The organism is Treponema sp. OMZ 840 (assembly GCF_050937815.1).
Taxonomy (GTDB): domain Bacteria; phylum Spirochaetota; class Spirochaetia; order Treponematales; family Treponemataceae; genus Treponema_C.
On record NZ_JACDIJ010000002.1, the window covers coordinates 286,707 to 344,377 of the forward strand.

The 57,671-nt window shown below is 44.2% G+C and carries 41 protein-coding genes and 1 pseudogene (2 of these 42 cut by a window edge); 22 read left to right on the forward strand and 20 right to left on the reverse strand.

Annotated elements, in window-relative coordinates:
* On the forward strand, positions 1-345 hold the 3' portion of the coding sequence (locus tag H0R92_RS04785; RefSeq protein WP_432961650.1) for a metal ABC transporter permease. 486 nt of this gene lie to the left of the window's left edge; only the last 345 of its 831 coding nucleotides appear in the window; its start codon lies beyond the left edge, outside the window; it ends in the stop codon at positions 343-345.
* Between the two features lie 2 nt (positions 346-347).
* On the opposite strand, the gene H0R92_RS04790 is transcribed toward H0R92_RS04785, so the two are convergent.
* Both H0R92_RS04790 and H0R92_RS04795 read right to left on the reverse strand, forming a co-directional pair.
* Positions 348-3,257: a tetratricopeptide repeat protein gene (locus H0R92_RS04790; RefSeq protein ID WP_432961652.1), complete on the reverse strand. Its 2,910-nt coding sequence runs from the start codon at positions 3,255-3,257 to the stop codon at positions 348-350.
* Entirely contained in the window at positions 3,254-4,735 is a 1,482-nt protein-coding gene (locus H0R92_RS04795) for a LamG-like jellyroll fold domain-containing protein (RefSeq protein WP_432961654.1), read from the reverse strand. The genes H0R92_RS04790 and H0R92_RS04795 overlap by 4 nt, the downstream gene beginning before the upstream one ends.
* A gap of 26 nt (positions 4,736-4,761) precedes the next feature.
* On the opposite strand from H0R92_RS04795, the gene uvrC reads away from it, so the two are divergent.
* Positions 4,762-6,717 carry an excinuclease ABC subunit UvrC gene (gene uvrC / locus H0R92_RS04800; RefSeq protein WP_432961656.1) on the forward strand — a complete coding sequence of 652 codons (1,956 nt, stop codon included), beginning with the start codon at positions 4,762-4,764 and terminating at the stop codon, positions 6,715-6,717.
* Here the strand turns inward: uvrC and H0R92_RS04805 are convergent.
* Genes H0R92_RS04805 through murJ form a run of 3 tightly spaced genes read right to left on the reverse strand, consistent with a single transcriptional unit; the run spans position 6,699 to position 9,959 of the window.
* Positions 6,699-7,367: an HAD family hydrolase gene (locus tag H0R92_RS04805; protein WP_432961658.1), complete on the reverse strand. Its 669-nt coding sequence runs from the start codon at positions 7,365-7,367 to the stop codon at positions 6,699-6,701. The genes uvrC and H0R92_RS04805 overlap by 19 nt on opposite strands.
* A 16-nt stretch (positions 7,368-7,383) precedes the next feature.
* A complete protein-coding gene (locus H0R92_RS04810) occupies positions 7,384-8,322 on the reverse strand; it encodes an NYN domain-containing protein (protein WP_432961660.1) in 939 nt (312 codons plus the stop codon).
* A 56-nt stretch (positions 8,323-8,378) separates the two neighbouring features.
* Positions 8,379-9,959: a murein biosynthesis integral membrane protein MurJ gene (gene murJ / locus H0R92_RS04815; RefSeq protein WP_432961662.1), complete on the reverse strand. Its 1,581-nt coding sequence runs from the start codon at positions 9,957-9,959 to the stop codon at positions 8,379-8,381.
* A 116-nt stretch (positions 9,960-10,075) separates the two neighbouring features.
* Here murJ and H0R92_RS04820 point away from each other — a divergent pair, with 116 nt between their 5' ends.
* The 4 genes from H0R92_RS04820 to H0R92_RS04835 all read left to right on the forward strand — a co-directional run bounded on the left by H0R92_RS04820 (position 10,076) and on the right by H0R92_RS04835 (position 21,045).
* Positions 10,076-14,503: an acyl-CoA dehydratase activase-related protein gene (locus tag H0R92_RS04820; protein WP_432961986.1), complete on the forward strand. Its 4,428-nt coding sequence runs from the start codon at positions 10,076-10,078 to the stop codon at positions 14,501-14,503.
* Positions 14,478-15,896: a hypothetical protein gene (locus H0R92_RS04825; protein WP_432961664.1), complete on the forward strand. Its 1,419-nt coding sequence runs from the start codon at positions 14,478-14,480 to the stop codon at positions 15,894-15,896. Before H0R92_RS04820 ends, H0R92_RS04825 begins: the two co-directional genes overlap by 26 nt.
* Before the next feature lie 69 nt (positions 15,897-15,965).
* Positions 15,966-16,643, forward strand: coding sequence for an HAD family hydrolase (locus H0R92_RS04830; RefSeq protein WP_432961666.1), 678 nt, complete (start codon positions 15,966-15,968; stop codon positions 16,641-16,643).
* A 22-nt stretch (positions 16,644-16,665) separates the two neighbouring features.
* Positions 16,666-21,045, forward strand: coding sequence for a SpiroCoCo family coiled-coil protein (locus tag H0R92_RS04835; RefSeq protein WP_432961668.1), 4,380 nt, complete (start codon positions 16,666-16,668; stop codon positions 21,043-21,045).
* Positions 21,046-21,084: 39 nt separating this feature from the next.
* Here the strand turns inward: H0R92_RS04835 and recG are convergent, their stop codons facing one another.
* The 7 genes from recG to H0R92_RS04870 form a co-directional block, all read right to left on the reverse strand.
* Positions 21,085-23,292 carry an ATP-dependent DNA helicase RecG gene (recG, locus tag H0R92_RS04840; RefSeq protein WP_432961670.1) on the reverse strand — a complete coding sequence of 736 codons (2,208 nt, stop codon included), beginning with the start codon at positions 23,290-23,292 and terminating at the stop codon, positions 21,085-21,087.
* A gap of 3 nt (positions 23,293-23,295) precedes the next feature.
* Positions 23,296-23,880 (reverse strand): YggT family protein, encoded by a 585-nt coding sequence (locus H0R92_RS04845; protein ID WP_432961672.1) that lies wholly within the window; start codon positions 23,878-23,880, stop codon positions 23,296-23,298.
* Positions 23,881-23,933: 53 nt separating this feature from the next.
* Entirely contained in the window at positions 23,934-27,521 is a 3,588-nt protein-coding gene (gene dnaE / locus H0R92_RS04850) for a DNA polymerase III subunit alpha (protein ID WP_432961674.1), read from the reverse strand.
* Positions 27,522-27,602: 81 nt separating this feature from the next.
* A complete protein-coding gene (locus H0R92_RS04855; protein ID WP_432961676.1) occupies positions 27,603-28,859 on the reverse strand; it encodes a hypothetical protein in 1,257 nt (418 codons plus the stop codon).
* The gene (locus H0R92_RS04860) at positions 28,859-30,091 is read right to left on the reverse strand and encodes an AGE family epimerase/isomerase (RefSeq protein WP_432961678.1); all 1,233 of its coding nucleotides are present in this window, start codon (positions 30,089-30,091) and stop codon (positions 28,859-28,861) included. Before H0R92_RS04860 ends, H0R92_RS04855 begins: the two co-directional genes overlap by 1 nt.
* 142 nt (positions 30,092-30,233) lie before the next feature.
* Positions 30,234-31,739 (reverse strand): sodium:solute symporter family protein, encoded by a 1,506-nt coding sequence (locus H0R92_RS04865; RefSeq protein ID WP_432961680.1) that lies wholly within the window; start codon positions 31,737-31,739, stop codon positions 30,234-30,236.
* Positions 31,740-31,804: 65 nt separating this feature from the next.
* On the reverse strand, positions 31,805-32,884 hold the full coding sequence (locus H0R92_RS04870) for a LacI family DNA-binding transcriptional regulator (RefSeq protein ID WP_432961682.1): 1,080 nt from the start codon (positions 32,882-32,884) through the stop codon (positions 31,805-31,807).
* A 233-nt stretch (positions 32,885-33,117) separates the two neighbouring features.
* Between H0R92_RS04870 and rfbB the strand changes: the two genes are divergently transcribed.
* From rfbB to H0R92_RS04890, 4 genes are all read left to right on the forward strand, one after another.
* Positions 33,118-34,278 carry a dTDP-glucose 4,6-dehydratase gene (gene rfbB / locus H0R92_RS04875; protein ID WP_432961684.1) on the forward strand — a complete coding sequence of 387 codons (1,161 nt, stop codon included), beginning with the start codon at positions 33,118-33,120 and terminating at the stop codon, positions 34,276-34,278.
* 184 nt (positions 34,279-34,462) lie between these two features.
* Entirely contained in the window at positions 34,463-35,755 is a 1,293-nt protein-coding gene (locus H0R92_RS04880; protein WP_432961686.1) for an ABC transporter substrate-binding protein, read from the forward strand.
* The gene (locus tag H0R92_RS04885; RefSeq protein WP_428770114.1) at positions 35,752-36,468 is read left to right on the forward strand and encodes a GTP-binding protein; all 717 of its coding nucleotides are present in this window, start codon (positions 35,752-35,754) and stop codon (positions 36,466-36,468) included. The genes H0R92_RS04880 and H0R92_RS04885 overlap by 4 nt, the downstream gene beginning before the upstream one ends.
* Entirely contained in the window at positions 36,452-37,504 is a 1,053-nt protein-coding gene (locus H0R92_RS04890; protein ID WP_432961689.1) for an ATP-binding cassette domain-containing protein, read from the forward strand. The genes H0R92_RS04885 and H0R92_RS04890 overlap by 17 nt, the downstream gene beginning before the upstream one ends.
* An 81-nt stretch (positions 37,505-37,585) precedes the next feature.
* On the opposite strand, the gene H0R92_RS04895 is transcribed toward H0R92_RS04890, so the two are convergent.
* Positions 37,586-38,371, reverse strand: coding sequence for a hypothetical protein (locus H0R92_RS04895; protein ID WP_432961691.1), 786 nt, complete (start codon positions 38,369-38,371; stop codon positions 37,586-37,588).
* Positions 38,372-38,469: 98 nt separating this feature from the next.
* Here H0R92_RS04895 and H0R92_RS04900 point away from each other — a divergent pair, with 98 nt between their 5' ends.
* Complete coding sequence (locus H0R92_RS04900) at positions 38,470-38,904, forward strand: MarR family winged helix-turn-helix transcriptional regulator (protein ID WP_432961693.1); 435 nt, start codon at positions 38,470-38,472, stop codon at positions 38,902-38,904.
* A 119-nt stretch (positions 38,905-39,023) separates the two neighbouring features.
* Here the strand turns inward: H0R92_RS04900 and vapC are convergent, their stop codons facing one another.
* The 5 genes and pseudogenes from vapC to H0R92_RS04925 all read right to left on the reverse strand — a co-directional run bounded on the left by vapC (position 39,024) and on the right by H0R92_RS04925 (position 41,485).
* Positions 39,024-39,425, reverse strand: a complete 402-nt coding sequence (gene vapC / locus H0R92_RS04905; RefSeq protein WP_432961695.1) for a type II toxin-antitoxin system tRNA(fMet)-specific endonuclease VapC — start codon at positions 39,423-39,425, stop codon at positions 39,024-39,026.
* Positions 39,422-39,652 (reverse strand): hypothetical protein, encoded by a 231-nt coding sequence (locus tag H0R92_RS04910; protein ID WP_432961697.1) that lies wholly within the window; start codon positions 39,650-39,652, stop codon positions 39,422-39,424. Before H0R92_RS04910 ends, vapC begins: the two co-directional genes overlap by 4 nt.
* An 81-nt stretch (positions 39,653-39,733) precedes the next feature.
* A pseudogene (locus H0R92_RS04915) lies at positions 39,734-39,853 on the reverse strand (type II toxin-antitoxin system mRNA interferase toxin, RelE/StbE family); the annotation flags it as partial.
* A 150-nt stretch (positions 39,854-40,003) separates the two neighbouring features.
* Positions 40,004-40,288 (reverse strand): type II toxin-antitoxin system RelB/DinJ family antitoxin, encoded by a 285-nt coding sequence (locus H0R92_RS04920; RefSeq protein ID WP_428769502.1) that lies wholly within the window; start codon positions 40,286-40,288, stop codon positions 40,004-40,006.
* 180 nt (positions 40,289-40,468) lie between these two features.
* Positions 40,469-41,485: a virulence RhuM family protein gene (locus H0R92_RS04925; RefSeq protein WP_432961699.1), complete on the reverse strand. Its 1,017-nt coding sequence runs from the start codon at positions 41,483-41,485 to the stop codon at positions 40,469-40,471.
* Between the two features lie 142 nt (positions 41,486-41,627).
* Here H0R92_RS04925 and H0R92_RS04930 point away from each other — a divergent pair, with 142 nt between their 5' ends.
* The 7 genes from H0R92_RS04930 to H0R92_RS04960 all read left to right on the forward strand — a co-directional run bounded on the left by H0R92_RS04930 (position 41,628) and on the right by H0R92_RS04960 (position 50,909).
* A complete protein-coding gene (locus H0R92_RS04930; protein ID WP_432961701.1) occupies positions 41,628-42,674 on the forward strand; it encodes a BMP family ABC transporter substrate-binding protein in 1,047 nt (348 codons plus the stop codon).
* A gap of 18 nt (positions 42,675-42,692) precedes the next feature.
* Positions 42,693-44,321 carry an ATP-binding cassette domain-containing protein gene (locus H0R92_RS04935; protein WP_432961703.1) on the forward strand — a complete coding sequence of 543 codons (1,629 nt, stop codon included), beginning with the start codon at positions 42,693-42,695 and terminating at the stop codon, positions 44,319-44,321.
* Positions 44,311-45,450, forward strand: coding sequence for an ABC transporter permease (locus H0R92_RS04940; RefSeq protein ID WP_432961705.1), 1,140 nt, complete (start codon positions 44,311-44,313; stop codon positions 45,448-45,450). Before H0R92_RS04935 ends, H0R92_RS04940 begins: the two co-directional genes overlap by 11 nt.
* Positions 45,447-46,292, forward strand: a complete 846-nt coding sequence (locus H0R92_RS04945; protein ID WP_432961707.1) for an ABC transporter permease subunit — start codon at positions 45,447-45,449, stop codon at positions 46,290-46,292. Before H0R92_RS04940 ends, H0R92_RS04945 begins: the two co-directional genes overlap by 4 nt.
* A 116-nt stretch (positions 46,293-46,408) precedes the next feature.
* Positions 46,409-47,239 (forward strand): Rpn family recombination-promoting nuclease/putative transposase, encoded by an 831-nt coding sequence (locus H0R92_RS04950; RefSeq protein ID WP_432961709.1) that lies wholly within the window; start codon positions 46,409-46,411, stop codon positions 47,237-47,239.
* A 784-nt stretch (positions 47,240-48,023) separates the two neighbouring features.
* The gene (locus H0R92_RS04955; protein ID WP_432961711.1) at positions 48,024-49,637 is read left to right on the forward strand and encodes a leucine-rich repeat protein; all 1,614 of its coding nucleotides are present in this window, start codon (positions 48,024-48,026) and stop codon (positions 49,635-49,637) included.
* A gap of 537 nt (positions 49,638-50,174) precedes the next feature.
* On the forward strand, positions 50,175-50,909 hold the full coding sequence (locus H0R92_RS04960) for a DUF4469 domain-containing protein (protein ID WP_432961713.1): 735 nt from the start codon (positions 50,175-50,177) through the stop codon (positions 50,907-50,909).
* Between the two features lie 301 nt (positions 50,910-51,210).
* Here the strand turns inward: H0R92_RS04960 and rbr are convergent, their stop codons facing one another.
* Both rbr and lysS read right to left on the reverse strand, forming a co-directional pair.
* Positions 51,211-51,753, reverse strand: coding sequence for a rubrerythrin (gene rbr / locus H0R92_RS04965; RefSeq protein WP_432961715.1), 543 nt, complete (start codon positions 51,751-51,753; stop codon positions 51,211-51,213).
* 116 nt (positions 51,754-51,869) lie between these two features.
* Positions 51,870-53,489, reverse strand: a complete 1,620-nt coding sequence (lysS, locus tag H0R92_RS04970; RefSeq protein ID WP_432961717.1) for a lysine--tRNA ligase — start codon at positions 53,487-53,489, stop codon at positions 51,870-51,872.
* Between the two features lie 235 nt (positions 53,490-53,724).
* Between lysS and H0R92_RS04975 the strand changes: the two genes are divergently transcribed.
* The 4 genes from H0R92_RS04975 to H0R92_RS04990 form a co-directional block, all read left to right on the forward strand.
* Positions 53,725-54,174, forward strand: a complete 450-nt coding sequence (locus H0R92_RS04975) for a VOC family protein (RefSeq protein WP_432961719.1) — start codon at positions 53,725-53,727, stop codon at positions 54,172-54,174.
* Between the two features lie 428 nt (positions 54,175-54,602).
* Positions 54,603-55,982, forward strand: coding sequence for a DNA methyltransferase (locus H0R92_RS04980; RefSeq protein WP_432961721.1), 1,380 nt, complete (start codon positions 54,603-54,605; stop codon positions 55,980-55,982).
* Positions 55,979-56,887 (forward strand): CfrBI family restriction endonuclease, encoded by a 909-nt coding sequence (locus H0R92_RS04985; protein WP_432961723.1) that lies wholly within the window; start codon positions 55,979-55,981, stop codon positions 56,885-56,887. Before H0R92_RS04980 ends, H0R92_RS04985 begins: the two co-directional genes overlap by 4 nt.
* 119 nt (positions 56,888-57,006) lie before the next feature.
* Positions 57,007-57,671 carry the beginning of an ATP-dependent DNA helicase gene (locus tag H0R92_RS04990; RefSeq protein WP_432961725.1) on the forward strand. 2,989 nt of this gene lie beyond the right edge of the window, so 665 of the gene's 3,654 nt are visible here — the first part of the coding sequence; its start codon is at positions 57,007-57,009; the stop codon falls past the right edge of the window.

Below are 57,671 nucleotides of genomic sequence, written 5' to 3' on the forward strand. Positions count from 1 at the left end.
GACGAATCTTTTTCCTTTGCGGCGGGACTTCATACAAGGCGATATAATTCCTTGCTTGCCGTTCTTACCGCTCTTACCGTTGTTGCAGGTATGCGTTTTGTAGGGGTTATGATGATTTCGAGTCTTATCATTTTTCCCGCCCTGAGTTCAATGCGGATTTTTAAAACCTACCGTCCCGTTGTTATCTTTTCCGCCGTTTTTTCCCTTGTATGTTTTTTTATAGGAATCATTGCAAGTTTTGTGTGGTCGGCTCCTGCCGGCGCAAGTATCGTAACTGCGAATCTTATCGGTTTCGGTATGTGCGCTTTGATCGGATTTATAAAAAATAAAAATTTCGGAACCTGATATTATTCTTTGTTATCGAGATTTTGTATAACCCTATGTATTTCTTTGTGCAATGCTTCGGCGTGCCCCTTGTCGGGCAATTTTTTTACAAGCGAATTCATATAAGACAGCGTTTTCTTTAAAAAATGCTTTTTTTTAGAATCTTTATGCGGTTTTACCAAACCGTTTGCATGTAAAGCTTGCGCCGCCGCCAAAAGACCGGGTTTACCTTCTAAGCGATCGATTACATAATCCAATTTAACTCTGTTTAAATCCGAGAAAAATTCGGTTTTTTTCTTTTCGGGCAAATATGTACATAGGTTGCGTAAAGAGTTAAACATTTCAAATGTACGCGAAAATTCTTCTATCGGAGATGTGTCGAAAACCTTATCCAGAACGGTTCGAACTTGTTCCATTAATTGTTCATCAAAATCGTCTTCGAGTTCTTCATTTTCTTCGATTTCATCGAGAGGAATCTCTTCTTCCGGTTCGGGCGGCATTTCCGGAGATTCAGGGCTTTTTTCCGGTGTTTCAGATTCTTCCGGTATATCGAAATCAAAATCTTCTTCAGGCTCGGATATTTCTTCGGGAATGTCAAAGGGAAAATCGGCATCGGATTCCGGCAATTCTTCGGGAATATCGAGAGAAAAATCTTCCTCCGGTTCGGACAGTTGTTCGGGCGGATCAAAGGCAAACTCGTCGTCCGCTTCGCCGATTTCTCCGGGCATATCGAAAAGAATATCGTCGTCGGTTTCGGGCTGTTCTTCCGGTATGTCTAAAGAAAACTCATCGTCGGGTTCTATGTTTTCCCAGTTTTCAGTAAGCGGTTTTTCCTTTGCAGACGGTACGGAGCTGTCCGGTTCGGGGGGAAGCGGCTGTGACGGGGAAGGCGCATTGTTTTGCTGCGGATTTTCCGGTTGCTGCGGCAATGTTTGCGCTGAAGATACAATGGGCTGCTCCGGAGTTTCGGAGGATTCTTCTATATCTTCAGGTTCAAAGCCGGTTCCGTCAACGGTTAAAAATTCTTCTTCTTCAACCGGATCATAGCGCTGGGAATTTTTAGTTTCAAAAAATTCGTCAAAGATGTCGTCTTTTACATTGGGGTCGAATTCCAAAGGACTGTCTGCCGGCAGCAGAGCCGAAAAATCAAACGGCTCATCCTTCGCTTTTTTAGGCTGCTTTTCAATTTCTTCTTCGGGCGCTTCGGCAAGGGTAAGCGGTTCGTATTCGTCTTTGAAATTTTCAATGTCCATCGGTATGTCTAATTTAATTATTTCGTCTTCGTCCTCATCTTCGCCGTACAGACTTTCATAGGTAGCAGTGGAATTTAAAAAGCTGAAATCGTCGTCTTCATCATCCGGTTGTTCCGCCGCCGCAGTCGGTTGTATAAGGTTTTCTTTTTTGTTTTTTCCGATGGCGTCAAAAGCGGTTTCTCGTGCTTTTATCGAACTGCGTAATGTATCCAAATCGGAATCGGAATCGCTGTTTTTATTGAGCAGTTCGGCAATAAGAGTCATAGCTTTTTCGTCTTGGCCCAAATATTGACTTAAACTTCCCAATTGTTCTATGGCATTAAAATTGCTGCTGTCGATATCCAAGCTGCGGCCGAGCGCTTTAAGCGCTTTTTTATATTCTCCGAGCGCTTTATAGCACTTTGCCAATTCCGCCCACATGTCGGCATCTTCGGGCTGCCGCCGTAAATATTCTTGCAGCAATTGTTCGGCATTTTCAAACCTGCCTGTATACATAAATTGCCGTGCATTATCTTTTAGGAAAACGTATTCGTCCGGTGCGACTCGGAAAATGCGTTTGTAGCAAATATATGCTTTTTTTATGTTTTGTTTGCGGGCAAAATACTGTCCCAAAACGTTTAATACTTTTGTATTATAGGGGTCCGTATCGTAAATCTTTTTCAGCAGGATGCTGGCATCCCTGAATCGGTTTAATTCAATTAAAATTTTTACATAATGCAGCGTCGTTTCCGGATCGTTTGCTTTCAGTTTGCCTAATCGCTCCAAAATGGCAGCCGCGTCGAAATACTTTTTTTGTTTATCGTAGATTTGTCCCAATCCGCTGAGCGCCGTCATGTTTTCGCTGTCTAAGGTTAAAACTTTTAGAAAAGCGTCTTCGGCTTCTTTGAATTTGTTTTGACTGCCGTACAACTGCCCGAGTTTATTATATGCGGTTATATTTGCCGGATTCAGTTGTATATTTTGCAGCAAAACTTCTTCGGCGCGGCTGCTTTGGTTTATATTTATCAATAAATCGGAATAACGATTTAAAGCTTCTTCCCATCCCGGTCTTACGCGCAAAGCATATTCGAAATGACGTATCGCTTTGTCCGTTTTGTTTTGTGCCGAAAAATGCAGAGCAAGATTATAGTGCAAAATAGGATGGTTGGGATCGATTTGAAGACCGCGGGAAAAGGCGGCAAGAGCTTTGTCGGGTTTTCCCCGTAAATCTTCTATCGTTCCAAGGTGATTATAGGCAAGAACATCGTTCGGATTTATTTCAATCGCGTTAAGAAAGCAGCTGACGGCTTCATCATATTTTCCCATCAATTTATACGTATAGCCCTCGTTGTAAGCGACTTCATCCGGATCTATGCCCAGTTGTCTTACTTTTTCGATAAATTTGATGGATTTATCGTAGGAACCCAACCGGCGGTATATACCTCCCAAATTATTTAATGCGGATATGTTTGAAGGATCGTTTTGAATAACTGTAGTATAGATTTTCAAAGCGTTTTCATCGTCGCCTGCCGAAACATATATCGAACCGAGTTTTGACAGCATATCGATATTATTGGGATCCGATTTTAAAAGACGGACATAAAGTCGAATAGCGGATATGTAATCCCGTGCAAGAATAGCTTTTTCGGCACGCTGCATAATTAAAAATTCTTTTGTAAATTTATTATCTTTGTTGCTCATGGGATTCCTTTTAAAGGCCGTGCATATATTTCATCCGATAAGGGCCCCTCCAGGCGAATGCCCGCATCTTCATATGCCGCTACCGCAAAATAATATATTTTTCCGTTTTTTAAACCTGAAATGCGAAAAGAACGTTTGTTTCCCGTGTCGATCGGAGATCGGCCTTCGACGGCGGTTTGTCCCAAATATTCGCCGGGGCTTTCTCCGTAATAAAGGATGTATCCTGAAATGTCCGTTCCCGTAGATGCATGCCAAAAAAGATCCACACATGAATCTCCCGGATTTGCAAAAACCTGCACGGGGGGCAGGGGAGGAGCTTTTTCTTCGTATGCGAAAGTAAGTTCGGTAAGGGTCGGTGTTTTTGTTCCGGAGCCGTCGGTATAGAGAGAAGCGGCTATTTGAAACCATCTTCCGCTGACGTTTGGTATCTTTTCGCCCGTTTTTACGGGAACCCACTCCGGAAAAGAGGATGTCCATGTATGATAATTATTCCCGGAGCGTATAAAAAACTGCACATCCGTTTCGCTCGGCGTATCGGTAATAGCTGAAATGCGGCGTACGACAGTTCCGGGAAGAAAAGGGCCTATGGGCTTTGTTTCAAAGTATCCGCCCTCTTTTTTAAATAAAGGCTGTGCGTAATCAAAGCGCACGGACGATTTTTGTATACAAAAATCGTCGATTTTACCGGTAAAAGCCGGACAGATTTCTATTTCCGCCGGAACACCTAAAATAGGCAAAAAGACGGTACCTGAAGCGCGGGATGTTGACGTTGCATGAATAATACTTTCGGTTTTGCCGTTCACACAATACTCTAAAAGACCCGTTTCTTCATCAAAACTGAGGCTGTGAAAAGCCCATGTATTCGGAATAATAATGTTTTGAGCCGAAAGCGTAATATTTTTTACCGTATGCGAAGAGGCAAATACATTATTAAATGACCATTCTATTTTATTGTTAAAAAAAGCGGCGGCAATCATTTGATAAACGGGAACGCCTTCTATATTGCGCGAAGAACGCCACGAAAAAACCGTTTCGCCGTTTTCGGCAAGAGAAGGATTAAGCCAAAAAGAAACGGTAAACGACCCCATCGAGCCGCTTCGTCCGAATATACTTTGAGGAGAACCTTTTAACTCAAGTCCCTTGTTTGCCCCCTTGCCAAGTGCGGCATATTTGCCCATAATACTGTCAGGCCAAGAAACAAGGGCGCAAGACAATAGTTTATAATTTCCCGCCCTGTCGGAAAAATCGGCGTTTTCAAAATTCAGTAAAAGGTCGGTATCCGGCTCCAAAGCGGCGGCGGCATTTGCGATGCTGACTGCCTCTTTGCCGAAACGGCCCTTTGTTTTTGTAATGTTTTGGGTTCGCAAAAACTCCGGCCACCCCTTATCGCCGCCGAAAATTATTTTTTTTTCGGCGCAATGTATGCTTAAGGACAGAAAAAAAAGGAAAAAAAGGGCAGCACTATGTTTTTGTATCATAAGCGGTTCTTAAATAACGGTACAGAATGAAGACAAAAAACGCACAATACGAAATATTACACCAAACCGCGCTTTCGGCACCGCATTCCAGCGGCGTTTATTTATGGAAAGACGCATCGGCCGATATTTTGTATGTGGGTAAGGCAAAAAATCTGAAAAACCGTCTGTCCTCCTATTTTTCCGGTCACAAGGATGTAAAAACCCGTATTTTAGTGTCCAAGGCATCTTCAATAGAATATATTACTACGGATAATGAGTATGAAGCCCTGATATTGGAAAACACACTCATAAAACAGCACCGCCCCCGTTACAATATAGACTTGAAAGACGACAAATCCTACCCTGTGGCACGTATTACCAATGAAGTATTTCCGCGGATTATAAAAACCCGCAGAATTATACAGGACGGCTCTCTGTATTACGGCCCTTTTCCCAACGCAGGGGCTGTCAGTACTTTTATAGATACCTTATCCGGCATATATCCTCTGCGTCGATGTAAAAAGATGCCCCACAGGCGCAATCCCTGTATGTACTATCATATAGGCCGCTGTGCTGCTCCATGCTGCGGAAAAATCAGCAGACAAACCTATATGTCTATTATCGATGAAATTAAAACTTTTCTTGAAGAAAATGTGGAAAAAGCGGCGGAAAAATTGGAAAACAAAATGGCCGCTGCGGCAAAGAATCTTGAATTTGAAAAAGCCGGACGTTGCCGCGATTGTCTTGCCGCTTTACGGACGCTGCGTATGCAAAATGCGGTTGTCGATTTTAATCCGGAAAGCAGGGATTATATCGGCTTTTATGCGGAAGGAACCCTCGTCAGCTTTGCGGTACTGAAAATGCGGGCCGGAAAACTTATTATGCGGGATTTATACCGCACGCGCAGTTTAAAAGAAAATGAAGAATTAACGGGTGAATTTATTGCCGCATACTATACCGAACCTGCGATGATACCGCCGAGAATCTTTGTACAAAGTAAAAAGAATTTGGAATTGACGGAAAAATGGCTTAAGGACAATCTCGGTGTACAAACACACATATGCGTCCCGGAGGATACGGATGAATTGGCGCGGCACACGGCTTCTTTAAACATGGCAATTCATAATGCAAAAGAAGATATTATCCGCCGAATGCGCGAAAGAGGAGATACGCCGGCTTTGGAGGAATTGCAAAAGCTTTTGAATTTGGATGCACTTCCGATGCGTATAGAAGGTTTCGATATAGCTCATTTGGAAGGAAAGTTTCCCGTTGCAAGTCTTGTAAGCTTTTATAACGGCAATCCCGACAAAAAAAATTATAGGATATTCCGTTTAAAAACATTGGACGGCCGTATTGACGATTTTGAATCGATGCGTGAAGCGACAAGCCGGCGCTATACCCGGCTTTTAAATGAACAGGCACAGATGCCGGATCTTATTATGATAGACGGCGGTATCGGACAAATAAATGCGGTAAAAGGCGTACTTGACGCATTGGGCTTGCATATTCCCCTTGTAGGCTTGGCGGAAAAAAATGAGGACATCTATGTGCCTAAAAACAACTCTCCCATACGGCTTCCGAAAAGAAGCGATGCATTGCGCCTTTTACAGCGCGTAAGAGATGAAGCGCATCGTTTTGCAACCAGCCGTAATTTGCATTTGCGGGTAAAAGAAAATACCGTAAATCCCTTTACCCTTCTTCCCCATATCGGAGAAAAACGTGCGCTCCTCATTACCGAAAAATGGGATGATTTTGCCCGGCTCGCCGCCGCATCGGTCGATGACATTGCCGCCGCCTTAACCCTCAGTTTTGACCGTGCAAGCGATGTTAAAAAAGCGGCGCTGATAATTGCCGAAAAGCAAAAAGAAAGCAAACGCAAGGATATATATACGGAACCCTTTGCAAACGGCGTTTCGGCAAGCGGGGCTTCGACAAACGGCGAAACCGCTTCCGTTGCGGCGCAAAAAGATTCCGGATATATGCCTTATGCACCCGATAAGTAAGCAAAAAAATCCCGCTCATACCAATCCGCCGTTTGTTCCGCTTGCTCGCGTGTATCGTCGGCCGACCGGTCGTATACGGCCGCTACGGGATACCCGGCTTTTTTTGCCGTACACACCGCCGCAAAAGCGTCTTCAAAAACAACCGTTTTATGCACTGCGGAACCGATAATATGCCGGGCGAGGTGGAAAATCTGCGCAGATTGAGCCTTTGAACTGCCGGCTTCGGTTGAAGTAACAATACCTTTAAAAAAGTCCGCAATGTTTAAATGACGTAAAACGGATTCGGCTAAATGACGATCGGTTGCGGTTGCAATTACGGCCGGAATGTTTTGCTTTTTTATAAGTGCCAAAAACTCGCGCACGCCGGGTTTTAAAACGGCATTGTCGGCATACAGCTTTTCCATAACGGCATTACATTCATTTATTACCGTTTGCCGATCCGCGGTCAATTTATAACGGGTGCAAAGATATTCGGCGGCTTCGATTAGGCTAAGCGGATACAAAATCTTATCCAGGTTTTTTTCCGGTCTAAGCCCCTTGCTGCGTATGTAAAGACTTCCCATTCGGTCCCAAAGCGGCATTGAATCCACAAGGGTTCCGTCAAGATCGAAGATTGCACCCTCAAATGCATTTAAATGAAAGCGGTGCATTGTTTTTCTCAATCGGTTACGCTTTGCTCAAATACCATGAAAGACCGCGGTTACCGAGTTTTACGATTCCCCGTTTTTCCGCATCTAAGGCAAGTTGTTTAAAACGGCCGTACCCGTAACTGCGGTAGTCGATTTTTTTAGCCGCTTCATTAAAAAAGGTTTCTTTGTTGTCTTCCAAGATCGATAAAAGCTTATTAAACACTTCGGGCAATCCTTTTTGTGCGCTTTCGGTTGTTTCGAGTATGTTTCCGTCTTCATCGGCATACCGCAAGCCCTTTACCGTAATGGCATCGTTTATAAAGGCTTTCCATGTGCGGTAGCCGAGTTTTTTTTCATCAAAACCGGATTTAAGCAGTTTCATTCGTATTTTTACCGCACCGAGGTGGGGAACCTTGTCTTCTTTTTGCATAATATCGACGGTATCTTCAAGCAGTTCGAATGCCTGTTCTTTAGTGATTTTTTTATTGCGATCGCTTCCGTTTTCTTCATCGGTACTGTTGTCGGCCGAATCGGCATCGTCGATAATATCTCGGTAGTCTTTAAAATCGTCCGCCATTTTTAACAAATCTTCCGAAGCGTTTTTTGTAACGTCGCAGATAATTTGCGTTTGTTTGCCGTATTTTCGTAAGCTGAGTAAAAGCGGCCGAAAATCCGCATCGCCGGTAATAAGGACGAACTTTTCGATGTGCGGGTATTGAAAAATCAATTCGACCCCGTGCGCTACCATAGACATGTCGGAACTGTCTTTGCGCGAAGCCGGCACATGAATCAATTCGAAACTGTTTGCCGCCAGCTCTGCGGCTATATTTTTAATATTGTTGCGGTTCCAATCTCCGAAAGCCATGGCATACGAGATTTTTCCTTCTTCCGAAATCGTGTCTACAATGAGTTGAATATAATTTGTTCCGCGCGGCGGTGTAACGTTTTCTATATCCCATAAAATTGCGGTATTCATAAAAACAGTATATACGCAAATCGAATAAAAAAAAAGCCGTAAAAGCGGAATTCCGGTTATCTGCGGCGTCTTTTGAGCGCGTATGTAATCGTTTTATCCTTTGTTACAATAAGTAAACATATGCCGCATAGGGCAAAAATAAGGGCGGCAATGCAAAGCGGTATGCCTTGCGCAAAAAAACGGTGTAAGTGTGCAAAAGGCATAAAAAGGCGTTCTTTAAAAAAATAGAGGGGCCAAATACATATAAGCGAAAACAAAACAAGTTTTGCCGCATATAAAACATATGATGGCAATAAGCTGCCCGTATGCAATGTTTTTGACTTGTTTAAAAAGATAAATAAAAACACCGTATTTGCAAAACTTGCGAGCGAAAGCGCAAGGGCGATGCCGCCGCCTTTCATCGGTTTTATAAGAATAAGCGCAAGCAGGATATTTACCCCAAAACCGCCGATACCTGCAAAGGTCGGCGATTTTGTATCGCTTTGTGCATAAAAAGCCGGCGCAATAATACGGTTTAAAGCTATAAAAAATAAGCCTGCTATATGAAAACGGAATGCGTGCAGAGTAAGCGTAACCGAACGGTCCGAAAAACGCTGTGTTTTATACACTAAAATAATCAAGTTTTCGCCGAATACAAATAAAAAAAAACTTATAGGAATCGTAATCAGCGCAATAATGTGCATGGCTTGCGAAAGCATACGCTCAAAGGCTTCGTATTCTTTGCGCTTTGCCAGAGATGAAAGATCGGGTAAAATAACGGTGCCGACGGAAACGGCGAAAATGCCTAAAATCAATTCCTGTAATCGCAGCGAATACTGTAAACTCGATACAATACCCGTTCCCGCATTTCCCGCCAGGGCGGTAGATACAACATCGTTTAACTGATATGCGGCCATTCCGACAATGGTCGGTCCGATAAGCTTTAGTACCCGCTTTGTTCCCGCGTTGCCGAATGCGCGTTTTAATCCGGTAAATGCGGGTTTAAAACCTTGTTTTATTACGAAGGGAAGCTGAAATAACGCTTGAATCGTTCCGCCTGCAATAACACCGTATGCCATTGCGCGGGCAGGATTTGCGGTATGCGGCGACAACAAATGGGCGGCCGAAATAACCGCAATGTTAAATAAAACCGGCGTAAAACCCGAAGGTGTAAATACGTTTACGCTGTTTAATATACCCTGAAAAAAAGCCGCAACGGATATGACAAACAGATAGGGAAACATTACCCGCGTTAAAAAAATCAATTCGGGTATAATCTCCGTATCGGAACTTTTTAAAAAACAGGGAGCTATAAAAGGCGCTGCGGCTATACCTAAAATTACGGTGATTGCCGTTGCAAAGCTTACAAGGGTACATACGGCATTTAAAAAATCTTTAAGCTCCGCCTGTGCCGCCGGTTTTGTGCGGCTGTCTTCGAGATAAGCTTTGAATACGGGAATAAAGGCGACGGATATACTGTTTTCGGCAAAGAGGCGGCGGAACAGATTCGGTATCATAAAGGCAATGCCGAAGGCGTCGGCAAGAGCGGAAGTTCCTAAAAAAGCGGCCTTTGTCGTTTCCCGTATTAAACCTAATATACGCGACAAAAAGGTTAAAAATGACAGTTTTATACCGGAAGAAAGTAAAGAACGCTTCATCGTCTAAGCATACCGCTATTGCTACTTTATGACAATCCCTGTAAAATGCTATACAAGGGTAAAGCAGGAATACTGTGGAAAAGATTTTATTCAAACCGGCTGCGCCGCCGGTACGCATGGGTATTGACGTCGGTTCTACAACGGTAAAAGTTGTTGTTTTGGATGCCGAATCGCAGCTTATATTCAGTAAATACGAGCGGCACAGAGCGGATATTCGTTCTACTATTATTTCCGTAGTCGGGAATGCGCTTGATTGTATTGAAAAGCGCTTTTCCGCAGGAAGCGATCAACGCATAAGCGTCAGAGTAACCGGCTCCGGCGGGCTTGCGGTATCTCATTGGCTTGATATTCCGTTTATACAGGAAGTCGTCGCTTCCACGACTGCGGTAAAAAAACGCATTCCCCATGCCGATGTCGTTATCGAATTGGGCGGGGAAGACGCAAAAATCACCTATATAACCGGCGGTATGGAGCAGCGCATGAACGGCACCTGTGCCGGCGGTACCGGCGCTTTTATAGACCAAATGGCGGCTTTGCTTGAAACCGACGCTCCCGGTTTAAATGAACTTGCCCGCAATTTTACGACAATTTATCCCATTGCCGCCCGCTGCGGTGTTTTTGCGAAAACCGATATTCAACCCCTTATTAACGAAGGTGCGCGCCGCGAAGATATCGCGGCAAGCATATTTCAAGCGGTTGTCAGTCAAACCATATCCGGCCTTGCTTGCGGAAAACCCATACGCGGCAATGTCGCTTTTTTGGGCGGCCCTCTGCACTTTTTGGATCAGCTTCGCCAGCGGTTTATCGTTACCTTAAAACTTGAACAAAAAGCCGCCGTCGTCCCCGAAAATTCTCAGCTTTTTGTCGCCGAAGGTGCGGCTTTATCGGCCGAACTTGCTTATAAATGCGTACAAAACGCCGATATGCCGAATTCCCCCTCGGTACGGGAATTACGCGAAGCGCTTAAAAGCCTTGTCGGTGCGGAAATGAAAGAAGTTCAGCGGTTGGAACCTCTGTTTAAAAACGAAAAAGAACTGGAAGAATTCCACAAACGCCATGCATCTGAAATGGCTTTAACGGCAAATTTGGCGCATACAAGCGGCCCTGTTTTTTTGGGCCTGGATTCCGGCTCTACGACGACAAAGGCGGTTTTAACCGACAAAGACGGAAAAATCTTATGGCGCTTTTATGACGTAAACGCGGGAAATCCCGTGGAACTTGCAGTGCGCGTTTTAAAAGATTTATACAAACGCTTGCCCGAATCGGTGTATATTGCACGTGCTGTGTCCACCGGCTATGGAGAAGCTTTATTCCAAGCGGCTTTGAACGTGGACTCCGGAGAAGTCGAAACCATCGCCCATTACCGCGCCGCCGATTTTTTTGTGCCGGGCGTCGAATTCCTTTTAGATATAGGCGGCCAGGACATGAAGTGCCTGCGCATGAAAAACGGTGCGATTACATCGATTCAATTGAACGAAGCATGTTCTTCCGGCTGCGGAAGCTTTTTGGATAATTTTGCCCGTTCTTTGGGAATGGATGTGCGGACATTCAGTCAAAAAGCTTTACTTGCCGAAAACCCGATCGATTTGGGCAGCCGCTGTACGGTATTTATGAACAGCCGCGTCAAACAGGCGCAAAAAGAAGGGGCAACCGTCGCCGATATTTCCGCAGGTCTTTCGTATTCGGTTATAAAAAACGCTTTATTTAAAGTCATTAAACTGCGTAAAGCAAGCGATATCGGCACAAAGGTTGTTGTGCAGGGCGGAACCTTTAATAACGATGCGGTTTTGCGCGCCTTTGAAAAAATAGCCGGCGTAAACGTATTCCGCCCCGATGTAGCAGGTCTTATGGGCGCTTACGGCGCAGCTTTAATTGCCCTTGACCAATGGAAAGATTTGACGGCGCTGCCCGTCGGCGCTTCGGCCGAAGATGCCGAAAAACACGCTCAAAAAATCGCGGCAGGTCAAGTGCGTTCCGGTATTGCCGGCCTTAAAGAACTTGAAGCTTTTAAAGTAGACTTGGATTTACGCCGCTGCGGAAAATGTTCGAATAACTGCCTTTTGACAATCAATACGTTCCGCTCGCTCGGCGCGCCCAGAACCTTTATAACGGGCAACCGCTGCGAGCGCGGCGCGGAAATAGAAGGCGTTCACAGTATTGTGGATGCTTCGAATGCACGCAATACCGATACGGGCACAAACGAAAACGACGGACCTCTTCCGAATCTGTTTGCATGGAAATATAAACGGCTTTTTTCGTATGTGCCCTTAAAACCGCAGGATGCGCCGCGCGGCGATGTGGGGCTTTTGCGCGTTTTAAATATGTACGAAAACTATCCTTTGTGGTTTACCGTTTTTACAAAGCTGGGGTTCCGCGTTCGCTTATCGCCGCGTTCCACCCGCTCCGTATATGAAATGGGACTTGAAACGATTCCCTCAGAATCGGTATGTTATCCCGGAAAAATAAGCCACGGTCATATCACCTCCCTTTTAAAAGCCGGAGTAAAATTCATTTTTTATCCGTGTGCGCCCTACGAACAGCAGGAAGATCCGCTTGCGGGAAATCATTACAACTGTCCGATTGTTACCAGTTATCCGGAAGTGCTTCGGAACAATGTCGATGAATTGCGGCACGACGATTCGGTCGTATTTATGAATCCCTTTTTGCCCATATATGACGAAAAACGTTTGGCCGAACGCTTGTTTGAAGAATTGAGCCCGAAAATCACCGATTTAAGCTTGGAAGAAGTACAAAAAGCCGTTCGCGCCGGTTGGGACGAACAGGAAAAATTCCGTAAAGAAGTTCATGAGCAGGGCGAACATGCCCTTGAACATCTTATACGGCGCGGTGCGGGCGCTATTGTGCTTGCCGGCCGGCCCTATCACTTAGACCCGGAAATCAATCACGGTATTCCCGAATTGATTACGGGTTTGGGCTTGGGGGTTTTAACCGAAGACAGTATCGCTCATTTAGGTTCGATAGAGCGCCCCTTGCGCGTTGTAGACCAATGGACGTATCACAACCGTTTATACCGTGCGGCATCTTTTGCGGCGGGAATGCCCAATCTGGAACTCGTACAGCTTACGAGCTTCGGCTGCGGCTTGGATGCGGTAACCGCCGATCAGGTTGAAGAAATTTTGGCGGCAAAAAACCGTATGTTTACCCTCATTAAAATAGACGAGGGTTCCAATTTGGGCGCAGTGCGCATACGCATACGCAGCCTTATTGCGGCGGTAAAAGAAAGAGAGCGCAGGCATGCCGAACCGGTTGTAAGGCAAGCATCGTATCGGCGGCGGATTTTTACAAAAAAAATGAAAATTACGCATACGATTCTTGCCCCGCAAATGTCGCCGATACACTTCCGTTTGGTACAAACCGCTTTCCGGTATTCCGGGTTTAATTTTGTTATTTTACCCGAAGTGGACGCTGCAGCGGTAGATACGGGCTTGCAGTATGTAAACAACGATGCGTGTTATCCTTCCATATTGGTTGCGGGGCAAATGATTACCGCGCTAAAATCGGGGTTATACGATTTGGACCGCGTAAGTTTGCTTATATCGCAAACGGGAGGAGGCTGCCGTGCGACAAACTATATCGGTTTTATCCGCCGTGCTCTTAACGATGCGGGCTGGTCCCATATTCCCGTTATATCCTTAAGCGCTCAAGGCTTTGAACAAAATCCCGGCTTTAAGATAACGCTTCCCCTGCTGATACGGGCGCTGCGTTCGGTTATGATTGGCGATTTGCTTATGCGCGTTTTGTACAGGACACGTCCCTATGAAGCGGTGCGCGGTTCCGCCGATGCTCTGTATGAAAAATGGAATACCGAAGCTCAAAAAATGCTGCAATCGCTTTCACCGTTTAAATACAAGCGGCTTATCAAAAACATTATACACGATTTTGACAATTTAGCCTTATTGCCGCAAAAAAAACCGCGTATCGGCGTAGTCGGCGAAATTCTGGTAAAATTTCATCCGACGGCAAACAACGATATATTTTCGACCATCGAGCGCGAAGGAGCCGAATGCGTAGTCCCCGATTTGGCGGATTTTTTGTTTTATTCGTTTTCCAACGGTATATTCCGTCACAGAGAGCTTGCTTTTCCGAAAAAAACGGAGCGGAATGCGCGCTTGGCCGTATGGCTTTTGGAATTGTTCCGCAAAACAATCAAAAAAGAATTGAAAAAAAGCCGGCGCTTCGAACCTCCCGCATTAATATACGATTTGATGCGCGGAGTTGACGATATCGTTCAGTTGGGAAACATTACCGGCGAAGGATGGTTTTTAACGGCGGAAATGGTCGAGTTGATTCACGAAGGAGTTCCGAACATAGCCTGTGTACAGCCCTTTGCCTGTTTGCCCAATCATGTGACCGGAAAGGGAATGATAAAAGAATTGCGAAGCCGTTATCCGAATGCGAACATTGCGGCTATAGATTATGATCCGGGATCAAGCGAAGTTAATCAGCTGAACCGTTTAAAGCTGCTTTTGGCTAATGCTCCCGAAGGAAGGCACCCCGATGAAAAAAAATCACCGCACCGATAAAAAATTTTGTTTGTTTTGTATTATTTTTTTTGTCGCCGGTATTGTTTTTCTAAACGCACAAGCATCCCGGAAAAAAAAAGTATCGGCCGAACCTGAAATACCCGAATCGGCTTTTTGCCGAAAAGAACTTATAGAAAAATGGTTTTTACAAAGCCCCGAAATCCTTAGACAAAGCGAACCGGAATCGGTACAAAATGCCGTCGGAGATTATTTTCTTGTTCGGCAGGAAGAAAAAGACGGACAAATGGAAATTATTGTCGCGCCCCTTGTGATGCAAAGTGTTATGTTGACGGAAAGTGAAGGGGGAGAAGCTGAGGGACAGGAAGGTTCCCGAAACCTTGCAAGCGGCGGCACAAAAACATCAGAAATACGGATAGAAACATGGCCAAAGGACAGTCCCGGAAGCTGGATTTTATATAAAGACAGTTTAAGCGGGAAAAACCTGCGTATTCGGTACTATTTTGTTCCGGACAGCGGGGTATATGTCGATTTTTTTCCGGGAAAAGAAAAGTGTTTTGCGGATTTTGTAATTTTCGGCGCAACTGCTGCCGGCCGCGTTTCCGTACCCGTTTCGTTTAATTGGTTTTATACCGCATCGTTTGAAGATGTATCCCGATTAACTCGTTATACGCTTCCGTGGAATTATGCAAAGGTTTTTTCTTATTCCTATGATGATGTAAAACAAATGACCGGTTTAATTCGTTCTCTTGTTCCTGCATTACATAAGGCACCGTGGTTTGCAACGGAAAACGCTTCGCTCGATTTTTTAAAATGGATTATAGACGGATTGGTAAAGCCGCTTACCGGGGGAATAACCTTATACGAACCGCTTGTCGGCAGTACAATTAAAAAAAATGACGGCGGCGACACAAAACTGAAGGGTTCGTTGCGGACTATTCCCGATACACATTACGGTCCGCTTAACTATATACGCAATTTGGCGGCGGCCGCAATTTCCGCCCGTACCGATATTGTGTATTATTACGATACTTCCGGTGCGGATGTAAAAACGGAGGCTTTTTCCTATTACACGGACGCTTCGGGAATACCGCGAAGTACCGGTTATGCTGCGGATTCCGGATATCCTGCGGAACTTTTAAAGCCCCTGTTTTATGTTTTGGCGGTTACCGAAGCCGACCGGTTTTTTTTGGGTGCGGTACGGCAAAGCATACCGGCTTCATCTGCAAACGGACAGCCGATCGAGCATCAAGTTTTTACTGCGGCCGCCGCATTTTTCCCGTGGTTTGATACTTCCGGTGTTTTTCATGTTTCGGTATTTGAAAGCGGCATAGAATATACGCTTGATGAATTTGCGGATAAATACAGGGGGTGCTTTGTATCTTTGGTGCGGGTAAAGGCTTCAAAAGAATTCTATCCGGACAAATTCGAATAGTGTTTACGGTAAAAATCGTTTTGATTTCGGTAATGGACACGGATTGTTTTTTTGTAGTATAAATAAGAGATGATATGTGACATAGAAGCGGTTGCTTTTGATATTGACGGAACCTTATATCCTGACTGGCGGCTTTTTATAAGAATTGCACCGTATTTTTTTAAGAATCTTTCGTTTTTTCTCACCTTTAAAAAGGTGCGCTATTTGTTACACAGAACCGCCCCCCTTCCCGATTTTTTTGAATACCAAGCGCGGCTTTTGGCCGCATATATGGAGATATCTCCGGAACAAGCGCATGAACTTATACGCGAAAAAATATATGACGGCTTAGTCCGATTTTTTCCTCATGTAAAGCCTTTTAAACATATGCGCAGCACACTCCAAAGCTTTAAAGAGGCGGGGCTTAAACTGGCCGTTTTATCCGATTTTCCGCCCGAACAAAAAGGCGATATGTGGGGGTGTAAACCTTTTTTTGACTGTATTTTAGGATCCGAAGAATGCGGGGCCTTAAAGCCCTCGGCTTATCCCTTCGGTATTTTACGCCAATCTTTAAATGTTTCGGCGGAACGGATTTTATATGTAGGCAACAGTATCAGAAGCGATATTCAAGGAGCTCATAATGCCGGCATGAAAACGGCTTATTTAATTCCCTTTTGGCGCAGAATATTGCATAAAAAGCCGCGTGAAGCCGATATTTGCTTTAAAAACTATCGCCAATTGTGTAAAATTGTGTTACAGTTAAAGTAATATTATTACCGGGTGGGAAGCGATGATACTAATAAATATTATTACGGCGGCAGTTTGTTTTGCCATGCTGCTGGTATTCAGGCAGCTCGATAAAAACAACCGGTCGATTGAAAAGGTTAAAAAATTTACGGACAAGGTCCTTGCGGATTTTGACGCTTATTTTAAAGACAAAGCGATTCAAATAAAAAATGCGGGGGTCGAACTTGACGTAAAACAAAGTCAAGCCGTTGCCGCCATAAAAAGATTTGAGCAAAACACGGCGCAGTTTGAAAGCCGTTCGGCGGAATTCGGCTCCCATATACAAGTAATCGAAGACGTAAAAAAACGTATTTTTTCTTATGAAACGTTAATAAAAGACTTGTTTGACATGACAGCCAAAGTAGAGGAAAATCTTGAAAAAATACATAAACACTCGAATTTTATCGATAAAACATTTAAAATATTGAACGATCAAAAAAACCGTTTGGACGAAATAGAAAAAAGAATACCGCATTTGCTTCTTGATTTTGAAAAACAAAATGCGGATCATATAGGCCGTTTGGAAGCCGAATATACGGCGGCGCTTGACCGCCGCTTTTCCGAACTTGAAACTCTTGCGGACGCCGCGATCGATAAAAATCGGGAATTGCTGGAAGAAATAAATACGGTATTCGATTCATCTCTTAACCGCGCGGTTCAAAAAGCCGACTCTTTGGAGGACGACGTTTTTGCACAGCTTCAGGAAGGCATCCGGCAGCGGGAGGAAGAATTCGAAACTCTTTTAAACCGCAATACACGGGATTTAACCGAATATGCCGACCGCGAAAAAACGGAAATTGAAAATACTTTTGCCGAAAAAATTAAAAACGCCCAAGATGAAATTGCCGACTTATACGAGCGGTTTAAAGCCGATTCAAATGCGGCATTGGATGAACTTAAAGCGGATTTGTCCAAAGCCGTTTCGGATCAAAAAGAGAATGTGTATTCCGAACTTAAAAATCAGCAAGCGGAAGTTGCCCGCCTTGCCGAAGAAACCGAACGGATTTTATCCGAAGCGGACAGCGGTCAGGGAGCAAAGATACGGACTGCATTGGACGAGCAGGAACGCCGTTTTGACGAGGCGGTTAATGAAATAAACGAAAAAGCAAAAACGGCGCTGGAAAACGTGTCGGATTATGTACATACGGAACTTTCGCGCGGGCAGGAAGAGTTGGCTTCATCGCTTGCGGAAACCCGCCGGCTTTTGGAAATAATCGGCAGCGGACAGGAAAAAAAAGTGCAATCGGTTATCGAGCGGCAGGACGAACGTGTGCGCGATGCTATGGAAGCGCAGGACGAAAAACTTACCCGCGCTTTGGACGATATGTCAGCCGCAGCCTCCGATTTATACGAGCGGTTTAAAGCCGATTCGAATGCGGCATTGGATGAACTTAAAGCGGATTTGTCCAAAGCTGTTTCGGATCAAAAAGAGAATGTGTATTCCGAACTTAAAAATCAGCAAGCGGAAGTTGCCCGCCTTGCCGAAGAAACCGAACGGATTTTATCCGAAGCGGACAGCGGTCAGGGAGCAAAGATACGGACTGCATTGGACGAACAGGAACGCCGTTTTGACGAGGCGGTTAATGAAATAAACGAAAAAGCAAAAACGGCGCTGGAAAACGTGTCGGATTATGTGCATACGGAACTTTCGCGCGGGCAGGAAGAGTTGGCTTCATCGCTTGCGGAAACCCGCCGGCTTTTGGAAATAATCGGCAGCGGACAGGAAAAAAAAGTGCAATCGGTTATCGAGCGGCAGGACGAACGTGTGCGCGATGCTATGGAAGCGCAGGATGAAAAACTTACCCGCGCTTTGGACGATATGTCAGCTTCGGTTCTTGCTTTACTGGATCGCCGGCGCAAAGAAATAGCCGATGCGATTGAAAACCAGCGCAGCGTTTTGTCCGATGAACTGACACAGCTTGCCGAGCGCAGTTCGGCGGAAATAAGCCGGCAAAAAGAAGAATTGACGGAATTCAATGCAAATTTCGGCAGGGCGGAACAAATGCTTCGGCATATGGACGAAACGGTAAACAAGCGTCAACAAGAAGGCATAGATATTCTTGAACGCTTAAAAAATCATTTGGAATCCGATTCGGCCCTTCTTGCCGAACAAGCGGATACGCATATCAATCAAGTAAAAGAAATGTTCAGCCGCTCCTATGAAGATGCTGTAAAAGCCAATACGAAAAATTTACAGCTTTTTTTTGAAGATACGGAAAAACAAATGTCCGATACTCAAAAAGATATCGAATACCGCTTAAAAAAACTGGAAGCTTTGGGAACGGATATCGACAGCCTTGATAACAGTTTTCACAAGCTTATGGAAGGTGCCGAGCAGCGTATATTGACCGAGTTCGATTCATTTAAAACCGACAGGGGCAGCGCACAGCAGGATTTTGAAGCGGCAATCAATTCTTCATATGAACAAATGAAAACCGTTATTGACGGCTTGGATCAGGAATTGAACGAATTAAAAACCAAAGCCTATGATAACGTATCTCAAAAGCTTAAAGTTTTTGAAGACGATTTTTTCAAAGACCTTAATGAACGCGGCGACAACTTAAATGCTTCGCTGGAACAATGGAAAGAAGGTTTTGACGTTCGGCTGGAGGATGTATCGCAGCATTTTGAAAGCGAACGCCGGAATCTCGAAGTGCAATACGGCGAAGAAATAAAAGAAAAGCTGCTGAGCTTACAGGAAAAATATCGTCAGCAGTTTTCTTCTTTGGAAGATACGATAAAACAAACCGACAGCGACTTTAAAGAGCGTATGACCGGTATCGAATCTTCGCTGCGCAGTTTTATGGATTCCCGTCACGACGATATGGAAAAAGCCCGCGAAGCTGTGGAAGAGTATTTAAAGACGGAATTGGAACGTCAACAGCAAAAAGCATCGGAACAGTTAAGCCGGTATGAGCAGGAAATCAATACGCAGCTAAACCAAATAACGCAGTCGGTTTCGCTTACACAGGAAGAAACAAAAGGGTCTTTGGAAGGAATTTTGGGAGACCTTGCCTCATGGCGTGAGCGGCTGAATACTCAATTTGAAGAAAATCGTTCGCTGTACAGTGAAAAACTGGCGGATTTACAGCAAACATCGGAAGAACAAATCGATCAGGTTCAGCACATCTTTAACTCCGACATTGCCCGTTTTACAAATATTGCAAAAGATGAAAGCAATAAAATATCCGCCGAGTTGGATTCTTTAAAAGAGCAAAGTAAAAAATCTTTGGCGGACTACGAAGAACGAACCGAACAAATGCTTGAAGAATTCAAAAAAGCGTATGAAACCATGCTTGACGATACGCAGCGCAGAATCCGCGATGAAAACACCGATGCCGAACAAAAGCTGCGGTTATTAAAAAATCTTGTGCAGGACGCGCAGAAAAAAACCGAGAGCATACATGAAAAAACGCTTTTGGAAATTCAAACCGAAGCAAACCTGCTAAAAATGAACATCAATGAAACGGATAAACAATTAAAGCAGTTTTTGGCACAAACACAATTGGTTGAAAAAACAGAAGATATGAAAAACCAATTGGAAAATCAAATGAAAGAACTGCGCGATCATATATCGCGATTCGATTCGTTCAAGCAGGTAACCGACAGTATCGAACAGCAGTTCGGAAAAATGCGGAAAATAGATGAAGAAATATCCGTAAAATTGCAGCAGTTTGCTTCCGGTAAAAATAAAATAGATGCCATCGAAGCGAATTTCAGCCGCCTTATGGGCTTGTCGTCTTCAATGGATCAAAAAATTCTTGAATTAAAAAATACAAGCGACGACTTGCAAATTATTCAAGGTGAAGTGCGCCGATTTCAGGAAACTCTCGGCGATATTTCCGTTCGTTACGACAGGCTGGAAAAGAAAAATATCGTACTCGACCAAACAATGGACGGGGTTGACCGTACCTTTGAGGAATTACGAAACCTTGAACAACGTTTAAGCGAATGTTCGCAGCAGACAATACAAATGCCCGCCGTCGTCGATACGCTGCGTACCGATTTAAATGCTTTGATGGAACAGTCGGGACGTATAAACGATCTTGTCGATAAGCTGAACGATTTGGACGCCGTTTTGGCGGAAACGGACCGCCGTATCGAAAAAGTGGATACGGCCTGCGGCTGGATAAATAAAACCGAAGCCCGTTTGGATGAAATGAAAAAAGAAGCGTTGGAGCAAGTCAATCTTCTCGGCGCCCTTATTAAAGACGGCGGTAAAGCAAAAAAGAAAGAGGCCGGCGCTCCGCCGATCGGTGTGCGCGAAAACGTTCTCAATTTGAAGCGTCAGGGATGGACAGTCGAGCAAATTGCCGCAGGATTGAGTTTAACCATCGGTGAAGTTGAGCTTATTTTGGATTTTTACGGAAGAGAACGGCGATAAGTTTGCGTGTGCGGCCGGCTTACGGCAGTATAGCCCGCCTTATGTACCGGAATTAAGGTAAAAATCCCGCTCGGCTTCTTTTCGGGCAAGATGCAGCAGTTCTTTATCCCGTATAGGATCGGCTAAGCCGAGCGTTAAATATCCCGACTGCTGAATACCTTCGGCTTCGCCGGGGCCGCGCAAACGTAAATCTTCTTCCGCAATAAAAAAGCCGTCCGTACTTTTGTGCATAACTTTGAGCCGCTTTGTTCCCGTTTCGCTTAAATTTGTACCGTAAATTAAAAAACATGCAGACTGGGCGCTGCCCCGTCCTACACGGCCGCGCAATTGATGTAAGGCGGCAAGACCGAAGCGTTCCGCATGTTCGATTACCATACAGGTTGCATTGGGTACATCGACCCCCACTTCAACGACGCTTGTCGCGACAAGAATTTGAATTTTATTTGTATAAAAAAGCCGCAAAATATCGTTTTGTTCGTCTTCATTTGTTTTTGAATGAATGAGCGCACAGGAAAATTCGGGATAAACGTGTTGCGATAAAAAAGCGTACATTTGTTCGGCGGATTTTAAAGTATTTTTTCTTTGTATGCCGCCGATATCTTTTGCGGGGCTGCCGCCTTCATTGTGCGGCGTTTCTTCCGGAACATCGGGCGTATCTATGCGCGGATATACAAAATATGCTTGATGACCTTTTTGTAATTCCGCCCGTACCGTTTCATATACGTGTTTTTCATTTCCCGCCCGTGTTAAATGCGTGCGCACCGGCTTTCGGCCCTCCGGTACGCTTTTTATTACGGAAACATCCAAATCGCCGTATACGGTATGGGCAAGCGTTTGCGGAATCGGAGTTGCGCTCATCATTAAAAGGGCCGGATTTTCCAAAATATTTTGTGTTTTCAGTTTTTGTGCGGCGACAACAGAAGAGCGCCCCTTGTGTATAATGGTATTGCGTTGTACAACACCGAAACGATGCTGTTCGTCTATGATAACCAGTTTTAAATTATAATATAAAACGTTTTTTGAAAATAAAGCGTGGGTACCGATAACAATATCGATGTCGCCGCTTTGAAGGGCTTGCAGCAGGGGAATCCTTCCCTTGTTTTTAACATTGCCCGTTAAAAAAGCCGTTCTCACGCCTTTTTCCGTTCCGCCCGTTAAGGGTTCCATAAGACGCGCCGCATTTTCGGCATGCTGTTTTGCAAGAATTTCGGTCGGTGCCAGTAAAGCGCATTGGGCGCCCCAATCGATTGTGCGCAGAGCGGCAAAAAAGGCGACAAGGGTTTTTCCCGAACCGACATCTCCCTGTAACAGCCTCGCCATATAAAAGGGGCGGTTTTTTTTCTCCGAATTCGAAAAACCTGCGTCTATATCGGCGTTTATGTCGGCAATTACCTGCATTTGGTCCTTTGTAAGTTCAAAGGGCAGGCGCTCAAGCAATTCTTTTTGCCGCGGCGATAAAAGCGGTATCAAATCTTTTTTTAAAGTGACGGTTTTTTGAGCCGGCGCCGTCATTCCGCTTTTTCGTTCCGCAGCCCGCTCGATAATGCTTTTTTGAAATAAGTATAATTCTTCAAATATAATCGAACGTTTTGCCCGTTCCGCTTCCTCGGCACTTTTCGGCATATGTATGGCTTGTATCGCTTTTTGCTTGTTAAAAAAACCGTATTTTTCTAAAAGTTCCGAGGGGATTTCATCTTCGATACCCTTTGTATAATTTAAAATTGCTTTTGCCGTTATTTTGCGTATTTGGCTTTGCGAGAGTCCTGTTGTAAGCGGATATATAGAATATACGGCGCTGTCGGGCAGCGCGGCGTTTTTGAATTCAGCGATGCTGCCTTTTTCACAGAGAAGCAAAAAATCGAAAGATGACGATTGTATTTCGCCGTAACGGAAGCTGAAAGATCCGCTTATGCTTATAACGCATCCGACCGGCAGCATTTTTTGCAAAAAGGGGCGGTTAAAGCAAATAAGGACTGCCCGCTCGGTTCCGTCCGTTATAATTATTTTAAGCGTTTTCATACGGCCGAAACCGAACCATTCATGAGAAACGACGGATGCGGCCGTATGAACTTTGCCGTACGAAAATTCGGCAATCGATCTTCGCTGTGTTCTGTCTTCCCAATCCCGCGGATAATAAGTCAGTAAATCGGATACGGTAAAAATATTCAGGCGGGCAAAAAGCCCTGCAAGGGCCGGCCCTACACCGGAGATATGCGTAATCGGTATCTCCATTTCCCGTATTTTCATAGGCTACAAAGAAAACAAAGCGATGAGCCTGCTTATAAGGATTCCTAATCCGAATTGGACGATTAAACCGCATCCCAAGGTTATAAGCAGGGCATATTTCGGTTGTATAAACCGTCGGCGCGAAAAAAAAGCGGGAATTTTGTAAATGATAGGGTTTAAGACTTGATCAACGGTATACCATATGCGATTTTGTGTTTTATTGAGGAGTTCCGCGATTAAACGTACCGCTAGTAAAATATTAAAAAAGGTTAAAAGCGACGATATAATAGACCAGAGCATTTGCAAAATTACGGAAACGATAATTCCCAATGAAAAACTGCGGTAAAACGCGATTTGTTTTAAAATTGAAGAAATCATAATCAATACGCCTACGGAAATTACCGGCGAAAGATCAAAAGGCGAGTTTTTTAGGAAATTGAATTTACGAAACATATTGAGCCAGGGGTCGCATATGCGGGCAAGAAGCCGGCCGAACGGGCTGTAATTTAAATCCGGAAGCCAAGTAAAAAAAACGCGGATTACACATAAAAGAGAATACAAAGAAACCACACCGCCCAATGCGGCAAATAAGCGAAAGATAATATACATATTTTTAATATAACAAAAAACCGGTACAGAATCAACAAAAGAAAAAGGGCGGTTTATTCACACCATATATTTTCGATAAAACCGTATTCTTCCAATTTTGCAATGAATTCGTCGCTGGCGGGGACGCTTGTTAAGCCGCTTGCTTTTACCGTATACATTTTTTTAGCGGTTTCCAAATGAAAAAAAACCGAACAGGGACCGTCAGAGCCTATAATAAAATCCTGCAATTTATCGAGCTGTTGTCTGGTTGTCAGTATCGGCGACAATTGTATATGAACTTCTTTGAGCGATTTTTCTTTAAGATTTTCTATATCCAAGATGTCGTCGATAAGAAATGAAGGGGTAGAGCGCGAAAAATCGGTTTTTCCGGATATTGCTATAACCGTATCTTCCGTTATTTTTTCGCGTATTTTTTCCCAGGTTTTCGGAAAAAAGGTGATGTCGCATATACCGTCCATATCTTCAAGTTTGCCGAAAGCCATTTCTTTGCCTTTTTTTGTGAGAATACGGCGCAGTTCTTTTATAATGCCGAGCATAATGTAGGTTTTTTCACGCTGTGCGCGTTCTACGGTTTTTGTCGTTAAGGTTACCGATCGGTTTATGACGGCTGCATATTCGTCGAGCGGATGTCCCGAAATATAAAAACCGATAAGCTCTTTTTCGATACGCAGTTTTTCCAAAGGCGGGTAATCTTCTACCTGTTCAAAGGTAAAGGCGATAAATTCCTGTTCGCCCGAGTCCTCAAATAAGCTTACTTGCCCGGCTTTGCTGTCCGATTTTTTATTTTCACAGTATTCGACGGCACGTTCGCAGTTTTGCAGCAGGGTCGGACGGTTGGTTCCCAATTTGTCAAAGCATCCCGTTTGAATTAAAACTTCCAAAGCGCGCTTGTTTACCGTCCGTAAATCGACACGTTCCAAAAAGTCGATAAAATCTTTGTACAGGCCTCCTTCTTTGCGCTTATTTAAAATCTCATCCGCAGCCGCATCGCCCAAGCCTTTTATACCTAAAAGGCCGTAGACAATCCGGCCGTCTACAACGTCAAAAAGTTTGTCGGAACGGTTAACGTCCGGCGGGTCTATGGCAAGCCCCATAGAGCGGCCTTCGGCGATGTATTCGGGGAGCTTGTCGGTACTTGAAATTTCGTTGGTAAGGTTTGCCGCAATAAATTCGGCCGGAAAGTTTGCTTTTAGATAAGCGGTTCGGTAAGCGACAACGGAATAGGCGGCAGCATGACTTTTGTTAAAGCCGTAGCCGGCAAAGGGAACGAGGATATCGAATATTTCCCCTGCATGGGCTTCGGAAAAACCGTTTTTTACTGCCCCCGCGGTAAATTTGCTCCGCTCCTTAACCATAACCTCTTGTTTTTTCTTTCCCATAGCGCGGCGCAAAATATCCGCTTCGCCGAGGCTGTAGCCGGCTATGCGCTGGGCGACTTGCATAACCTGTTCCTGATAAACGATAACGCCGTATGTTTCTTCGAGGATATCTTTTAAGCAGGGGTCCGGATAATGGATTGTCGATGCGTCGAATTTGCCGGCGACATATTGGTCTATGTAGGCCATGGGGCCGGGGCGGTACAGGGCGTTTAATGCGATAAGGTCTTCAAGGCGGCGCGGTTTTGCCTGTTTTAAAACCTTTTGCATACCCGGACTTTCAAATTGGAATACGGCGGCGGTTTGTCCCGCGCAAAAAAGGTCAAAGGTTTTTTCATCCGTTTCGCTTACTTTTTCCGCATCGAATTGTTCGAAGCCCGCGCGCTTTTGTATAAGCCGTTCGGCATATTTTATAAGAGTAAGGGTTTTTAAGCCCAGATAATCCATTTTTACCAAGCCGCAGGGTTCGATTATATCCATCGTATATTGAACGGCGACCTTTCCCGTTTTGCCGTCCTTGTATACGGGCGCCCATTCGGGAAGTTCGCTTTTTCCGATAACGATACCCGATGCGTGTAAGCTTGTGTTGCGGTTAATATCTTCAAGTTTAAAACAAAGGTCGAAAAGCTCTTTATAGCGCACGTCTTCGCGGTATTGACGCAGCTGCCCGAAATCGGGATGTTCGGGAGTCGGTTCTTTAAATCCGTCGGCAAGATGTACTTTTGCGCCTTCGGGAATAAGTTTTGTCAGCATATTCACTTCATTTAAAGGAATATTTAAAACGCGCCCGACATCTTTTATAACCGCCTTTGCTTTTAAAGTTCCGAAAGTTGCAATGTGGGCGACTTGAGGGTCTCCGTATTTTTCTCTCGTATATTCGATAACGTCTTGGCGGCCTTCGAAGCAAAGGTCTATATCGAAGTCGGGCATACTGACACGTTCCGGATTTAAAAAGCGTTCGAACAGCAAATTAAAACGGAAGGGGTCTATGTCGGTAATGCTCATTGCGTAAGCAACAAGGGAACCGGCGCCCGAACCTCGTCCGGGACCCACGGGAATACGGTGTTTTTTTGCCCACGCAATAAAATCCCAAACGATTAAAAAATAGCCGGCAAAGCCCATTTCGAAGATAACCTTCAGCTCATGCTCGGCGCGCTCGGTAATTGCATCCGTAAGACTGCCGTAGCGTTTTTTTAACCCCTCGTATACAAGGTGGCGCACGTAATCTTCCTGTGTTTTAAATCCTTCGGGGATTTGATATATCGGAAGGCAGTCTTTAAGTTGTTCCGTTTGATACTGCGGAATAGTCAAATCGACCATATCCGCTATACGCTTTGTGTTTGCAATCATTTCAGGATGCGAAGGAAACAGTTTGCGCATTTCTTCTTCGCTTTTCATATAAAACTGCTGACCGTCATAGCGCATACGGTTTGCATCGCTTCTGAGTTTTTTTGTTCCGATGCATAACAGTACGTCTTGGGCAACCCAATCTTCCGGGTAGACGTAGTGAATGTCGTTTGTTACGACCATAGGAACGTTCATGCGCTCTGCAATGTTTATAAGAAGCGGTGCGGCGCGCCTTTGTTCTTCAAGGCCGTGATCCTGCAATTCGACATAAAAGTTATCTTTGCCGAAAATACCCTGATAAAGGTTTATCATGTCTTCGGCTTCTTTTTGCTGCCCTGCAAGCAAAAGGCGCGGCAATTGACCTGCCAAACAAGCTGTGGTGCACACTAAGCCGCCCGAATACATTTTAAGCAGTTCGACGTCGATGCGGGGTTTATAATAAAAGCCTTCGGTAAAGGCGCGCGAATTGAGCATACAAAGGTTTTTATAGCCTTCAATGTTTTTTGCGATTAAAATAAGATGATAGTATTTATTACCCTGTTCGGTTCCCGTCCGTTCATGGCGGCTTGCGCCGGCAACGTAAAATTCGCAGCCGACAAGGGGTTTAATGCCTGCGGCATGGCATTGCTGTTCAAAGCGAAGGGCGCCGAACATATTGCCGTGATCGGTGAGCGCGAGGGCTTGAAATCCCAATTCTTTTGCCCGCTTAATTAAAACGGGAATTCGGGACGCCGCATCCAAAAGCGAATAGTCGGAATGTACGTGTAAATGTACAAATTCGGCTTTGGGCGCATCGTTTTCGGCTTGTTCGGCTGCGCTGCCGCTTAGCTCGGCCGCACTTTGTTCACGTTCTTCCGCTTCTTCAAATACGTCCGTTTCCCGTTCTTCTATACCGTCGATTACATCAGCTTCTTCCACCGTATACTCCGCTTTGACAGTATAGACTAAAAAGAAAAGGCGGGCAAGCGGTGTAAATATAAAACTGCCGCCGTTTATGTATTACGGCTGCGAATACAGGTTCTCCAACGCGGCAATTACCGTTTTTTCTATATCAGGTTTATATGTACCGCACAATGCAAAAAACGGAGCGGATCCGCACGGCTCGTAGCCGCCTTCTTTTATTTGTTTTTCGGTACACACATAACCGATCATACCGTTTGCATAAGCGACACATACGGCATGAGGATTCTTTTTTCGCATTAATTCCGCATAATATTGCGACATTTCCGCATTAAAAAAGAACAAAGGGACAGAGCCGAAATCGACACGTGTTATTTCAAGGATTTCGTAATTCCGATAGTTCTTTTCAACGGCTTTTTGCGCCCATTGGCGGGTGACAATGTCTTTTCCGTTTATGATAAGCTGTTTTACTTCTTCTTTGGAAAGTTTTTGTACCAGCGGAAGTTTTATCGTTTTTTTATGCACGGATATGCCGTTTTCTACGGGAAAAGCCTCCGTTTTTAACGTTTTTTCACAGCAACAAAAAAAACGTTCCGCAAAAGTTACGACATTGGAAAATTCGCAGGAAATAAAATGTTCTCCCAAAACACTGTTCGGGCGTAAATCCGCAGTACAGCCCTGCAAAAAAATCGATACGCAATTCGAATATTTTTCATCGAACATACGCAGTACGACGCCGGTATAATCGGGATGTACGGTATTGCCGTTGGAAAGGTTTGCATGGCAGGGGTAATGAACTGCAAAACCCTTCGGGCTGCCGTTGCTTTTTTTGTAATAGCCGAATATCGTTAAATTCGAATCGGCAGGAACAGTGTAGTTCGGCTGCATTTGAATACCCGTGTCGGTTTGTACCCTGCGGTACACATTCATTTTACAAGTGCCGTTGTAGCGTTTTATGCAAACTTCTTCCAAATCCTCTTCGGCTTTTATAATTCCTTCCGTAACTTTTCGGCTTAAAAAATCCGTATATTCCGGAATGCTTGTTTCAAGCAAAGGGGTAAACGTATTTCCCGTTCCGGGACCCGAATGATTATGCGAAGCGATGAATATAATGTGCTCTTCCGGTATACCCAAATTTTGAAATAAGGTTTTTCGGATTGAATATACAAATTCGGGGTTCCACCAAAGCAAATCCGCATACACAAGTATGACACGGTTCTTATCGCTTTTCCAATAGTGAATTCTTAAAAAAATATCTTCAGTTATTTCACTGAAATTTTCGCTCCGGTTTCCGTATCCGCACAAGCGAAGGGGGATGGACGGCGAAATTATTAATTTTGACGTACCGAGTTCCATTACAGTAATTCCGTTATTTTTATGTAGTTGCGTAAAATATGAAAAGGATCTTTTACGGGCAGTGCAACCAGCTTTTCTTCCGGCAAACCGTTGCGCGAACGTATTTGAATCCATTCTCCCAATTCTTTATTCGGAAACGTTTTAAAAATATAGTCGCTGCTTGTTTCATATATTTCTTTAAATTCGCTGTCGCCGGTAAGCTTGTATAATAATATAAAGGTAAAAAGGGTTTCCGAATGCGGCCACCATAACTTCATGTCCCATGTATTAAGAATAAGATTTTCATACGGACTGCCGTATGATGTTCCCTGCGGTTTGCCTCCGGTGTAATCTACAAAGCGCAACAAACCCCCGTATTCTTTATCCCATCCGAGATGCCATGTCCGTTTTGCCGTTTTGCAAATTTGCGCAAGATATTTTTCCGTACAACCGATTTTTTGAAAAAATTCAAGGAGAAACCACAAGTCTTCGATAGTGTGTCCGGGGTTGATATGACGATCCAGCAGGCCGTCTTTTTTGTCGGAACATAGAAATTCCCTTATATATCCGTCCGCGCACATAAGCTTTTCTACGATAAACAATGCGTTTTTTTTACCGAATTCGATTTCATCGCTTACAGGCATGTTGAAGGTTTGTAGCATTGATGTGTATTCATGTATCGTATTAACCAAAATCATAGGAATCCCGTGTATCTTATATCCGTCGGGAATGGGGTAGGGTTCCGTTAAAAAATTGTGCGATTCTATTCTTGTTTTAATGGATTTATAAAGTACTTGTGCCGTTTTGCAAGCTTGTTCGTTTTCAAAGGTTTGTGCGTACTGTGCAATACCGATAAGCGCAAAACAATCCGCATAAATACTTGCGTCAAAACGGCCCGTATTGTCATCTTTGATTTTTACACCGTCACGTGTTAATAAATAACAGCAGGATGTATCATCCATAATGCAGTATGTGCTTATAAACCGCCATGTTTTTTCCGCCCAGTTTTCAATTTGTGCGGCATTGAGCTTGGGCAGCACATTTTTTTTAACCAGTTTGTATAAGCAGCACAAAATCCACAGCCATCGTCCCTGCGACCACGTGAATTTGTTGTCGCTTATTTTTTTATCGCCGTAATTGTTGATGCAGTTTAATATTCCTCCCTTTTCATTGTCTATGAATTTAATCCAATAGGGGAAAAAATCATTTTGTATTTGATTTAGATAAAACTCTTTTATTGACGGGTATTTCATTTTTCAAGTAAGTCCTTGTTTTATTGCAATACCTTGATTTTATCGAATGTAAAATCAAGGAGTGCGGAACTGTCTAAAAGAGCGATTCCTTTTGTGCCGGTTCCGCACCTGTGTTTATTGTGTTATAGCGAAAACATACCGCTTAGTCGTTTTTTCCGAGATTTACCAGCATGTTTTCAACCGCCTCGGGTACTTTTTTCTTTTGCGCATATTTATTAAACAAACCGATAACGCAAAAAACCGTAAAAGCAACCAATGTCGGCATAATCAGGGCAAAGTCCGGCGGTAATTTGAGCATACCGGCTTTTGTAAATACAAAGACGAGGAATCCGCCGAGCGTCGAACAAATTGCGGCTTTTCCGTCACAATCTTTAAATGCGGGAAGCAGACCGAGCAATAAGGGAATGGCTGTCGGTCCGAGCAAGGCGGAAAACCATGCAAGAATCATACCGGCTATTCCGCCGAAGCGCTGATTTAAAAGACCGATAACAACCGTAAACGCCATAAAGATAAAGGTGGTAACACGTGCAAGCCATAAGCCTTCTTTTCCGTCCCTGTTAAGGTCTTTTTTAAAGATAGGAATAATGTCGCGGGTAATGACGGCCGAAATCGTATTACAGTCCGAAGTACACATTGAAAGCGTATTGGCATACATTGCCGCCAATGAAAGACCGATTAAACCGGTCGGCAAGAACTTTTTGCTCAGTTCGGCAAAGAGTTTGCTTGATGCTTCCGCCTGTGTCCATCCGGGGAATACGAGCGGGCCGAGCCACATAGGAGTAAAAACAACGAGCGGCCATACTAAATATAATAAAGCCGAAAGCAATGCGCCCTTGCGCGCATTAGCGTCGTTTTTACTGGAAATAAAACGGGTTGCCAAACTCCATGTACCGCCGTTATAGCTTAAGAATATGACAATTGCAAAAAACAATGTCCATGTAAGAGAACCCTGTCCGCGTCCGGGGTTAAATACGGCAAGATGTCCTGCCGGGAGAGCTGCAAAGGCTTGGAAAAGACCGAGATCCAGCTGTGTTTTAAGGAAAACAAGCGTGCCTATAAAAAGTACGATTCCGCCGACCGTTTGAATAACCCACTGTGTAAAGTCAGTCCAAAGGTCTGCTATCAAACCGCCTACGGACATATAGTACATTGAAACAAGGGCGGAACTCAATACTCCGATATAAAACGGAATACCCGTAAAACCCTGCACCAAAATACCGATAGAAGCCCACTTTGCTCCTACGTCAATCAGTTTGCTGAAAATACCGGCAACTGCAACTACTACTTGCGCTGCCGTTCCGTACCGCATTTTCAAATATTCTGTGGGGGATTGAATGCCCAAGAATTTTCTCAAACGGGGCCAGCGCGGTGCGATAAGCATTGAACCGATTGTAACCATCAATGCGATATTCATACCCCACCAAAAATAGATTGCCGTTCCCGTTGCATATGCAATTCCTGCATAGCCGACAAATACAACGCCGGAATACCCCGTTACGTGGTGGGAAATTCCCGACATCCACCACGGAACTTTTCCGCCGGCAACGTAAAAATCTTCAGCCGTTTTTACGCTTTTTTTTGTGCGCAGTCCGATAAGAACCATACCCACAAGGAATGCGACTACCATAGCATAGTCTAGCCAACTCATATGTGCCTCCTATAAATTCCCGGTTTTCATAACCGGGGAGAATCCGAAAAAAATAAAGCGCATTTTTATCTTTTTATTTTGTGATGAATTTTACGGACGGATTCGCGTTCAATCAACCGCGGGGGTAAAAGAATCCGTTTTATTTCACCGGATTTTCCCTCAATCCGATTAAGTAAAACATCGGTAGCCAATCGTCCCGTTTCAAAGGCGGATTGGTTGATTGTTGTAAGTGCCGGCGCAAACATTTCTCCGAAAGGAATGTTGTCACAACCGATTACGGAAATGTCCCGCGGCACTTGAATGCCCTCTTTTTCAAATTTTTTTATTAAACCGATAGCCATCATGTCATTTACGGCAAAAACGGCATCGGGCAAATACTTCCGCTGCAGCAATAAATCCCCCGCATATTGTCCGCAGTGAAAATCATAATCAAAACCGGTGTTTTTACGATCGGTTTCGGCAATGATAAGATTTTCCGACGGAAATCTTGTGTGTTTTTCTTTAAACGTTTTTTTATATCCTTCAAATAGAAGTTTTCGGCTGAATCTGGTAAAAGGGCCGGAAACAAAAGCAATATCTTTATGGCCGTTGGCAAACAAAAACTGCGCCGCCATGTAACCGGCATTTAAAAAATCAAAACTCACATTATCCGTTTTTGCATAGTTGTACGGCTGATCGAAAAGCACAAGGGGCATTGAAATATTCCGCAGTGTTTTTAAAAAGCTTCCCTGTACATGTATGCTCGATAAAAGAAATCCCGCCACTTGTTTTCTTTGTAAAATATCCAAATGTTTTTCTTCAAGCTGAGATTTATTTTGAGAAGAGCAAATAATAGGCATATAGTCGCGTTTAATACATTCATGTTCGACAACGGATACAAGCTGTGCATAAAAAGGGTTGGAAAGCGAAGGGACGATAACGCCTATTTCCCTGTTTGTTCCGCCTCTCAGCATTTGGCCGAAAATATTGGGCTTGTATTTTATGGAAGAGGCAATATGAAGAATTCTTTTGCGCACGTCTTTTTTTACCGGATAATCGGAGCCGCTTAAAACACGGGATACCGTGGCGGCTGAAACGCCGGCGGCTTTTGCGATGTCCGAAACGGTCGGTTTTTTTCCGTTTTTTGTTTGTACATGAGCTTTCATAATAAAAACCACTTATAGTAAACGTTTGCTATATAGTAAAGCTGTTTTTCAGATCTGTCAAACATTTTTTTGTTTTTTACCGTAAAATGGGAGCTTTTAATTGCAAAAATAACAAAAAATACGCTATGTTTTAATTTTTACTTTGAATTATAGAAAAATATTTCTATAATCGCAGCTTCCGCCCCGTTTTTTCTTCCCTTGTTTTGCCGCAGCACATATGTTATACTGATTTTATGCACAGAACTTTGAAAAACATTTTGGTTACCGGCGGCGCCGGTTTTATCGGAAGCAATTTTATACATTATGTGTTCGATAAAACGCCATTTAAAGGCAAAATAGTCAATTTGGACAGCCTGAGTTATTGCGGCAATCTTGAAAACCTCGCGTCGATAGAAAAGCGTTTCGGAATAAACGGAAACGAAGAAAAAGGCCGCTATATATTTTGTAAAGGCGATATTTGCGATTCTCAAACCGTCGATAAACTGTTTTTTGAGTACGATATAGATACGGTGGTGCATTTTGCCGCCGAAAGTCATGTGGACCGCTCCATTGCGGGGCCAGAAGCCTTTATACGCACAAATATTACCGGAACGTTTAATATGCTCGAATGTGCGCGCCGAAATTGGACGCATAAAAACGCGGACGGCATAAAAAGCGGCGTGCTTTTTCATCATGTAAGTACCGATGAAGTGTTCGGCTCTCTGGGAGCGAATGGTTATTTTACCGAGAACACTCCCTATGCTCCCCGCAGTCCTTATTCGGCAAGCAAAGCCGCATCCGATCACTTAGTGCTGGCATGGCACAGCACCTACGGCTTACCGGTAACGCTTTCAAACTGTTCGAACAATTACGGCCCGTATCAGTTTCCCGAAAAACTTATTCCCTTAATGATTTTAAATATTAAAGAAAAAAAACCGCTTCCCGTATACGGAGACGGAAAAAATATCCGCGATTGGCTTTATGTAGAGGATCACAATAGCGCCGTATGGCTTATCTTAAACAAGGGAAAAGCGGGACAAACCTATAATATAGGCGGCGAAAACGAATGGGAAAATATTCGGCTTTTGCAAAAATTGATTGAATTAACCGTCGAAAAATTGAATGAAGCACAAAGCCCGAGTTGTGCGGACGGAGCGCAGACCGCGGACGGTTTTTACCGTCTTGAAGACGTACAAAAAACGATTCGATTTGTTTCCGACAGACCCGGCCATGACCGCCGTTATGCAATCGACTGTTCAAAAATTAAAAAAGAACTGGGCTGGAAACAGTCGTCGTCCTTTGAAGAAGGATTAAAAAAAACCGTCGGCTGGTATTTGGAAAATCCTTTATGGATAGAGGGCATAAAAACCGGTTCTTACCGCACATGGATTGATCAAAATTACACAAACAGATAACGGCGAGCCGATATCGGCTTTGAATTTACACTATGCTCCGCTTGCCTTTAGACCGTTTTTTTTGTATATTTTGAAGCGCAATAAGTTAGGATTGATTAACAGAAATTGTGAGCGCCGTGCTTTTGTCTAAGCAAAACGCTTTTTTCGGGCAATATAAAAAAGAAATATAAAAATCGGAGATTGTATGAATCAAAAAATAAACCTTGACGATACGGTGTTTGCACTGACCGAACAATACCCGCAAATCGTTTCGTATTTGGTACAAAAAGGGTTTGCGCCCCTTTCAAACCCCGTTATGAGAAAGCTGATGGGAAGCAAAATCAGCTTAAAAAAAGCTTTGTTGTCGAAAAACCTCGATGTCGAATCCTGCGAAGCCGAACTGAACTCATTAATCGCAACCGCGCATCTTACCGAGCAAGCCGACTCTTCTTTAAAAAAACTGAAAAACGACCCGTTTTCCCATCTTAAAGATGAAAGACAGCGCATTAACATACAGGGGATTTTACCCTGTCCGGTGCGCATTCCCCTTTTGGAAGCCTTTGAAGAACTCTACGCCTCTTATACCGAAACTCATGCCGACGAGATGAAAAAGGCGGGTTATACCTTCAGCTACGATTTACGCTCGGCAAACTTGGGTATCGACTGGCTTGCGGACGCCTTTAAAGACGAACAGACCGTACCCGACCTTATGCTTTCCACGGGCTTCGACTTTTTTTTCGATAAAGCGCGTATGGCCCCGTATACGAAAAAAGATATGTTTTACTGTCCCGTTTTGCACATGAACGCCGATTTTTGCAGCGACTCGATCGATTTACGCGACAAGGATAATGTCTATGCGGTAATCGGGGTTGTTCCGGCCCTTATGGTTGTGAACAAAGCTGCTCTAAACGGACGGCCGATGCCCAAGCGCTGGGCCGACTTGTTTACGGATGAATTCGAAAACGCCCTTGCCCTCCCTTTTAAAGACTTGGATTTATTCAACGCCCTTCTTTTGAACGTGTACAAATTGTTCGGTGATGAAGGCATTCAAAAACTTGCGAAAGCCTGCGGTTCTTTTTTACATCCTGCACAGATGGTAAAAGAAAACTATACTTATAAAGAAGGAGATCCCGCAGTCCATATTGCCCCCTACTTTTTTTCGACGATGATTCGCGATGATTCTCAGCTGGAGGTTGTGTGGCCCGAAGACGGTGCGGTACTTGCTCCGATTTTTATGCTCGCCAAAAAAGAAACCTACGAAAAAACACGGGTATTTTCCGATTTTTTTCTTTCAAAGGAAGTCGGTACCCTTTTATCGCAAAACGGCTTTTTCCCCTCAACAAATCCCGATGTGGACAATAAGCTTGACAAGGACAAAAAGTTTTTGTGGATAGGCTGGGATTTTCTTAAACAAAACGATATAGGAGAACTTCTTGAAAAATTGAATGCCGACTTTGAAAAAGCCCTTGGCGCAAAGTCCGAAAGGTTTGCAGTATGAATGCGGTCATAGTATCGGGGCCGCCCTCTTCGGGAAAAACGAGCGTTATTTTAAAAACAATTGAAGCACTTAAAGACCGGGGAATCCGCGCAGGAGTTGTCAAATTCGACTGCCTTTATACGGACGACGACCTTTTATACGAAAAAGCGGGTATTCCCGTACAAAAAGGAATTTCGGGCGCCCTATGCCCCGACCATTTTTTTGTGTCGAATATCGAAGAAACGGTACAGTGGGGTATACAACAAAACCTCGATATGCTGATTACCGAATCGGCGGGTCTGTGTAACCGCTGTTCTCCCTATATAAAAGAGGTGCCGGGAATCTGCGTTATAGATAACCTTTCGGGTATAAATACGCCGAAAAAAATCGGTCCGCTTTTAAAGGCTGCCGACATCGTGGTTATTACAAAGGGAGATATCGTATCGCAAGCCGAGCGCGAAGTGTTTGCGGCAAAGGTACATGCGGTAAATCCTAAAGCCCTTATTATGCATGTAAACGGCTTAAACGGGCAGGGAGCCTTTGAATTGAGCCGCCTTTTAGAAGGAGGCAAAAATATTACGAGCGTGGAAGGAATGGAACTGCGCTTTCCCATGCCGGCGGCATTGTGTTCTTATTGTTTGGGCGAAACGCGTATAGGAGAGCGTTTTCAAAAGGGCAATATACGCAAAATGAAAATTACTGAAAAGGAAACGGACAATGCCGCCTTATACTGACAATACATACACTTTAAATAATTTGCACGCAGTTCCTCTTACCGGACAAAGCATAGCCGAACTTTTAAAAACCTATCCCTTTATAGAAGACTTTTTTACGGAAAACCGCCTGCACGATTTGGGCGTATTCGATAAAAGAAGCCTTACCTTTGCCGGTTTTTTGGATTCGATCCATCCGCAAATTGCCGAAGACGCCGCCCTCGACAAGGCCGAAATGTACAATTCCTTTTTCGACTTTATTGTTCAAATGAAGGAATTTTTGGACTTGGACGATTCGAGCGCGGTACACAGCATTCGTATTTTGCCCGGAACCGATAAGTCCGGCGCTCCGGAAGCTTTTTCGGAAATAACGCTCTACCGTTCCGAAATTATCGCCATTGTCGGGCCTACCGGTTCGGGAAAATCGCGCCTGCTTGCCGATATAGAATGGGCGGCGCGCGGCGACACTCCGACAAGGCGCAGCGTTTTGGTAAACGATAAAATACCGGACAGGGCTTTGCGGTTTTCGGCGAACAATTCTCTGGTTGCCCAATTGTCGCAAAATATGAATTTTGTTATGGATTTGTCGGTGGAAGAATTTATCCGGCTCCATGCCGAAAGCCGCCTTGTCGAAGATAAGGATGAGGCCGTGCGCGCCGTCCTTGAAGCGGCAAACCGTCTGGCGGGGGAAAGCTTTTATGTGCATACGCCCGTTACGGCTTTAAGCGGCGGTCAATCGCGCTCCCTTATGATTGCCGACACGGCGATTTTAAGTTCATCTCCCATTGTGCTTATAGACGAAATAGAAAACGCGGGGATAGACCGCAAAAAGGCGCTGGAACTACTTGTGTCAAAAGAAAAAATCGTTTTGATGGCAACCCACGACCCCGCCCTTGCCCTTTATGCGGACCGGCGCATTGTCATTAAAAACGGGGGGATTGCCGCGGTACTCGAAACTTCCGCCGAAGAAAAAGCCCTGCTTGCCGAACTTGAACGTATGGACGAAAAGGTGTATAAGCTCCGGGCTGCCCTGCGAAACGGAGAGCGGGTGGGGTAAGGATGTAAAAAGGCGGCCGACCTTTTCGCGGCCCCTCTTTCCGAAGTAAATCGTTTCCGGAGAAAAATCACTCCGAGCAAATCATTTCCACGGAAATATAAAGCTTTTAAGATCGCGCGGGCCTAAGGTTTCGCGGTCTTCGGCAAGCAATTCATCCCAAGGAATATGGCGGCGTGCCTGTTTCGGAGAAAATTCCGTTTGTTTTTCAAGCCAATCGTATTTATACATTCTCAACCGAAGCGCGTTGTTATAGCCGAGAATAATACCCGTAATACCGGGAGCCATAAAACCTAAAAATCCGGAAAGCGCAAAAAGAATGCACGAATATATGAACATAAAAAGGGAAAAGCCGGCGTTATCGAAAAACAAAATAAAACTTTTTTTTAGATTTTTGCGGAAACTTCCGCCGAAATAAGATTGAAGCGGCATAAACCATTGCAAAGAAAGGACACTAACGACTAAAACCCAAAAAATTACGGAGCCTAAAACAAGGCCGAGTATATTGCCCATGGCAAAATAAAAGGGAAGCGCTATAAATGCCGCAAAAACAAGGGCTGCAAGAATTAAACCGAACAAAAGCGCTTCGCGCCATACTGAAATAAAGCTTGCAAAAACTTCCTTTACCGAAACCGATTTAAAGTCCGCTAAACGATGAGCGGCGTTGCTGAATCCCAAAAGCGGAATAGTTATTATCCAGATAAAAATAAAACTGCCGGCAAAAGCCGCAGCTACGGAAATATCGGCAAGTGCGGATACGGCAAAAAAGGCACCGGTGAGTAAGGCGAGCATAATCAAATTGAATAAAGCCAAGTGCAACAAGTTGTCCCAGCCGTCGCAAAAATTCTTTTTTATAAAAAACCAAATCATACCGTATAATGTACGCAATAAGCGCTTGCAAGTCAATGCTCGAAAACGGGAGCTTGAAAGAGTTGCGCTCTTATATCCTAGCTGTTATACTGTTTTTTATGGAAGAAGATTTAAACAATGTATCGTCGCTTGTATCGAAGATAGCAGGCGACATTTCCGCTTATTTAAACCGCCGTCTTGCAGAACAGGGGTTTTCGGGAATCGCCTCTTCGCACGGTTATATTTTATACTTGCTTGCAAAAAACGGAAAAATGAAAATGGGAGACCTTGCCCGCCGTATTCATAAAGACAAATCTACCGCAACCGCCCTTATAAAAAAACTTGAGGGCGCAGGCTATATTAAAAAAGAACGCTGCTTACACGACAGCCGTGTTACCTTTATTTTACTAACTGAAAAGGGCAGCGCTTACACGCAGGCAACCGCCGATATTTCGCAAGCGCTTATCGATACCTGCTATAAGGGTTTTTCGGAAAAAGATAAACAAACACTTTTTACTTTACTTTGCCGGATGGAAGCGAATTTTAATCAATAAATGAAACAAACCGTTTTTTTATTTTTCAGTTCTGCGCGGCTATCTGCAAATTGCAAAAACCGCAAACGACAGTACCCGCGCGGGGAAGTTTGTTATTCAGAAAGAAAGGGGATAGGGGGTTATCTTATCCAGTTCTTTACCCTTAGTTCCGGAATTCTTTTAAATTCACCGGAATTATTCGTGATTAAAATGCCGCTATGATATTTGACGATACTTGCAATCAATAAGTCGTTCGGGCCTATTATTTTGCCGCTTTGTTCAAGTTTTGAGCGTATTTCGGCATAGCAATGAGTCATTTCATCTTTAAAGGGTATAATTTCATAAGGGGCAAGAAATGCATCCAACTTTTGCAAAATATCTTTTTTTATTCGGCTTTTATAAGCTCCCGTCAATAATTCGGCCTTTACGATTGATGAAATTTTGATTTTATCGGGACTGACTGCAAGCCAACGCTTGACAACAGAGGGATATTTATTTTTCAAAAAGTATATACACATGTTTGTGTCCGGGAAATACGTCATAAACTTTCCCTCGAAACATCTGCGGAAAATGCAATTTGTTCGGGACGGCAGAAGGAGTCATCCTGTATACAGCCCGCCAATGCTTCATATCCGGGAGGATAAGCCGGTTCAATATGAGTCATAATTCTTGTTATAACCCATTTGGAAACCGATTGACTTTCTTGCGCAGCGGCATTTTGAATTTTAACCAAATCGGGCTGAGAAACATATAGCGATATTTGCGGCATTCTTTACCTCCTGTAATTGAATAATAATACAGGACACTCCTACAGTCAAGTATATTTTAAAGTATATGTGCTATACTTCACTTAAAACAGTTCGCTGTGGCTTCCGAGCCGTAAGGCGGTTAACACAAGTATATCGTCTTCTTTTTTATAGATTAAAACCAAATCGGGACGAATATGACAGTCCCTGCACCCTTTATAGTTTCCGGTTAAGGCATGATCGTGATATTTTTTTTCGAGCTTTTCTCCATCTAAGAGTTTTTTTAATCACAGTATCAACTTCATCAATAATGCTTTGTTTTGAAAGCTTGCGGTAATCTTTTTTAAATTTAGACGTATAATCAAATCTGTATTTCATCTCAAAAGACTGTTTTTTGCTTCCTGCCAGGAAGTAAAAGGCTTCCGCCGCCCCATCCTGATTTCCTCGCTGATAGAGTCGGCTTCATGTATTGCATCTATTGTTTCTTTATTAAAATTATCCAGCCGTACATCAAAAGGGAAGCCTCCTGCTTGAATGGATTTTCTGAGAAACACGTTTATTGCCGTTGTCAAATTTAAGCCAAGGGAGTTATAGACATACTCACTTTGAGCCTTTATATCCGAATCCATTCTGATACTGAAATTTGCCGCCTTTGCCATTCTTTTTACGCCTCTTTAACATGCAATATGTGTATATTATACATCCGATGCACAATATATGCAATGCAATTATGCCGATGTTTTGACAGTATGTGCAAACGGAAAGCGGTTTTACTGCGACATGGATTGGAGGGGCGCCGCAAAGTTCATCATTCAGGAGCTGAGGGGATAGGAGGAACCTTACACGGTTTCGTATGTTTTTTTACGGTATTTGATTTTTTTATCAAGCAGCTTTAATTCATCGTCATCTATTTTATCAGCTTGGATTGCCTCGTATTGTTTACGTTTCGTATCGTAGATTTGATATTCAGCTTCTACTTTCTTTTCCATTTGTTTTTTTGAAACGGAACCAGCTCCTTTTAAAATGCTTTTGTTTTGGAACTGAAGTAATCCGTCAACATTATTTCTCCAAAAGTTCAAGGTTAAATCTTTACGCTCTTTTACCCGCAGCTCGGCAGAATCAAGAAACAGCACGGTAAGTCTGTTAAGCATATCCAGTTCTTCTTCTGAAAGATAGTTTTTTGCAATGTAAATATCTTCTTTGCGAACAATGCTGCCTTTCCACGAGGTAAGAGCCATGTTCGGTTTTGACGCATCGGCTCGGCTTACAATTATTTCGGCTGCCGTTTTTTGAGTTGCTGCATAAAGTAGTTTATTTTGAGTTTCGGCAAAAAACAGATGTGTCTCTTTTTCACATGTTTGATAGTCGCTGCTGAGTGCAAAAAGATCCCGTATTTTTTGATAAAAGCGTTTTTCACTGGCGCGGATGTCTCGGATCCGTTCCAAAAGTTCGTCAAAATAGTCGGGTCTGCCGTCGGGATTTTTCAAGCGTTCATCATCAATTACAAAACCTTTTACTACATATTCTTTTAAGTTGGCATTTGCCCATATTCTGAATTGAGTTCCCCGTTTGCTTCTTACTCTAAACCCGACGGCGAGAATCATGTCCAAAGAATAAAAGGCTACATTATATTGTTTACCGTCAGTGGCAGTTATTAAGTAATACTTAATAACTGATTCTTTGTCTAACTCTTTGTCTTTTAGTACATTTGATATATGCATATTGATATTTGGAACAGAAGTTTCAAAAAGTTCCGCCATTTGTTTTTGGTTCATCCAAATATTTCCGTCTTTGGCAAGCAATATTACGTTTGCCTTACCGTCTTCGGTAGCGTATATAATCATTTCATTATTCATCGGCGTTTATCCTATCCGGTTCTTTATCTTTTATTTTATACGTGCAGAATATTATGTTCAAGTATGCGCATGCCCCTCTTGACAATAGTTTGATATAAAACTATTATGAAGCATAATCCAATTTAAAGATAAAGGGTCAACTATGAAAGCAAACAAACTTCTTTTGGCTGCGGCAGCGATTGCGGCGGTCTTTTTTTTCGCTTCCTGCTCAAAGGCTGAAAAGGCCGAACGGAAAATTGCGGTTTTTGTGCCGGGCGTCGTTTCCGGAAATCCCGTGTACGAAATGCTTAGTGCGGGCGTTACGGAGGCGGTCGCGTCTTACAACGCAGAACACGGCGGCGAGGTAAAACTCAGTGTTATAGAAGCCGGCACGAATCAAGCCGAATGGAGCACAAAGCTGACCGCTCTTGCGGCAACGGGCGAATACGAAGTGATTTTTTCTTCAAATCCGTCTTTGCCGGAATTGGCGGCTCCGCTTACCTCTCAGTTTCCCAAACAAAAGTTTATCATTCTCGACGGCTATCTTAAAGGCAACAAAAATATTGCAACCGTCCGCTACAATCAGCGCGAACAGGCCTATCTTACCGGCTATGCGGCGGGCTTGGTTACAACCGCTTCTTCTTCGGTTATGAAATATGCGAATGCTCAAAAGAAAATCGCCCTTGTTGCGGCGCAAGAATATCCTGTTATGAATAAGATTATTTTCCCTTCCTTTGTAGAGGGGGCAAAGGCCGCCGATCCGGAGATTACGGCGGAGTTCCGCATTGTGGGCAACTGGTACGACGCTTCCAAGGGAGCCGACATTGCCAAAGGTTTGTATGCAGAAGGGGTGGACGTTATCCTTCCGATTGCGGGAGGCGCTTCTCAGGGGGTGATTGCGGCCGCAAAAGAATCGGGATTTTACATCGCCTGGTTCGACAACAACGGATTTTCAAAGGCTCCCGGTTATGTTATTTCCAGCTCGGTTATGGAACAGAAAAAAAACGCTTATGAGCAAACCCTTAAATTCCTGAAAGGCAAAACCGAATTCGGTACGGCGCAAACTCTGGGCATAAAAGACGGTTACGTCGATTTTATTTTGGACGATCCGGCCTTTACCGAAACGGTGAGCGAAGATATACGGGCGCGCTTGGAACAGGTATACGCCGATATTAAAAACGGCAGCCTCGTTTTAAACAGTAAAGACTGACATTCCGCCGGCCGTTGTATGGAAAGGGCTTTGCATTTAAAAGCTGTCGGAAAATCTTTCGGCAGCAAAATTGTACTCGATAATTTGAACTGCGATTTTCCGGCCGGAAAGGTGTACGCCCTTTTGGGTGAAAACGGAGCCGGAAAATCAACCCTTGCCGCCCTTATAAGCGGCGAAAGCAAAGCCGATTCGGGTACAATCGATTTTCAAAACATATACTCCTGCGCCCTCGTTCATCAGCGGCCGCTTTTGGCCGACCGGTTAAATGTACGCGATAATATAATTTTGGGAAGCGAGCCTGCCCGCTTTTCCTGTTCCCGTTTGGAACCGTTCGGTGTTTCACAACGCGGCAAGGGCTTTTTCGGTTTGACCGATTTTTTTGATTTTGTCGATTTTAAAAAAGCGCGCTGTCAAATAGACGCCCTTTTGAAGGAATGGAAACTTCCCGTAAACCCGCTTTCCCGCATTCCGCCTTTAAGCGCGCAGGAACGCTTTTTTACCGCCCTTGCTTCGGCTTTGTATAAAAATCCGGACATTCTTATTTTGGACGAACCGGGTGCGGTTTTAAATATCGAGCAAAAGCAAGCACTCTACCCCGCATTTAAAAACTACGCTTCAAAAGGAAAAATCGTTATACTTATAACGCACAATACCGACGACGCCCTTGAGTACGCCGACGGCATTTTGATTTTACGCGCAGGCCGAAAAGCCGCCTTTCTTGAATGTACGGGAAACACATGTACCGTTTTAAATCGCTCTTATATAGAAAGTCTTGTATTCGCACGCACAACGGATTCCGCAGCTTCCGCAAGGTCCCCTGCATCGCAAACCTCCCCTGATTCGGGGCGGCCGGCGGTGTCGGCAGTATCGGAAGGGGATGAAAACGCAAGCCCGCTTTGCGAAAGTTCCCGGGCACACTGCACTTATAAGGATTCGGGAGCAATGCCCGTCCTCTCCGTTAAAAACCTCAGCTGTGTGCCGAATGAAGGCTCTCCCCTTTACGATATAAGTTTTGAAGTGTATCCGGGAACGATTACCTGCATGTACGGGCACAGGGAAAACGGTCTTGAAACCCTTGAAAATCTGTTAACGGGAATGAAAAAACTTGAATACACCGGAAGCATTCTTATTGAAGGAAAGCGGGAATTACATCCGCAAACAAAACGGCATACGGGAAGCGAAAAGCACACGGACGCTTCCGGGCCCGGCCGCCTTCGCTCTTTCGGTGCGGGCATTGTGCCCTTTAACCGCACCTTCCGCGCATCGAATCCCGCCCTTACGGTCGAACAGATATTAACCGTGTACTTAAAACATGAAGATAAGGTAGACAGTGCTTCCTATGCGCGCAGTTTGATTTTACGTGCGGGCATACATATAGGCATTGAAGAGCGCGCGTCGGCTCTTTCGGGCGGTATGCTTCAGCGCTTGATTATCGAGCGCGAAATCGATGCGTTCAAAAAGCTGTTGATTTTATCGGAGCCGGAGCGCGGCTTGGACGTAAACGCCGCCGCAGCCTTAACCCGGCGCTTACAGCGCGCCGCGGATGAGGGAACGGGCATTTTGCTTTTTGTAAGCTCGGGAAGCTTTGCCCGCTTTGAAAGCTGTTTGCGGTATTCGATAAGAGGAGGCCGCTTGTATGAAACTTAAAGGGGGAGCCTGCATACTGTCGGCTGCGGCGGCGCCTTTTGCAGGCTTATTGACCGCCTTGGCGATTATCCTGTGCACGTCGACACAGCCGCTTGAAGCCGCATTGAGCTTTTTTACCCTGCCTTTGACAAACCTCTATTATGCAGGAACATGGCTTAACGGCGCATCGCTTTTGATTATCGCAGGCTTGGGAGCCGCCCTTGCCATGCAGTCGGGCAATATGAACTTGGGCGGCGAAGGCCAGGTGTATATAGGAGGCTTTTGCGCGGTATTGATTATGAACGCCCTTTTGCCCGAACATGTAATCGGAAGCTCGGCCGAAAACACGGCGCCTGCACAAGCGCTCATGGTTTTTGCCGTGTCGTGCGCCGCCCTTGCAGGTTCCGCCGCAGCGGGAGGAGCTGCTTCATTTATTCCCGCACTTTTAAAACGGCGGCGCGGTATCAGCGAATTGATTTCTTCGTTTTTATTAAGCGCCGCCCTTATACCGCTTATAGACTATGCCGTTTCAGGTCCCCTGCGCGATCAATCGAAAAATCTTCTTGCCATGCCCTTTATACACAAACTTTTGCGGTTTAAACAAATACTTGCGCCGTCACCTCTTAACATAAGTGCCGCAGCCGCCATTCCCCTTGCCCTGCTTTGCGCATATTTTTTGTATAAAACGCGGCGCGGGCAGCGCTTTAGAATATGCGGGAAGGCGCCCGAATTTGCCCTCTACTGCGCTTATCCCCTCGGTACGGTAAGTACGGCCGGAATGATTGTGTCGGGAATGTTTCACGGCATAGCAGGCTATGCGGCGGTTGCGGGAACCTATTACACCTGCCACAGCGGTTTTTATGCGGGAATGGGCTGGAATGCTTTGTCCGCCGCCCTTATTGCCCGCTCAAATCCGATTGCCCTTATTCCCGTAAGCCTGTTTTTATCCTATATCTTTACCGGAACAAGTGCAGCGGCAGTCGCCGCCCATACCTCCTATGACGCGGCCTTTTTAGTGCAGGGGGCCGTTATGCTTTTTATATCGGCACAATTTGTATACAAGTCGGCTCAACGTATATATAAGCCGGCCCGGTTTGTACACAAGCGCCAGGAGCGATTGCATACTGTAAAAGAGGGAGAAAAATCGTGAACGCATTACAGTACATCTTTGTGTCGGCCGCTCCTCTTATGCTTATTTCCATAGGGGTTTTGGTAAGCGAATACGCGGGCGTTACGGCGGTTTTTGCCGACGGTATTATAAACCTTACGGCTTTTTTGTTTTTCGCCTTTGCCGTTTTTACCGAAAACCTTGTCTTGTCGGCCGCCCTCTCTCTTGCTTCGGCGGTGCTGATTATGCACGCGCTTTCGCTCTTTGTACACAAAACGCATTCCAACCCCTTTTTGGCGGGCTTATCGGTAAACCTCTTTGCAGCCGGTTTTTCTTCGCTTTTATCCTATATGTGGTTCGGAACGCGGGGAATTGCCGCCGAATACGTTACGGGAACGGGCGTTTTTTCCGATGTTTCCGTCAGCTTTTCACGCCTTCCGGCCGCAGTTTTCGCGTGGATTGTTTCCGCAGCCCTCGCGTTTATCTTATACAAAACCGTATGGGGGATGAGAATCCGCATAACCGGAGAATCTCCCGAAGTTCTTGCTTCCCGCGGTATCGGGGTGAATGCATATAAAAGTTCGGCGTGGCGCATAAGCGCCCTGTGCGCAGGCGTTTCGGGCATTATCTACTGCTTAAAGCTTTCGGCCTTTGTGCCGAACATCAGTGCGGGCAAGGGCTGGCTTGCCTTAGCTGCCGTCTTTTTGGGACGCAAAACCGTGCGCGGCACCTTTTTGGCGGTTATCGTATTTGCCGCTGCGGAATACGCGGCAAACCGCCTGCAAGTATTTTCAAAAACCTTTCCGCCCTCCGTGCTTATATCGCTTCCCTACATCGCCGCGATTTTACTCTTTGCTCTTTTACCCGCCGGGAAAAAGAAATAGTCGGGCTTTCCTTACAGGACACCCATGGCGGGATATAAAATAATTCCGCACTTTTTTTCGGAGAAAGTCTGTTTTTTTTGCCATTCTCCACCTATATATAGGTGGAGGTGAAAGATATGTCCTATGCTTTTAAGAATGTGGATGAATTGACATTCACCGATGACTTTATGTTCGGTACTATTATGAAAAACCCCGAAATCTGTAAAGGGGTTATTGAACGTCTGTTATACATTAAGGTCGGAAAAATAGAATACCCGTCTTTACAAAAAACAATCGCGCCCTTTTATGAAAGTAAGGGAATCCGCCTTGATGTCTATGCCGCCGATGATGAACGCACCTTTGACATTGAAATGCAAACTTCAATGCCGCCCGCCCTTGCCAAACGCACTCGCTATTATCAAAGTCTTATGGATGTGGACAATTTGCTGGCAGGACACGGCTATGATGAGCTTAAAGAAAGCTATGTTATGTTTATCTGTCTTACAGACCCGTTTAAACAAGGATTACCCGTGTACACATTCCGTAATACCTGTAGTGAACAAGAAGGACTGTTTTTGGATGACAAATCCTATAAAGTGTTTTATAATGCAAGTGCATACGACAGGGAAGAAAACACGGAACTGCATGCTTTTTTAGAGTACCTGTGTCAAAAGCGGGCAACAAGCGATTTTACCAAAAACATTGACGAGCTTGTTGAAACGGCAAAGTTAAACGAACAGTTCAGGAGTACCTATATGTCATTGAATATCCGTGAATATGATTTACGCAGAGAGGGCCGTATTGAAGGCGAAGCTATCGGTTTTGATAGAGGTCGAAAGGACGGCTTTACTCAGGGCGCCCGTCAAACCAAACTGGAAACGGCAAAGTTAATGAAGGGTATGAATTACCCGATTAGCGATATTTGCACAATATCGGGCTTAAGCAAAGAAGAAATAGAAAAACTGTAACAAAGTGCGAAGTGCAAATGCCGAAGTGCAAAGTGCGAATGTCGAAGTACGAATGTCAAAGTTCAAAGTTCGCCCCTCGCACTTTCCCCGTTCGCCACTCGACACTCGCACTTTGTACTTTCTTAAAACAAATTACAAAAAACTTTTCCAAAAAGTTGTTATTCTCAAAAACTTGAACTATAATGTATAGTATGAACGGCAAAATAAACCGCTTAAACAGTATAACAAAAAGTTCTCAAAAAACCGTCAAAGTACTTGACAAAGCCGAACGCGCCCCCATAATTACTCAGCACTCAGCACTCAGCACTCAGCACTCAGCACTCAGCACTCAGCACTCAGCACTCAGCACCGGCATAAAAGCTCTCTGCAGGGCAGCTCGCTTTTATGCAACGAGTTTCGGCGGCGCAGCCGGCGAAACTCGCGGATAGCCGGCTGTAAATTTACATTTTCGAAAAATCACACAAACAAGCATTCTCATATCAACGGCAATAGAAAAACGCTTCTGTTGTCTTTTTTTAGACACAAACCCCCGTAATCGGTTTAAAAACCGCACGTCCTGTGCGGTTTTTAAACCGAGTTTTGCTTGCGCAAAACTCATTACTAACGGCTTTTCTGCACATCCGTGTGCAGGATTTAAAACAGGATGTTTTATGTGCGGCATTCGGCACGTCCTGTGCGGTTTTGAACTCGGGTTTTGGGCTTTGCCCAAAACTCATTATCTATAGCTTTTCTGCACGTCCGTGTGCAGATAAGAATTATGAATTATTTATTAAGGAGAAAAACAATGAAAAACACAAAACAAAGAACTACATTTTTAGGAAATCGGGCGGCAGTCCTCACACTTGCCGCATCGTTAGTGATTATGGGGCTCTTTACCGCCTGCCCCAACGCCGCAGGAGGAGGCGGAACAAGTTCAGTCGGTAACACGGGCGGGGGTAGCAGCACCTCGCAATCCAAGTACGCCGTAACCTTCGGAGTGGACGGTGCAAACGGCACACTTACGGCAAAGGTCGGCGACACGATAATAGACAGCGGCGCTCAAGTAGAAAAAGATACAACAGTAATCTTTACCGCAAAACCCGCAGAAGACTACAGGGTATATGGCTGGACTCTTAACGGTACTGTGGTAAACGATACGGCAGAAACCTATTCGCTTACAATCGATAAGGATGTAACGGTAAAGGTAAGTTTTGAAGACGCCGGCTCCCCGCCTAAGCCCAGATACAATGTATACTTTCAGAAATTCAACAAAGGCAGCATTAGCGCACAGGTAGACGGTAATACAATAACCCCGGACACCAAAGTACAAAAAGATAAAACCGTGCTCTTTACCGCAACACCCGCCCCGGGTTACAAAGTACAGAAGTGGACGCTTAACGGGACGCCAGTAAACGGCACGGCAGAAACCTATTCGCTTATCCTTACAAACTCTGTATCGGTATGTGTATACTTTGAGCGGAATGCACCCAAATACCCCGTAAATTTTAGTGTGGATGGCGGCAACGGCACCCTTAAGGCAAGCTTTGCCGGATTTGTACAGCTTGATACCGGTGACACAATATATGAGGGCGACGAAGTACGCTTTACCGCAGTGCCCGCAGAAGGCTATGAGGTCGACATTTGGACAATCGAAGGCGGCACCTTTGAATCCGGCTCAGGCACACCCGGATACTCTTATGCACTCGTAAAGGTAACCTCCCCCCTTACGGTAAAGGTGCGCTTTAAGCTGGTAGGCTCCATATCGCTATCAAAATTGGACATCGAAGGCACCGTGCTTAAAGGCTTTAAGGAAGGAGAAAACCCCGTAGGCATATTGCGCGTACCCGCGCACATTACCGAAATTGCCGACTACGCTTTTAAGGAGTGTACCGGCATAACGGAAGTACACCTTCCCGAAAGCCTTATCAAAATCGGCAAGTATGCTTTTAGTAACTGCACGGGTATGAGGAAGCTCACCTTAAGCAAAAACCTTACGCATATTGGAGAGTTTGTTTTTTGGAACTGTAACAACCTTGAAGGAAGGCTCGAATTCCCCGAAAACCTTAGCCTAATTGATAAAGGGGCTTTTAAGGACTGCGATAAACTAACTGCTCTCGATTTTTCCAAGTGCACACAGCCGCTTACAATAGGCGACCTTGTGTTTACAAGCTGCTATAAAATATCGGGAAGCATAAAATTTCCTGCAAAACTTACCTCGCTGGGGAAAGATGCGTTTGAATTCTGCCGCAAGGTAGAATACTTTGATTTCCGTTTATGCAGCAACCCGCCCCTTACGGCAATCGGCACCAACGCCTTTAACTCTACAAACGGCAGGTTTAAAGTTAAAACCGGCTCGAGGATAAAAGCCCTGCTCACCGGCTCAGGCGTAGCCGCAAGCAAAATAGACGAGGAAAGTTAATTGTTTCAAAACCGAGCCTCCTGCTCGGTTTTGAATCCCGGTTTCAGGCAAGCCCGAAACCGATTACTAACGGCTTTCCCGTACCTCCGTGCACGGGATTGTAGAAATTAAATTGAACATACAGCTGTCAGCTGTATAGGCCGGGTTCTTAGGGGCGGTGCATACAATCGGACGTCCTGTCCGATTGTATGCTTCAAGATTGCCTACGGCAAACGGTTTGCCGCAGGCAATCTTGTTTATATGGAACTGTTCCGGCATCCGTGCCGGGACTGTGAAAAGAAATTTCCCGCTTTTCCTACGGAACAGCGGGAACGGCGGGTACAGGGGCGGTGCTATGGTCGTACCGTACAAATATACTGTGGTGTGCGACGGGGTTTCGCGCCCGCAAAATAATCTGCACAAGTGAGGGCGTGCGCGCCCGAACGCGGAAGCCTTTTTGCGGGTCGAGTTCACGTCGCACACATTCAGTATTGTTTATACAACCTTTTGCACCCGCCCCGATGTACCCGCCGATTATCGGTATTTTGGAGGTATGTTATGGCAAAAAAGAAAAGCGTTTGGGAAGTGTACTTACGTCCCAACACCTTAACCAAAGAAAACGACCGCGACTGTATTGCGGACGTTCATGCTCACGCCGCAACTCAGCGTAACGAGGACATTGCGGAAATCATCACAAAGGAGCGCACCGAGTTCCGAAAAGAAACCATCATCAACATCCTCAACATGCGCGACAAGGCGGTTAAAGACCTTATCCAAGAGGGCATCAGCTTTATGGACGGACTTGTCCAGATAAGCCCGCGCGTGTCGGGTGTGTGGGCTACGGAAAACGCCCCCTACGACGAAAAGATTCACAAACGTACGGTAGACCTCATCCCCACCGCCGACTTACGCACCGCTTTGGACGCAATCGGCGTAAAGGTAATGGGTGCAAAAGAAGAAAGCGCCCGCATTACGGCAATCACCGACACCGCAACAGGCTTAAACGACGGTACGCTCACCATAGGAGATGACATCATCATCGAAGGCAACAAGCTTAAAATCGACGAAACCGACGCGGCTCAGGGAGTCTTTTTCCGCCTTGCGGACGGCACGGAGCACAAGGTTACACGAAGGCTTTCGGTAAACCAGCCGAGCCAAATAATCGCCCGCGTACCGTCGGCGGTACCCGAAGGGAAGGTTACGGTAATAATACGGACAAAGTTCAGCGGAGCAAAACCGCTTAAAGAAATGCGGGAAATAACCTACGGCTACCCGTGTACGGCAAAGGCATAGCACTTATGTTCCCTAGTGCTGTGCCCAATCGCCCTGTTGGGACATACCCAATAGCACTGTTGGAGCATACCCGATCGCCGTATTGTGCCCGGCCCAATCGCCTTATTGGGATATACCCGAACGTCCTGTTCGGGACTGCGAATGAGGGGAGAGAATACAGCGGCATTAGATGAAACAGGCGGTGAGGCATGGGCACCGCGCAAAAAATCTGCACAAGCGAAGCGCGGAAGCCTTTTTGCGTGTGCCCAATGCCTCGATACTATTCATCTTTATGAACGGGATGTAGTCTCCCCTTATATTTTTAGTACGTTTTTACTCTGCGTTCAAAATAGCCCTGCGGATGGTCGCAGACGGGGCATTTTTGCGGCGCTTTATCGCCGAAGTGAATGTGGCCGCAGTTTGTACAAATCCAAAATACTTTTTCGCCGTCTTTGTATAAGGAACCGTCCTTTAAGCGCGCAAGCAGGGCCATGTAGCGCTCTTCGTGTTCTTTTTCGATTTTGGCGACCATTTCAAAAAGGGCGGCAATGCGCGTAAAGCCTTCTTCTTTTGCGGTTTTTGCAAAATCGGCGTACATTTCCGTCCATTCATAGTGTTCGCCTTCGGCGGCCGCCAAAAGGTTTTCGGTTGTCGTCGGGATATCGCCGCCGTGCAGTTCTTTGAACCATATTTCGGCGTGTTCTTTTTCGTTACCTGCGGTTTCTTCAAAAAAACGGGCAATTTGGTTGTAACCTTCTTTTTTTGCCTTCGACGCAAAATAGGTGTACTTGTTGCGTGCCTGACTTTCGCCTGCAAAAGCGGCCATCAAATTTTGTTCGGTTTTTGAACCTTTTAATTCAGCCATACTGAGCCTCCGTTGATGTGATATGTGTGTAAGATGCCGAAAAGCCTCGTCCGCTTACAACCGGCATGTTTTGTGTTTACTATTTTAGCGCCGCACGTGCCTTGCGTCAAGAACAATCAGCGGTAGGGACTTAACAACGCTTCAAGTTTTTCCCTGCCGATAAGCTTTATAAAGCCTGCAAGCCGCGGCCCCTGCGTTTTTCCGATAAGCACGCGGTACACCGCTTCGAACATCGCCTTAGGCTCAATGCCCGTTTCTTCGGCAACCGCATACAGCGCCTGCGACAAGGGCTTTTCTTCAAGACCGTCCAGCTTGGGAAGAATATCGGTAAGGATTTTGCGGATACACAAGGTTTCCGCCTCGTTCAAATCTTCCTTTGTACAATCGCCGGGATTTTTCAGCGTAAAGCGGAACTCTTCGGGAGCGCATTCGCTTATCCAATACCGGGCGCATTCGCATCTCTTGCGGAAGCGTTCAACCTGTTCGGCCTTTATATCGGGGCATGAAGCGAGCACCGCCTCTATATCGCCGGATGCCGTTTGCAGCATATTGCACAAATGACGGAACGGAACCTGATACGACATGCAGGAAGGCATACCGTCTTTAACCTGCGACAATTCGTAAATGCGCTTTTCTTTTTCGAACACTTCGTCATTTTTCGCCTTATCGACACCCCAGGCAATGCGTTCGGTTTTATCGTAATCTTCGTAGGTTTTAATAACGTCCAAGTCGAAACTGATGGAAAACTCCGTATTCGGCCGCGTACCCGCAAAAAGATAGCGCGCAATTTCAGGTTGATACACCCGCAACACGTCGTCCAAGCTGATAACCTTCCCCTTCGACGAGGACATTTTTCCGGGCAAGCCCTTTATGCCGATAAAGTCGTAGCGGAAACTCACCGGAGCGGGCCAGTTGTAAATCTCCTGAGAAACCAAGCGCGCCGTGTCGAAAGAGCCGCCCTGACTGTGGTGGTCTTTTCCCGCAGGCTCGAACACCGTTTTTTCAAACTGCCAGCGCATCGGCCAGTCTACGCGCCAGCCCAGCTTTAATTCTTTGGACGAACGCAAATCCGCCTTTTCGCTGTGGCCGCAGCTTGTGCAGCGGTATTCCACACCGTACTCCCCGTCATAAGACAAAATCTCGGTCGTGTCCTTATTGCACTTACAGCAAAAGGCCGCCGCAGGCCAGTACTCCTCGCTTTCGGGAATCTTGTGAGCATCGTCGCGGTAACGGTTCAAACAATCTTTGATTTTTTCGCGGTTTTGTAAAGCGGTTTTCATACCCTCGGCATACATACCCGAACGGTAACGCTCCGCCTGATATAAAAATTCGGGCTCAATCCCCACGAGGGGCAGCACTTGTTCAACATCAACCTCGTGATGTCGCGCATACGAAGCATCGCGCCCGGTCGTGTCCGGCACCATCGTAATCGGAAACCGCAAATGAGCTTCGAGTGTTTTTTTGTCCGGCATATTTTCCGGCACTTTGCGGAATACATCGTAATCGTCCCACGAATAGATAAAGCGCACGGTTTTTCCCAACCGCCTCAGCGCGCGCACCACCAAATCCACCGATATAATTTCGCGGAAGTTCCCGATATGAACGGTCCCCGACGGCGTAATCCCCGACGCACAGGTGTATGAATCCAAATCCCCGCGTTCACGGATTATCTTTTGTGCACACTGATCCGCCCAGTGAACCGCCTGCACCGCATTCTTTTTTTCAGTATTACTCATTTGTTCAGTATAACAAAAAAAGCGCCCCTGTACAACACGGAAGGGAAAAGACTTGTTCAAAGTATATGTATTATATATACTTTGAGCGATAGGAGGCGGAAAATGCAGGCAAGGGTTCAAAAACGATGATTCGCTTTGACTTGATTTTGCCCGGGAACTTAAACACGGAAGACGACATCAATACGGTTACGGGAAACATAAAACTTATATTTGAATAAAAACAAGGAAGCCGACCATGCAGCCGATTATCGACCATATTCATATTACCGTAGAAAATTTGGAAAGGGCGGAAAAGTTCTATGACAGCTTTTTACCGCTTCTCGGTTTTGACCTTTCTTTAAAAGAACACGATTGTGTTGACGAACACGATTATCACATTGTAGAGTATCACAGCAGCAGCATCTCCATCGGTTTGATAAATTGCAGGACGTCATTCAAAGAAGGAAAGATCAATAGAAGAAAACCCGGCTCCTTGCACCATATGGCGTTTCGGGTAAACAGCCCTGCAAAAGTCGATGCTTTGTACGAACAAATCAAAGCCCTAGGCGCACCTATTGTTCATGCCCCGCAATTGTATCCTGAATATTGCTGCGACTACTATGCCTTTTTTTTCAAGGACTCCGAAGGGATTGAATACGAAATCGTCAGCTTTGCACGCGAACAGTATTTTCCGAAAGATTTATGAAAATTAAAAAAATACAAACTGAAATTGACGAAATAAAAACGAACGCCGCCCTTATGCAACCAACCTTTGAGAAGCCGGTTACGGTATTCGCATAATCCGGGAACTTTTCGGTTACAACGATGTTGAGACTACTATGTTTTACACACAGGTTCTAAACTGAGGCAGTTTGGGTGTGCAAAGTCCTATAGACAGGATGTGACTTTGTATCGTTATCCGATTTAATGAAGATAGGCCTAATCTGCCTGTTATTGATTTCCTTATTATATAATATAGTAGAGAGGTTTACTGTTTTGTTTTCCGGCAGTTTAGATTGCAAATTGCCGTTTACCGTGATATAGTGAGGAAGGCGCGAGGGGGTGTTAGATGGACGGCGCAAAATAGCATTTGTAATATAGAATTTTTTGCTAAAATTTATTATCATTATACCAATGACAAAAGAACACATTCGACAGTTACGAATAAAAAATGATACTTCCCTTGCAAGTTTGGTGAATGCAAACTTATCACATACTGGAAATCTTATGTTCATTTTAGAAAATCTCGGACATATACAAAAAGATTTTAATTATTCATGGCTTTTGGAGTTATTAGATCATGATAATGAAGCAATACGGGTATTGGTTTTAAAAAATTTAGGAAAAGTAAAATCTACGAATTTAATTCATGTTTTTTTCAATGTTGTAAATTCGGATGAAAGTACTCTTGTAAAACGAGAAGCCGTTTCTGCTTTGGGACGCTTGAGGAACAATCAGACAAAAGACATTCTACTTAAACTTTTAGATAATTCGGATCCTAAAATAGTTTGTCAGGCTATTCGGGGATTATTGGTTTTTAAAGGTGAAAGTAAAATTGACGAAGTTTTAAAGAAATTAATCAATCACAAAAATGAAATGGTCAAAGCAGTTATAAAAAAAGAGTATTTTTCAATTAAAAAAAAAGCTGTCGATATATTAAAACATCCTGAAACCTATTCTTTTCTCAAGAATGTTATCGTAAATGCTGATGTTTTGGAAACGGTAAAATATGTGCCTGATGAGAGTATTCATCTAACCTTTACATCTCCGCCATATTACAATGCTCGTGATTATTCTATTTATCCAAGTTATGAGGCTTATTTACAATTTTTAGGAAATGTTTTTAAAGAGACACATCGTCTCACAAAAGAAGGACGCTTTTTAATTGTTAATACTTCTCCGGTCATTATACCAAGGATCAGTCGTGCCCATTCTAGTAAACGGTATCCTATTCCCTTTGATTTACATGGAATTTTAGTAAAACAAGGATGGGAATTTATAGATGACATTGTTTGGGAAAAACCGGAATATAGTGTAAAAAATCGAGTCGGTGGTTTTCAACAACACCGTAAACCTTTGGGTTACAAGCCTAACTCTATAACAGAATATGTAATGGTATATCGTAAACAAACGGATAGATTATTGGATTGGAATATTCATCAATATGATTATGAAACCGTTGAAAAAAGCAAAGTAAAAGGAGAATTTGAAACAAATAATATATGGAAAATTTGCCCAAAATCGGACAAGATCCATCCCGCTGTATTTCCTACAGAATTATGTAAACGTGTGATAGAATATTATTCTTATGTCGGTGATTTAATTTTTGACCCCTTTGCCGGTAGCGGGACATTGGGATATACTGCCAAAAAAATGAATAGAATTTTTTTTCTAACTGAAAAAGATGAAAAGTATTTTGAATATATGAAATCATACAAAAGAGATGTTTCCAATAATGAAATTGAGGATACAAAATTTTTTAGTTTGGAACAATTTAAGGAGACAATAGAATGACAGTTAAAGACTATGTTGTAAAAAATATTATAACTCGTGTCATAAAATCCCAAGATTATAGAATAGAGGTCGTAAATCTGTTAAATGCAGAATTTCTTCAATTCACAATTGATTTTTTCAAGAAGGTTGTTGAAGCAAAATTGGCGTCAAAAGATATAACCATAGATTGGTATAGAAGTGCATTTCTATCTGAAGATTTACCATCAGATGAAATATGTATAAATTCAGGTTTAAATAAAAAAACAATCAGTAATATGTATCGTTCTGCTACAAAACAAATTGTTATTGAGGCTTCTACAGAACATTTTGAATCTTTGTATAAGTCAATTCAAGCATTGGTTGATAATGAGGATGAAATAGATTTAACCCTTACAATTAAATTTAAAGGAGTAAGTGTTGATCTAAATGTTAATGAAAGTTTGATTGTAATAAACACTCTTGCAGTGAAACGTGCAGCAATTAGAGGCGGATTATGGAGTACGGCAGGAAAGAGAGCTGAAAAATATTTAATGCTTACACTTTGTAAATTATATAAAGTATCTCCGGAAAATTATAATGCTGAGCATTTCGTAAAGAATAAAAGTTTGGATGTAGATAGAGAAATTGATTTTTATCTAAAAAATAATGAAAAACAATATAAATGTGAAGTTAAACTTATGGGACAGGGCAATCCTGAAAGTGCAGACGTAATTATTGCAAGAGATAGTAATGTATTTGTTGCTGATACTCTTTCTCAGCAGAATAAAAATCAATGCGATCAGCTTGATATATGCTGGATTGCATGTCGTGATAGTAATGGGTATAAAAGATTTAAATTAGCATTAGATAAGTTTAGAATTCCCTATGTAGACTATAAAGGTAATTTAGATACAGATTTGCCTAAAATTTTAGATAAATTGTTATAATTAACGCCTAACACCCGCTTCAACTTGACATTGCGGGGAAGCCGCAAATGCAGGTTAAGCGAATGTTATACGGACTGCCCGTTGGGCATCTTAAAAGGAAACGACTATAAAGGTAACTTATGGAGAATTCAAAAAACATTACAGTAAGGGTTCCTTGGCATGATAATGGTTGGAAAGGAACAGTATGCAATAATCCGCAGAATAACTTTTCCTGCAAATATTTAAAAGGCATAGCAGAAAATAAAAATTGTGATTTTGAATGCCCTCTTGCTTCTAAAAAATTTATAGATCTTACTGAAAAAGATACAGAAAAAATTCCATGTATTAAGGAAAATGCAGCCTTTTTATCAGAAGTTACTTTATCTTTTATGGCTGAATACCCATATTCATCATATTCAGACCTTGGACATATTAAACCTACAAAAGTTGATATTTCACCTAATTCATTAATTTCTCGTCCTTACCGTTGGCTTAGAACAGAAGATTCACCTGCTTCCTATATTATTAATTACAGTAAAAAGCGTGAGGAAGAGTATAAACTTTCCCATAAAAGTTCTAGTAATTATCCAATAAATAAAATTTGGATAAATGAACCACAAAATCAAAAAGCTGTACTGGAATATTACTATGACGGTCTTAATGATAACTCTTTGATTGTACCTTATTTAAAGAATGTTCCTTTTACAGAAGATAATCGTCGTGTTGTTTTGGGTATTGGATTTGTAAAAAGCGTACACGATACACAAGTTTATAATTCATTTGATGTTACAAAGAAGATAACGCC

Excerpts from the sequence above, each read along its gene's own strand:
- H0R92_RS04790 (WP_432961652.1), bottom strand. The coding sequence starts at position 3,257 with ATGAGCAACAAAGATAATAAATTTACAAAAGAATTTTTAATTATGCAG.
- H0R92_RS04795 (WP_432961654.1), bottom strand. The coding sequence starts at position 4,735 with ATGATACAAAAACATAGTGCTGCCCTTTTTTTCCTTTTTTTTCTGTCC.
- uvrC (WP_432961656.1), top strand. The coding sequence starts at position 4,762 with ATGAAGACAAAAAACGCACAATACGAAATATTACACCAAACCGCGCTT.
- H0R92_RS04805 (WP_432961658.1), bottom strand. The coding sequence starts at position 7,367 with ATGCACCGCTTTCATTTAAATGCATTTGAGGGTGCAATCTTCGATCTT.
- H0R92_RS04810 (WP_432961660.1), bottom strand. The coding sequence starts at position 8,322 with ATGAATACCGCAATTTTATGGGATATAGAAAACGTTACACCGCCGCGC.
- murJ (WP_432961662.1), bottom strand. The coding sequence starts at position 9,959 with ATGAAGCGTTCTTTACTTTCTTCCGGTATAAAACTGTCATTTTTAACC.
- H0R92_RS04820 (WP_432961986.1), top strand. The coding sequence starts at position 10,076 with ATGGGTATTGACGTCGGTTCTACAACGGTAAAAGTTGTTGTTTTGGAT.
- H0R92_RS04825 (WP_432961664.1), top strand. The coding sequence starts at position 14,478 with ATGAAAAAAAATCACCGCACCGATAAAAAATTTTGTTTGTTTTGTATT.
- H0R92_RS04830 (WP_432961666.1), top strand. The coding sequence starts at position 15,966 with ATGATATGTGACATAGAAGCGGTTGCTTTTGATATTGACGGAACCTTA.
- H0R92_RS04835 (WP_432961668.1), top strand. The coding sequence starts at position 16,666 with ATGATACTAATAAATATTATTACGGCGGCAGTTTGTTTTGCCATGCTG.
- recG (WP_432961670.1), bottom strand. The coding sequence starts at position 23,292 with ATGAAAATACGGGAAATGGAGATACCGATTACGCATATCTCCGGTGTA.
- H0R92_RS04845 (WP_432961672.1), bottom strand. The coding sequence starts at position 23,880 with ATGTATATTATCTTTCGCTTATTTGCCGCATTGGGCGGTGTGGTTTCT.
- H0R92_RS04855 (WP_432961676.1), bottom strand. The coding sequence starts at position 28,859 with ATGGAACTCGGTACGTCAAAATTAATAATTTCGCCGTCCATCCCCCTT.
- H0R92_RS04860 (WP_432961678.1), bottom strand. The coding sequence starts at position 30,091 with ATGAAATACCCGTCAATAAAAGAGTTTTATCTAAATCAAATACAAAAT.
- H0R92_RS04865 (WP_432961680.1), bottom strand. The coding sequence starts at position 31,739 with ATGAGTTGGCTAGACTATGCTATGGTAGTCGCATTCCTTGTGGGTATG.
- H0R92_RS04870 (WP_432961682.1), bottom strand. The coding sequence starts at position 32,884 with ATGAAAGCTCATGTACAAACAAAAAACGGAAAAAAACCGACCGTTTCG.
- rfbB (WP_432961684.1), top strand. The coding sequence starts at position 33,118 with ATGCACAGAACTTTGAAAAACATTTTGGTTACCGGCGGCGCCGGTTTT.
- H0R92_RS04880 (WP_432961686.1), top strand. The coding sequence starts at position 34,463 with ATGAATCAAAAAATAAACCTTGACGATACGGTGTTTGCACTGACCGAA.
- H0R92_RS04885 (WP_428770114.1), top strand. The coding sequence starts at position 35,752 with ATGAATGCGGTCATAGTATCGGGGCCGCCCTCTTCGGGAAAAACGAGC.
- H0R92_RS04890 (WP_432961689.1), top strand. The coding sequence starts at position 36,452 with ATGCCGCCTTATACTGACAATACATACACTTTAAATAATTTGCACGCA.
- H0R92_RS04895 (WP_432961691.1), bottom strand. The coding sequence starts at position 38,371 with ATGATTTGGTTTTTTATAAAAAAGAATTTTTGCGACGGCTGGGACAAC.
- H0R92_RS04900 (WP_432961693.1), top strand. The coding sequence starts at position 38,470 with ATGGAAGAAGATTTAAACAATGTATCGTCGCTTGTATCGAAGATAGCA.
- vapC (WP_432961695.1), bottom strand. The coding sequence starts at position 39,425 with ATGACGTATTTCCCGGACACAAACATGTGTATATACTTTTTGAAAAAT.
- H0R92_RS04910 (WP_432961697.1), bottom strand. The coding sequence starts at position 39,652 with ATGCCGCAAATATCGCTATATGTTTCTCAGCCCGATTTGGTTAAAATT.
- H0R92_RS04920 (WP_428769502.1), bottom strand. The coding sequence starts at position 40,288 with ATGGCAAAGGCGGCAAATTTCAGTATCAGAATGGATTCGGATATAAAG.
- H0R92_RS04925 (WP_432961699.1), bottom strand. The coding sequence starts at position 41,485 with ATGAATAATGAAATGATTATATACGCTACCGAAGACGGTAAGGCAAAC.
- H0R92_RS04930 (WP_432961701.1), top strand. The coding sequence starts at position 41,628 with ATGAAAGCAAACAAACTTCTTTTGGCTGCGGCAGCGATTGCGGCGGTC.
- H0R92_RS04935 (WP_432961703.1), top strand. The coding sequence starts at position 42,693 with ATGGAAAGGGCTTTGCATTTAAAAGCTGTCGGAAAATCTTTCGGCAGC.
- H0R92_RS04940 (WP_432961705.1), top strand. The coding sequence starts at position 44,311 with ATGAAACTTAAAGGGGGAGCCTGCATACTGTCGGCTGCGGCGGCGCCT.
- H0R92_RS04950 (WP_432961709.1), top strand. The coding sequence starts at position 46,409 with ATGTCCTATGCTTTTAAGAATGTGGATGAATTGACATTCACCGATGAC.
- H0R92_RS04955 (WP_432961711.1), top strand. The coding sequence starts at position 48,024 with ATGAAAAACACAAAACAAAGAACTACATTTTTAGGAAATCGGGCGGCA.
- H0R92_RS04960 (WP_432961713.1), top strand. The coding sequence starts at position 50,175 with ATGGCAAAAAAGAAAAGCGTTTGGGAAGTGTACTTACGTCCCAACACC.
- rbr (WP_432961715.1), bottom strand. The coding sequence starts at position 51,753 with ATGGCTGAATTAAAAGGTTCAAAAACCGAACAAAATTTGATGGCCGCT.
- lysS (WP_432961717.1), bottom strand. The coding sequence starts at position 53,489 with ATGAGTAATACTGAAAAAAAGAATGCGGTGCAGGCGGTTCACTGGGCG.
- H0R92_RS04975 (WP_432961719.1), top strand. The coding sequence starts at position 53,725 with ATGCAGCCGATTATCGACCATATTCATATTACCGTAGAAAATTTGGAA.
- H0R92_RS04980 (WP_432961721.1), top strand. The coding sequence starts at position 54,603 with ATGACAAAAGAACACATTCGACAGTTACGAATAAAAAATGATACTTCC.
- H0R92_RS04985 (WP_432961723.1), top strand. The coding sequence starts at position 55,979 with ATGACAGTTAAAGACTATGTTGTAAAAAATATTATAACTCGTGTCATA.